The organism is Algoriphagus aurantiacus (assembly GCF_035156405.1).
In the GTDB taxonomy this organism is placed as follows: Bacteria; Bacteroidota; Bacteroidia; order Cytophagales; family Cyclobacteriaceae; genus Algoriphagus; species Algoriphagus aurantiacus.
The window spans coordinates 1-57,509 of record NZ_JAXRUT010000022.1 but is presented as its reverse complement, the minus strand read 5'-3'; the positions used below and the strand labels follow the sequence as shown (position 1 = coordinate 57,509).

Below are 57,509 nucleotides of genomic sequence, written 5' to 3'. Positions count from 1 at the left end.
AAGAAATTCTTCACACCATCCATCAGTGCCTTTTCCAAGTCCTTTTCCTTAAAGTCCTCTGTAAGGTTAAGAAAATCCAACAGGTAGGGATTCTTAAGCGTTTGGTGTGCAAGTTCGGATTGAATTGGAGGTAGGGTTTGTTTGAAATTGGTAATCGAATTCCCCATTCTTTTATGGAGGCCTGTTTCGATATGATGGACCATAACATTTCTGCTCCAACCATTTACGATGGATTTTTGGATATAAAACATTCGGGTTTCCGGCTCCTTAACCTTATCCAAAAGTGTGATGTGATGATACCATGGCAATTGTGCAAGGTTCGCTTGCACAATTGCCGCTTTCTGCTGTTGATCAGGTTGTGCAAGTCAGACTTGCACTACTGCGGACAAGACTGCTGCTGCGTCATTCCCCCCGCCCTAAAAACGAGCGAATGTGGAAAATGAATAAGAATCGACGTTGATCTTTTAGCTCATCCTACAGCTCAATAATTCGCAAATGACTCTTTATAATTTCCTAATGAAGATAGTTCTATAATCAGATTGCCCGTTCTTAGGGAGCGGTGGCAAGCTGCAATAGCGGGGCAGGCGGCTGGACTGCGGGGGGAAGCATTATTGCAGCAAGACTTTTGGATACTTTTGGTCTCAAAAGTATCAATAAAAAAAAATTGCCATCTCAATAATCCAACAGGTTAAATAGAAGGTAATGATACCGAATTTAGTGCGAAGCAAACAATCGTAATAAAAAGTATAGACAGTGGTATCTAAACTTTTATTAATCCAAAAAAAACTCCTTAATCTTAATTTCCAGCGCTTCAGCCAGCTTTTCAATTACCTCTAGCGAGACATTCCGCTTCCCCTGCTCTATGGCAGAGATATAAGGTCTGTTAAGGCCAGATTTTTCAGCTAACTCTTCTTGGGATAGCTCTTTAGCTTTCCTCAACAGCTTCACTCTTTGGCCAAATACCTCCTTTATTTCCATATATTTTGTTTACTATTGTAAACATTTTGAAATTTATTTCTTATCTTAAGATAGCTTCATCTGATACTAAAAATAACAAAATCTTATGTCCCTATCCTACCTAACTGATACACTTCCTGAAAATTGGCTGATAGGCGAATTAGATCAGGACAACGAATACCTGGAACTCCTTGGTCATGATGGAGAATTTCTGGTTTCTATCATGAACCATGAATACGACAATCCCGGTAAACCTTATTTCTTGAACCTCAGCCAACTTAAAGGGATTCTTGGCAGATATGATTTTGAAAGTCTGGGGTGGCCGGAGTGGTATAAAGAGGCAAAGGATGCGGTTAACTCCGCTCTGAAACTAATGGAATGGATCAATCAGAACTATGGGACTTTTGATCCGGTGACCAATTATGTGCTGGTGTCCTTGGGAACTGAGGATAGGATAGATTCCATCAGAACACATTTTTATGGAAGGATTATGGTGCAGGAATTTCAACAGCGCAAGTTGGCATTCGGGGAGGTGAATTTGACATGGGGAGCAAGCTCACATTCCGAAGCTGCGATAAAAGCCATTGTCATGTTTTACGAATCTCAGGGTTTTGACACCGAAGATCTTATGGTCGGATATCTGTGCAATGAGAAATTCCAGTTGATAGAAGATCTGAGACCGGCGGTTTTACATCAGATAAAAAAGTCTCAATTATTAAATTTTTAACCCAATGTCTATGAAAGCAATAGAAGAAAGTCCATTCATGCCCAAGCGAGGTCATTTAGTCAAATTTCATACTCCCTATCATGACGAAGATCCTAAACAGTTGTATTTACTTCTGCGGGTGATTGAACCTAATGATTTCTATAAGACGCGGGCAGATATTCTGGCCTTGGGTACAGGTTTTTCCTTTCCACCTATCAGTATGGTGAATCTGGAAGATCTGGAAGTTGTGGAATGGAATACTGCAGAATTGCTTGGCAATTATGGCACAGTACTCAAAGAAGATGGCTCGAAGGTTCCAGGAAAGATCATTCAAATTTTAAATGAAGAACACAAAAAGGAACCCCTTGAAACTTTAAAGATCCAAGCAATACTAAAGGATGAAAAGGGTGTAGAGCACACCGGTCGACTGTTAATGGATTCTTTGAGGTGACATACCTAATAAATTTTAGGAATAGAATTCAATTATCGCCAAAACCTTATAAATCATGGAAAAAGTAACACTAACTGTTTTGTTCAAGGACAATAGAATAAAGGGGATATTAAGCCCTGACACCAGCTTTCCTAATTCTATCTGATGGGATAGGGAAATGAAAGTGGAAGTGCCAAAAAGTGACTGGGAGATGGAAAAAGTCACAGTGGGTACCATTGGGAAGTATTTTTAATAGAATGGGAAAGCAGGGAAGTCTGTAAGGTTTCAAATCGGAATAGAAGGATCGAATTCCACCTTTTCTTTACCAGGCATCAGCGAAGCTGGGGGCGGGGTGATTGGGTGTTTTGGTGACTAAGACATGACATGACTTGTCGGAGGAGGTCTAAGCACTTAACATTCCTACAAGTATGGAAATTAGCTTTGCTTAATCGCTGATCGAAAGCCCATGAGAAACCTAATCCCCATTACTACCGAGTATATCCGACCCTCCAGATCGATAGATATACTTCATCTTGTACAATCTGATTCTATCCACCCCATCTATATCTATAATTATGAAGGACTGCACTTTCATTATTTCGACAATCTGGTCAGGCTTATCCAGTTCTTTGAGACGGGATTGGAACCGAATAGATCCTTTTATAGTGAACAGGATCTGAATGATTTTTTGGAGGAATTGAAGCAGGGCTCATGAAGAATATCCAACTCAACTACCGCTACCGGGATGCGCATAATTACAAGCAGTTTGGGGCTGCGGTATTTTCTAATCCTACTGGAATGACTGTGGAAGAAGCCACTGCCCTACTCCTATCAAAGTTGATCTCGGAGGAGTTCTTTGTTCCAGATGATTGGGGCTTGCCCAGACTGCATGCTGATCCTTATAATCCCGCGGTGGATCATGAATGGCATGAGTTTGAGGAGTTTGAATTGACAGCTGATTCTGTTACGGATGAGCGGGATGTTGTGGGGTTTTTGAGAGGTGTGGAGAAGGGGTATAGTATTTAAAAATCTATTTACCCGCAATGATGCCAGTAGTCATAATTTCTTTGCTTTACTGGACAGAAGACCGAAGACGGGTGACCGAAGTGCCTAAAAAGCTACATTTCATTATATTTAATTATGCTTATACCTCCTTATTAGGAAAAAAGCGGATATACAGATTTAAAAAATGAATACTTTTATTTACTCTCATACTGAGTATTTAAGACCTTCTAAGACTATTGAAACCGTCTATATGTCCGACGGCTCCACAATTAAGGCATTTTATATTTATAACTATGAAGGGTATTCTTTCCGGGTATTTGAGCGTATGGTGTCTTTGATTTTATTTTTTGAATCAGGTGTAGCCGAGGATTATCATTTTGATACAGAAGAAGAGTTGGATTGTTTTTTAGAGATGGTATTGCTGTGAAATTATTTCTTTCCGTTCTTTTGCCCCCGAAATAATCGGGACAGGCTTTGACGCAATGGGGATCGAGCGTTAAAAAAATGTCGAGTTGGAAAACTGCTTTTTTTGTATTTTATCGATTCTCAAATTCCCCATTAACCCATATCGATAATGTTAAGCTATTTTTCTCTTGTTCTTTTGGCTTAGCCCAAAAGAACCAAAAGGCCAAGACGCCAGCAAAGCTTCAGCGCGCAGACCAGCCGCCTGGCTCGCTGCTGCGTCACCACAACGCGCCCTAACCACGAGCGGATGTGGTAAATTTAGAATTTCGTTATTTGGGTGTCACTATGAATTCAAATCTACAGTCATTATCCGGGCATTGATGAAGCTGAGTTTGGCTGGTGGTATGGCTTAGGTCTGCGATGATATCTGTCCTAAGTCCGCAGTGTGGACAGGTGGTGGGGTGTTCGGAGGAAAGGAATTGGTGGTTAAAGATTTTGCTTTTCATTTAGAGTCAAACTTCTAAACCTTAATATCTTAAATTATAAATCGAGCAGACCAAAGGCTTCATGGTGGGGTATGGACAAGTCCAGAAAATCAAAACTCAATTCGCTATTCGCTCTCAATAAATGGTAGATTTTAGCGCTCTCTTTATCTGAAGATAAATACCTAGAAATGGAATTTTCCACCTCTGCCTGGGCGAAAAGTTTAGTGTCATTGGGAATGATTGTCCTACTCAGCAAATCTAGTTTTCCTTTATTGGCAAACACTGTGTGTGCCAGTTTTCCTGCCTTTTGTGCATGGTCAAGGTTATAGGGTATTATCTTAAGCTGTTTTAAGGGGAGTTGATCTAATGTTCCCCGGACACAATATTCACCAGCTGCTATTGTACTTAAATGCATTATTTGGTCATGCTCTAAAAAATATCGATAATAACCCTTAGCATTCAAATGCAACCGGTCGAGAGGATCCAATAGTCGGATAAAAAAACTTGTGTCCAACAAAACTCCCGTATCACTCATATCCCCCTCTGATTTCTCTGAGCCAGCTTTCCTTGTCAGGAATGCTTGACCAGGTATTTTCTGCCTTGGCAATTAACCCATCGAGATAGGATTCATCGTATTTGGGATCGTACCCAGAGAGTTCTATAAACTTCAGCGAGGATAAATCAATTTCCCCCGTTTGGGAATTTTGTCGTCCCATTGCCCGTACCCCAAATGACTTATACAGCAGATTGGATTCATATTGCTTCAAAAAACTGATCGGGGTTCCGATTCGAATTGTCCCCAATTCCTCAGTTAATAGGTGCATATTTGCCCTATCCTTTCCTCCGGCATTGGTTACTTTGCCATAAAAGTAAAATTCTGCATCAGCCCATATAGCTTCCGATCTTTTGAATTGGGTGCCTTTGTTGATATTCAATTTATGGCTTTTCTCAAGTGAAGTTCCTACTTCCAATAAATAATCATACTTGACGGCCAATTCCTGAAAAACCTCAAAAGCCTTGGCAGTATTCAAATCCAAAAAATCAAGATTGTTAGTTCTTTCGATTTCACCCAGGACGGCGTTAAAACCTATAATATACTGCAGCGAAGTCCTGAACAAATGTCTGACTGAGCCTTCCTGCATCTCATAGGTGATGGCAGGTCTGTCTTTCTTATCCAATGGAAAAAGAAGATTCTCTACGTTACCAATGATTTCCATCAGTTCACGAATATCATAGTTGTCTGGAGAAATGGGTATGTTCCCTTTCTTTCCGTTCACTTTGATCTCCAAAAAACCTGTGTTCTGCATACTCCAAATCTAACGAAAAATAGAATTAAATGGATAGGGTCAGTGATTTGCTTGGAACTATACTGGTCTAATCTGATTTTCAGATAAAGCCAGCAATTGAAAGAACTAGAAAAATAAATCCAATAGTACCAAAGATGTAAGCCCAGTATTCAAGTCTTATAAAATAGAATTCATTAACGGTATCCATCTTAATTTTTTCTCCCCATTCATTGAAATAATAATCATCCCTTACCAAAAAAGTCCAGATACCTGCAACCCAAAACCCAATAACCAAAGAAGTATTAAAGTTTACCCAGTAAAAGAAATCTTTATAATTTCTATTTAAATAACCTAACATTAGAGCTGTCACCAGTAAAGAAACTCCTAGGTAGACTAAAATCAATAAGCCTCTATTTTTCCAGAATATCATGGATATTGAAAATTAATTTTCCCCAAATATATCATTGTATGGTCTGATTGTAAATATCCAGTGTTCGTTTTATTATTGAACCAAATTCACTTATCAATTAAAAATTTCAAAAATATAAAATTCAAAGCTTTTCGGCTACTATAGGGTATTGATCTCCTGATCTAATTGCCTATTCATTTATATCGTTTCTCTTCTGAATTCGAGATTGTTTTCCTTCTCTTATAAGTGAGGCTAATTGTCATTAATACACATGCAAAGCTAAAATAAAAGAAGATCCTCCATTTAAACCCATTTAATATCAAATCTAGCCCAAACATGGAAATCCCTATCCACAGCGCAAATTGTATGTAGAACAATTGGTTCAACAGCCATTTTTGTAGGTTTTTAATTGATCTCACTTTCCATAATGTCAAGATATTCGAATATAATTTAAGACTTTTTTCAAACAGCCCCCAGTTCCATCTTTCACCTCAAAATCCCAGAACCTCAATACTATCCAGCCTTTGGATTGATAATAGGCATTGACTTCCTGATCCCGCTCCATATTCCGCTCGATCTTGGCGATCCAGAATTCCCGGTTGGATTTGATGGTTCCCTTTCTGTGTTCCCAGTCTTATCCATGCCAGAAGGTGCCGTCCACGAAGATGACGAGTTTGTATTTTTTCAGGCTGAGATCGGGTTTGCCGGGGAGTGGTTTCTTTGGTGATTTGTACCTTATTCCTGCATGCCACAGGGCTTTCTTGAGGAGTTTTTCTGGTTTGGTATCTCCCCTGCAAGCTGGCCCAAGCCTAAATTCTTTCACCGAAAGAATTTTTAACGGCTTGTCCTCCCTGATTTTGGACATGTTAAAGGAACGGGCTTTGGTGGTGTAAAAGCCGTTTTCTTCGCAGAACTGAGGGACTGCTGTTTTGGAGCGGGTGTAGGGTATATTCTTCAAGCTCCTAAGGTAATGATTGAATGACTTTTATGTGGAAAACATTATCTATGCCTTGTCTATCAATTTTTTCCTTCTTGCTTTTTTCTTGGCAAAAAAGAAACAAAAAGCCAAGTCGCAGCAAAGCTTCCACGCTCAGACCAGCCGCCTGCCCCGCTGCTGCGACATCCCATCGCGCCTAAACACTAGAAGATGTGCTAATTCAGAATTATCTTGTGTAGGCTGTAGATACAGCTGGATAAATACTGTACCGCTTTTTGATCCTGAAGTGCTTGTCCGCCGTGGCGGAGATCGAACTTTTCAATAGCCCCCATCTGGGAGTAGTCAGATCGCTCATGGTGACTCAGTTAACCTCATCCCAGCTCCCGATGTCACTTTGCTCATTGAGACAGGCTTCTTTAATAGGAAATTTATCATTTAATCTCTCATCTTAACCACAATACAAACACCTACCCTAATCTAACGTGTTTTTTATTAGCGATAAGTCACGAAATCTAATGTTGGTCATTACGTAAACTCTAAGAAAAATACTAATTATTTGTATCTCCCAAAATCGTCAGTCTTTACAAGGAGCAAATTATCGCAAGGCTTTGCATAATCATCCGTATCCCAGAATTCGGAAATGATCCAGAAAAATCCATCATCATCTTGTATAACATCGCGCCCATCTATACGAACATGATCTTCTCTATAGAAATTATCCCATTCTTTTCTTCCTTCGCTATCATATTTACTAAAAGACAAGGTTGAAGATTCTGATTTCGACTCACTAGTCCCAACAACAATAAAACCATCATCAGATGTCAATTTGATTGAAAACAACAGATCAAAATCCGTAATAATAACTTCTTCCTCTTCATAATCAGAATTAAGCCTTAAAATTTGATTTTTTCCATTGGAAAACACAAGTCCTCCATCTTTAGTTAGTACAAAAGCCATAGGAACATATATGCTTTTTTGAAAAGAGAGGGTCTTTTCCGATAGTAACTCACCCTGTTCATTTAAGTTCAACAACCAAAAATCACCACTACCTTTACCTGTACTTATCATGTCTTTTTCTCCTAAAATTATTATTTCATCCTTTGGTGAAAGCAATAGATTTTCAAATTGATTTACTTCATCATATATATAATCTTTTTCCCAAAGCACATTTCCTCGATTATCCCACTTAGTAACAAACGTATTAACAAAGGGCACATAACTATGTGGCGTTGAAGTGCCTCTTATACCGATCAACACTATATTACCTTTAGAGTCTATTTTAACATCGTTCATAAGATCATAGCCACTAGTAGTCTTTTCCCAAATAATTTCCCCAGAATGATCGAAATAAAAAATAGTATCCTTCACTATAATCATAAATCCTTCTGGAGTCTGAATGCTTTTAAAAGAATATATAATTGGAGAATATTCGCGGTGATAGATTTTTTTCCAAATCTCATCCCCCTCAGAATCAACTTCTAACGCAAAAAAAGAAGCTTTATTAACGTAATATCCCGTCGTCCCTACAATAATGAAGTTTTTCTCCTTTGTTTCAAAAATAAAATAAGGTATGCCTATCTGACAAGCACCATTAAACCCATAATTCAGATTAAATACATTTTCATAGGTTAATTCTTCCGTCTCAAATCGGAATTCTGAGAATATTTCGTTTTTCCCAGAATCCTTTGCCACAATAGTACCTGAATATTCTGTCTGTGCTTCTAGTTCATTAATTGTAAAGGCTAATTCGATCAAACCATCTGCGATTAATTTTTGCCCTAAATAGATGTCATAGGTAACTAAGTCACCATCTGGGTCCTTGGCTTTAGTCCAATTTAATTTTGCACTTTGATGGGTCACCTCTTCTACCTTAACTTGAAATTTTTCAGGCGGTAAATTTGGCTCAGGAACATCTGTGATCGGCTCCTCACTACCTTGACATCCAACAGTCAGAAGTAGTCCAAAAAAACAAATCACCAAATAGCATTTCCTCACACATGTAATCATAAAATATCAGCAGCAAGTATATTCAAAATTAAGTATTTCTACAGATTTAATTCCCCTAAATCCCCTCCTTTCATCTTTGGTGAATTTTGCTTAACGTAAAGGAAGAGCAAAAAAATATCCAGTTAATTAGTCAAAAAACTGGACATTTCTATATTCAGTTATACTCATAGAACAGCGAACTTATCCATGGAATTTTCAACAAAGCACTATAAGCTTCCTACGTCAAATCTTACCAAACTCAGCTTGAACTTATCTCTTAAAAAAGCATACAGGTACTTATCTTCAACAAGGTCATCCGAATAAGATATAAACCATGCGTCTTTAAATCGCTTATCTTCTTTCATATCGACTAGGATTTTTGGAGTGATTTCCCCGTCTGGGTGTAGTCAATTCGACATGGTTACTGGGTGGGATTTGTAATTCCATACGAATATCCTAATCAATTTGCAATTGGCTTCCTACCTCACACCGTCCTCCTTCTTAAAGAGGAGGCGTTAGTCAGCGGTAAAATTTTAGTTTGCAGTAACTAAAAGGCTTGTCAAGAAAAGGGAATTGGAAGATTCCCAGCGCGCTGGCTGGCTGCATCGCTAAATCTCTCCGCTGCATGCTGGCTCCTCGCTAGATTAGTACGCCACGGCGTACTAATCTTTAACGCTCAGCCCTACTGAAGAGATTATTAACGCTCGTCCCTCATGTATAGGGTATTTTTTGGGGTAAAAGAGAAAAAGCAAGAGGTAAGGGAGAATTTTTGGCACTAAAAACCAAATTATTAATTGAACTGACCCATTATGACAAAAAATCCATTGTTAAAAAAGTTGACACTAATTTTATTGCCAAATATGTCAGAGCCGCCGAGTTTAGATAGCTAATCGTTTTGTTGGCTGGGTGCAGCTTGCATTTACACCCTACTATCAAAATAACTATTCAATTGGCCACATTTCTCATATCCAATAAAAATCAAAGTCCATCTATAAACTTCTCATTCCCGGGTGCTTTCGGGAAAGGATTTCATGATTGGCTTTACAACAGCAAGAAAATCTTGTTATTCAAGTGTAGTTTTTTATTTCATTTGTCGGTAACAATCTAGAATCTTCCAATGCTGCTGTCCGGTGTCCCGCATTTTTTAGATAGTCCAGATTTTGGGCAAATTTCATAAATTGTAAAACAGACTCGTGTTCAACCAACAAAACCGCATCCCATTTTTCCGAATCGGGTCCAATCAAATAGTTTTGGCTCCTTCCAAAATAGATAATTCGGCTTCCTGCTTTCTCTAATTCAGGTAAAGTACTGTCCATATACAACTGATAGGCTTCTTCTCCGCTGATTTCCTTGGAAGGTTTTAAATCTTCCAGGTTTGTATAGTCAGCTGTTATTCTGAATTTAAGTAAGTTCAGCATTACTATCTTTCCTTTGTTGTGGAAATTTTGATAGAAATTTTTTCCTGCTTCGGGACTTGCGTCAATGTATTTATTCATAATCTTATTCCATTTCCTAGGTTTTAAAAGAGAGAGGGTGATTGGCTCCGGTAAATGATAGCTCCCGGATAGCTTTCCCCCGAGTCACTTATTCTCGGGGTCAAGACCTCGGGATGTTTGATTTCAATAACTAAAAGACATCTGCAAGAAAGGGAATAATCGGAAGTTCCCAGCGCGCTGACGGGCTACTTCGCTAAATTTCTCCGCTGCATGCTGGCTCCTCGCTAGATTAGTACGCCTCGGCGCACTTATCTTTAACGTCAGCCCTACTAAAGAGATTTTAAACGCTCGCCCCTCATGTATAGGGTATTTAATAAGGAAATGACAGGAAATTGAGGTGGATTTGAGGGAGGAGAAGGTGGGAAGCGCTAGAAAGAATCGGGGAAGGCGGAGTTACCATGGTTACATCATTCGTGATGCGTATGCAACGAAAACCTAGTTGTTTACGGGAGGCGATTTACCTAAGATTTTCTAATCCAAATGTTGCAAGAGTGTCCGCTATTGGCAAAGTTTTTACTCCAAGTTTTGTCAAGCTATATTCAACTTTTGGTGGAATTTCCGGATACGCCTTTTTAGAAACGAATTTATGCTCCACCAACATGTTTAATTCTTGAATTAAAACCTTTTCGCTTATTCCGGGTATAGCCCTTTTCAGTTCTCCATACCTTATCACTCTTTCATTGATTTGAAATAGAATCAATAATGTCCATTTACCACCTAAAAGTTTCAAAGATCTTCTAACCGGACAATTTTCATCTGACTTTAAAATATTTTTTTGAATTTCTTTCATTTGATAATCAATATTTATAACCAATAGGTAAGTACCTTACTATAAGGTATGTACTTGTACAAAGGTAAGTTCACTTGTACTTTTGAACAAGTAACATCTATAGAAAATAAAACTTATGAGCAAAGCATTAGTAATAATAGACATTCAAAACGATTATTTTGAAAATGAGCTATGGAATTAGTAGGTTCTTTGCAAGCAAGTGAAAATGCGAAACTTGTTTTGTCAAAATTCAGAAATGAAAAGCTGCCAATCGTTCACGTAGAGCATCTTTCTGTAGCACCAGGTTCTTTGTTTTTTTTACCGGAAACTAAGGGACAGGAAATTCACGAAAATGTAAAACCACTAGCCGGAGAAAAAGTAATTACAAAATACTACCCAAACAGTTTCAGAGAGACAGAACTTTTAGATTACCTCAAATCTCAGAATATTACAGAGCTGGTATTTGCTGGTATGATGACACATATGTGCATAGATGCTACCGTAAGAGCAGCAAAAGACCTTGATTTTGAATGTACTGTAATTGGTGATGCCTGTGCTTCAAGAGATTTAGAAATTAACGGTAAATCGGTAAAAGCAGAAGATGCTCACAATGCATTTTTAAGTGCTTTATCTTTCTTTTACGCTGATGTGGAAAACACCAAAGACTTTCTTCATCACTGATTAAACAATAAATTAATAACAAATGATATGACAGCAATAGAAGTAGTAACTGCTTATTCAATAGCCCTATCTCAAGGTGACATTCCTACCGCATTTTCACATTTTAGTCCTGATGCAAAATGGCACCAACCCGGAAATCATCAGTTTGCCGGAACAAAAAAGGGGCTTGAAGCCATTGGCAAAATGCTTGATGATATGATGGGTGCAACACAAGGTTCATTGGTTATAAATCCGACAGGCGCTTTGATGTCTAATGGAAATTTAGTTTCCATCCCAGTTCATTTCAGTGGTAAAAATGGAGACAAAACAATTGATATGAATGGTGTCGATTTGTTTGAAGTTGTGGATGGAAAAATTGTCCAAGTTTGGCTATTCTCAGAAGACCAAGCTGCCGAAGACGAGTTTTGGAATTAAATCTTAGTCAAAAGTCTTAAAGTCAAGAGAGATTATTCTGTTCAGGGTAGTCTCTCCATGCTTACCGCTAACGTAAAGAGTTTTGAACGAACCCGTGGTTTGCTATGGGTCTTCTGTTTTGTTTTTTTGCTTTTCGGTCTTTTTTGCGCTCGGTTTTCGGATTGGGTGGAATTTGTAATTCAGCCCTTGTATCATTACCAATTTGCAATTGGTTTCTTAATCGGTTCTCATTTACAGGGGGCAGAAAAGTGAGGGGATTTGAGGTTTTTTGGTGGGTTTATGGGACCAAGTGGCTGTAGACCATTTTTTACGCGGTTGTCAGTATAAGCCACTATAGCCTTGACTTCATCTTGGGTGTGGAATGTTGCTTATAATTTTCGATGGATCTCATACTTAAACTGAACCACACGTAGATGCCACAGCGTCAAGGTCTGCTTTGCAAAAAGACTTCCTTCATGGCAGTAGACAGTCAATTCGTCGCAAAAAGAACTAATGTATTGAGACCAAAAATCCCCTTTTGAATCATTAAGCAGAAAATAAAACCCAGGATCACCAAACTTCTTCCCAGATGAGATAAGACGAAGTTCTCCACCCGCTCCTACACTAGGGGACATAACAACCGTCGCGTTTCCATTTGGCAAAGGAAAGACTGCTTTGATACAGGTTTTTCCTGAGGGCAGCTTACAAGTAGAATATACCCCAGAATACAACACTTGCCCAGTGGGTATAAATGTCCTATACCAAACGGTATATTTCACTTCGTTGGACATAGGATCTGAAAGCGTGATTATTTCACTACATATTTGTTGAGAACCTTGGGAGCTGTTTGTTGGAATATTCAATTGTCCGATCCGGTTGCTGAATAAGTAGTTTACTAGCTTTCCGAAAAGCCTAAATAAAGGATTCCACTTTGCAGAAAACTTCAGCGCATAAAGGGCAGTATTCTCGTAGAAATCAATGACCATCTGCGACAGACGAAGGGATTCTTCCTCAGGCAGATCCAGCTTATGCATAGAGGATATAAGACCTTGAGCAGAACTGTTTCTCTCTATACTTAGCCCCTCAGCTTCAGCCAAGTGATTAACAAAACCATCTCCAATGGTGCCTAGTTTGCCAAAAGGTCCCATCAACCAAGGAACTTGTTTCGGGTCAATTCTTTTGCCCCATAAGATCACCCATTGCTGGGTAAACCAATCCTGAAACTTTTGCATTGGATATGCCGACCTCATAGTGATTGATCAGTATGAAGATTTGGAATGATATGGGTCCGGCCGTCCCATTTACCGTATTCTGCGATTGGTTTGAACCGTAACGTTGTGAATTGAAAGTGAAAGTCTTTCCTATCTCTTTCTGCCATTGCTTCTGAATGACGTTTGGGCTGAGGAATAGCACTATGCCCCTGAACCATTTCCAGCATTTCCAGCTGCGATTTCCAAACTGAAAATGTGGAAACCGTCCGCGGAAGCCTTATTGCTGCCAATGCCATAGAAATCCCCGGATGGTCACGTACAAGCTTTTCAACAGGTCTGCCCCAGCTAATAAATCTAGGGACTTGAAAAAGTTTCATGCGAGCCAGCGTCACGGCAACCACCGGCGCATGTGGATCATCTAATTCACTAGTGTCTTGGGGAATTACAAAGCCATTGATTTTTCCCCATTGCCTTAAGAATAGTAATCGGGTATGCCATCCTTTGGCAAGAGTTTTTCCAAAATTATCCTTTTTCAAAAACTCATCAAGGAATGACTCATTTTCCCACTGAGCAAAAACTGCCAACTGTCTGATCAGCAATCGTGAAGTCGAGAAGACTCTAGAACCCAATGTCATAGATGTCATGCATTCCATGTGAATAAGCCCAGGAACATCGTCTGCTTTAGGTGGATTGGAGAGCGTCTTGAAAGCAGACATCACGGATACTTCTGCAAGGTGGAAAGTAAATATGCTCATGTTTAATTCCTAAAGGCCAGTTTCTAAATAGGTGAATTAGTTAATACCTTTTGAAATTACTGACATTCGTAGTCTTTCCAGCTAAAAGCTCTCTTCCTCTACCAGATTCCGCAAACTCTTTTACAATGCGATTGCGTTCTACGAGTAATTCAGCCATATATTTTTTGAGAAATAGTCTGTCAGCCAATAATCCCAAAATGCCCATTGGCGATTGGTATTCAAAAATATCGGTCATAACTATCACACCGTTAAAATCTACAAAATGATGCTCGTGCCTGAAACTTCTAAATGCTCCTGAAACCATCTCATCTGCAAAGTAAATTGGCTTATTGAATTCTGTGATTCTGGAGGTGAGCGTCTGATATACTCCAAAATGCCTAGCTCTCCAGGTTACACTTTCATTCAGACCTATTAATCCACTTGTTTTTCCTGCGATTGCTGTTTCATTGGTATGCTCCGTAGAGATCTTATGCAGGTCAATACTCCGAGATAGGTCAAATACTAGCTGTATATCTGCTTTTATTTCAGTTCTTAATTCTATTCTCGGCATTAGTTGCGGGGCTTCTCTAGGCTGCCCAGTTTCTCGAGTTTTTGGAATTGGGCTTGTATGTGTTTGTAGGCTTCGTGGTTTTGCATAGTGGAAAAATAGGCAAGTCAGGAGACATAAAAAAAGCGCTAATCTTACGATTGCGCTTTTAGAGTTTTAATCTGCTTTTTTCACTATATCTGAAGCAAGTAATCTTTGTATTTTTTTCATCCTCGAAGTTGAGCCATTTTACAAAACGGAAACCAACTTGCTTGTCTTTGCCAAGAGATTTTTTCACCAATTCAAGCATTTCATTTGCGTTCCTTACTAAAAGCAATTCAAAATTTATTGAATCCTTTTAAACAGGCAATGATTTTATACTTGCCAAAATCTTTTTAGCACTTTCAATTTTTTGTTTGAAAAGTTCCTTTCCCTTTAGAGATTCACCTATTTTTCGTAGTTCTCTTTTAGCTTTTACGCTACTTTTAACCACAATTACTTGAGAGTCGGCCTTTTTTTTCATGGTTCTGTTGAGTTTGAAAAGTGACTCAAAACTGATCACTTTTTTTTATAAATCAAAACGCTTTTATAAGAATTACCAGGTATATACTGTTCAAAATCAAGCCCTTTTGATTCGGACAGCCCAAAGAAAATGTATTCCTTGACCAATTCTTTAAAGTTTTTATCCAAGAAGTTACAATAGATTCTAATTCTCTGGTGCTTCTTCTTACAATTTCCATTACAGCTCTTATTGCATGTCATTCGACACTTGTCAGGAAAATCATCCCGACTATCACTTCCTTGAACGATCATAGCATCATCCGGGTTTTTGTCGAAGAAAAGCGGGATTGTAGACAAAACAGTATTGAGCACAATTCTGCCATCTCCCATATTAAATACTTCATCATCAATTACCTGACCAGTTTCAACATTAAAATCCCCAAAGCCTAAGTTGTAAACTTTTCTATTTCCTCTCGTCTCGATAAATGAATGTTCTACAATTTTGTAATTACCACTTGGTGTGGCAAAACCATAAAGGAAATGTTCTGGTTCCGAACCTAGATTACTTATTTCATAAGATTTATTTCTTGTCATTCATCTAGAAATTATAGAATTTTTACATCTATAACTAAATAACCTAAAAAAATGGGAATGTTCCCAAGTACATTCCGAATCACCCTACTCTCTGTTCCCTGTGCGATAATGAATTATTTTACCGATCATTTATTTATACTAGGTTCATCAGAGACTATTTCTAAAGCTAGAAACGCTATTTCAAAAACTTTGTATTTATGTGTCTTGCCAAGTTTTCTGGATTTGGCCATCGGTGTTTTTCTTCTGGAAGAATAATCTTCCTCCCCCTTAGATTAGCTAATTCATAATGATGTCCTCGATCTTCTACTACCTGCTCCGACACCAATACTCTATGCTCTTGATCTATTGAGACCATTACGAAAACTGGAAAATAGTAGGTGGTCGAGATTGCTGGTACAGGTGACTAAGGTGGATGGGCATATTCATCTGCCGATCAGCATGGTCTCAGTTACCGGATTACAAATCCTACGAGATCCCGTTCGACATTACAAATGTCGAACAGCGGTTTTTTTTCCGTTCTTTTGCCCCCGAAATAATCGGGACAGGCCTTGACGCAATGGGGATAGTGTTTTCCGAATCCTATAATACTTTTGTCGCTTTACTGGTAGAAAAGTGGATATACATAAAAAATATTTTCATAATCCGATTTTGTGTCTTGCAAAAATCAGCACCGCAATGATAATGATTGAAAAAATTGTTCCGACTGGCAAATACCAAAGAGTCAAAATACTAATAGCAAGTCCGTAAACGTAAGTCCATTCTTTATTTGTCCACAAGCCAAACAACCAAGTCAACCAAAGGATACCAAACAATATGAAAACCCAACCAAGTTTGAATACGTCAATGTTCAGTTTATAGAAGGGTTCTGCCCAAGGACCTGGTTTTTCAGGTCCGATATACTTTCCTTTCAATGTTACAAAGACACCGTCAAGTAGCATAAATCCACCATTCAAAAGTCCAAGTATTGTAATTAGTATTTTCATTTTATCGTCGGATTTGCTCGTTTCCAGATTCTTGTGGGCGAAACCAAGATTAGTAATCACTCTATAATTCCGATTATCAATATTCTTTCAATTGTTTTAGTCTATTAATCGCATTTTGGTTTTCAGGATTCAATTCCAATGACCTATTAAAGTTAGTTCTTGCATTTTCTAAATCCTTTTTGTTCAAATAAGCTTCAGCTAAACTGTCATATAAATTTGCCGATGTAGGATAAATGTGTACTGCCAATAAAAATACATTTATACCTTGTTCTGTTCTTTTAGGGTCAAATGACAATCTCAATCCTAGGGTATTTAACATACCTTCTTCTAGTTTTAGGTTTGGATGTATTGCCAATGTTTTTTTGTACAGCGGGATTAAATCCCGATAATCTTGATGCAATGCTAAATCAATGAAATCCTTATAATCAAATTCTGGCACAAGTGATTTCTTCATTTTTTTTGAAATTATACTTTTTGAAAAATGATTTTTATCAGGGCTATTTTCAATGAATTTCTTCGCATTCTCTTCGTTTTTCAAAGTAAAATTTAAAAACTGTAAGGTATGTTCAGATAGTTGTCTGTAAGAAGCCATTATTTTATCGTCACTTTTATCTTGCCGTTTATCCCTATTGCTAAACAAAACACCGTAAGAACTGAAATAAGAATGGGTTAGGTCGTGAAATTTGTAGCTATATACATTACTGTATTTTAAAGAATCGTAGAGTTGAAACTTATGATTTAATTCTGCTGGGATTTTATCTTCTTCTAAAACAACTTCTGGTATATCCTTTTGCGCAAAATGGGCGTATGGAATATTCAATTTGTTTAGGTCAAAATAGGCTGATTTTTCCATTACATCATACCTATATCTTTCAGTCCCATCCAAACTTACTAAAGATTTAATATTCTGGTTTTTCATTACGGTAATAGCATTTGATAGCCCACCAAAACTAAACCCCATTAATGCAACTTTATCCGAATCTATATTCTTGTATTTATGAATTTCTTTTAACAGGAATTCCACATCTCTAGATTGTGTTTCCATATCTTTTGTAGTTCCACCTTCTAACCATCTTGTATTTGTACCTCTAGAAGGACTAGATACCACTACAAAACCATTACTCGCTAAATATTCGAATAATGCAAAATTTTCAATTGATGAGGCTTGATAACTTGGGGCATAAATTACAACAGGGAATTTCCCTTCTAAAAAAGTAGAATTAGAAAAAGCAGTTGCTTTTTCAGAAAGATGTGCTTGGTTTTCAGGTGTATTCCATAAGTAAGGAAACCAATCTAATAAAAACTCATTTGGTAAGTTTTCCCATTCTTCCTCTTCTTTTAAAACCTCTAAATATTCTAAAACAGTTAATTGCTTACTCTCACTATTTTTTATAGCAGCTGGATACCAAATACTAATAGGAATTGGTCTGTGGATGAATTGATTATTAAACTCATTTTTAATTTGATAGGTTCTTGTACTGTCGATAGTTGTATAGTGTTTGAATCCTACCTTATAGTCTCCATTAGTCAGGTTAATTTTTTCTAATGAAGTCTGCCCATTTATTGAACCTATTTGAAAAAATATAAAAATTACTAAAGCTATTGTTCGCATTATTTTGGAAGTAAATATTCAGTTCTAAGATTGAGTAATTCAATGATTGTTACAGTTTTCAGCTTTCCACTAACGCTTGGCACCTACCCGAAGGTGGCGATTTCGAAGTGCTTCACTGTCAATATACCACAAACTTTAATAGATGCACGACTTGTCCCGCCTTTGCGGGAAAGCTTATGTTGGGGTTGATTTACCCATTATTTAGATCCTAGTTCGATTCAAATTCATAGAGAATAACCAGTCATTTACCCGTCACCTTTCTTTTCAGAATCTTCCATAAGTTTTCCCGTTTTTCTAATACAGGCACCTTATCTCCCAATAAGTATGCATAAGCTTTATACTTATCTGATTTCTCAAGAGTCATCTTCAAAATCCCTAATAGCGGAATAAAAAGAACCATGCCGGACACTCCCCAAATCCATCCTCCTACTAAGATTGCCAATAAGACAACCAAAGCGTTAAGCTTCACTTCTGCTCCTACTATTATAGGGGTAATTATATTGTTTTCAAGCAATTGAACTCCCCATAAGACCCCCAGTGTGAGGATTGGAAAAAAAATAGAATCTGTGGTCAGAAAAACATACAACACGGTAAAAAAGGAACTGAAAACGACTCCAACATAGGGAATAAGATTAAGCACCGCAATAAATAAGGCAAATAGCACAAAATACTGGACATCAATAATGTAAAAAAAACATCCAACCAGTATTGCCACGATCACAGTCACCTTCAAAAGTCCAGTCAGATAGGCTTGTATCATAAGGGCGGTATCCTCTGCCCACGTAAAAAAGAATGCTTGGTTTTTTGTTGTATTGAGTCTGTTGAGGAATTCCCAGAAGAAATCTTTGTAATAAATCAACAGAAAAATATACAAGGGTATAATACCAATCAATGCCAGGGCTTTACCTGTTTGGACCAACAGCCCATTGAAATTATCGGGGTTGATCAGTGTCCCCAAGCTATCAACTGCCCCTTTATAACTCATCCCAAATCCGAACTGATTGTTTATATAGCCTAAATATTGGTCTAAACGATCCTTTAAGGAAGAGCTTATCTCGGGCACATCTTTTAGTAAACCGGCCATTTGTTTACTGAACAGATATATAATTCCAGAAGCAAGAATAAGTACCAAAGCAATGCTGAGTAAAATAGCTATTCCTCGGGGCAAACGTTTATTTTCAAGCCAACTGACAATTGGATTTAAAGCAAATGCAAAAAAAACTCCCCACAATAATGGAACGAGCAAAAATGCTCCTTCACGAAGAATAATTACGCCTAAAACTACGCAAATCAAACTTTGGGACACTTGCTGTATCTTTGAACTTTCCATCGAAAAAGATTTTTAAAGTAAAATCAAACGGAGTTTGATGCTTTTATCCTACTAACACGGTTTGATTCTGAATTTCTAAGATAACCAACTCAAATTATATAACCGGGACTTTATTGCAGACCTCCCAGCTAACTTCAAATAAATAATCAGGTTGCTTGACCGACGGTTTTTCCATTTTCGGAATATCAGAAGTGGTCTGATACAATGCATAACATCCAAGCCATAGGAATGCAACTTAACTATGGATTTACAGTCCTATTGATTAAAACTAATGGTCTAAAGCAAGTTTTTATGACTCAAGTAGATCCACATAATGTTTAAATAAGGAGAAATAGCGGTCAAAAACTTTTAGGAATTGGACTTTAGCTGTGTCATCGCTGGCTTGAGCCAATCTCAACCCATAAATTTTAGCACGGATATTTGCTCTTAAACATTTAAAATAAACATAAAGCTTGTCATCCTCAGGTGTCAGGAAAACGTTGATGCTTTTTTTATAGGTATTTTCTAATAATTGTGAGAGATCCTTTCGTCCCCAACTCTCCATATCCATACTTAAAAATGCAATATCATATAAGACATCAATTTGCCTATACTCATCGTTAAATTCTATGCAATCAAAAATTACAGGCGGATTTTCTAGAAATACATTCCCGCAATGGAGATCCCCGTGAAGATCCCTTTTATACCCTTGTTCTATCCTCCGCTGAAAATACTCCTGGTTTTTTTCCAAAAAAGAATCACTCACTCGTATGGCCTGACGTATTGCACTTTTTAATTCCCCACACTTATATCCTTTCTCTTCCAGCTCCTCAATCGTTAAAATATCATTGAAAATAGTTTTGACTTTGGTCAGCTCAAATGGATCTAATATACGTTCCGCTTTTAGATGAAACCGGGAGATGTTCTTAGCCAATTCCGTTACAGCTACCTGATCAACCTTATCAGAATCCATCATCAGGTCCATTCTTTTATGCTCATCCATTTTTCTCATAACCACAGTGAAGTCAATTGGCTCCACTCCTCTTCCTCCGATCACCCACTTTCCATCTTCAAAAAATATAGGTTCCGTACTTAGGTAGATATCCGAAAATCGGCTATTTAATGTGACTTCCCGCTTGCAAAAAAATTGTCTTTGATCGCTGGTTGAAAAATCCAAAAAAGAAAACTTTACAGGTTTTTTTATTTTAAACGCATACTTTTCTGAAAGTATTATCCAAGAAATATGAGTCTCAATCAATTCTCCTTTTACCGGACAATCTTTATAATAACCTTTTTCATTAAGAGACCTTATTTCATCAGGTGTCATCACCTATTTTTAAGTAATTTACAGCCTTATGTATCATTGAGTCAATATTAGAGTCAGTAGACATGAGATGGAGAAATGGATGTAGCACGGGATCAAAATCTTTCTTCAACTGTAGATAAGTTGCGTAATCAGCTTCACTATACTTCCGTGGATTCTTCATCCTTAACTTTATTAAAGTATCAGTTGATTCGATCCAAATAACGGCAATTTGAATAGTGAGTTTTGTAGCCAACCTATAAAAAATATTTCTGAAAGTATCCAGATAAAAAGTGGCATCTACTATTACTGACTTTCCATTTTCCAGTAATACCTCTGCTTGATTACACATTTCATCATACACCAACATCTTATCCCCATCTGTATATTTACCTTCCAAATGCATGCTTTTGCGCACAATATCACTTTGCAGATGGACAGCTGAAATCTCCCTTGCAAGCCTAGCTGCAAAATAACTTTTCCCAGAACCTGGTAGACCCATTACTAGTATCATGGAATTCATATCAATCTTGTTTTCACATAGCTAAACTATTAATTATTATTGTTAATTAATATGATGTGAAGTTTTTGTTTACGATGATAATAATCATCAATTCATACTGATCTATATTATATGATGTTTTTTATTTATTTGACTATTTCAACTATATGATAACATCTGAAAATAAAGTTTCTTTAAAAGAATCATTGCTGGAACAATGTCTTTTAAAACAACAGTCATTACTAAATGACTTTACTTAGCGAATTGAAGAATTGAAAGAGCTCTACGATCAAGACTTTTCCACTCGTAGCAGAAATTCCAACGTTACGCTTTCAGAAATAAATTTAATTGAGGAAGAATTGGAATTCGCAAAAGAAGAAATGCGTGTACTTAACTATATAAAATCCAATCTGAAAAAACTCCATAAAACTCCTGAATTAGGAGCAGTGGTTGTGACCGATAAAGCATCTTTTTTTATTTCAGTAAGCATTGAGGAGTTTATGGTCGGAGAAAATCGTTATTTCGGAATTTCCACTCAAAGCCCAATCTTTAAAGCGATGCGTGGTAAATCTAGATTTGAAACATTTACCTATGGGAGTACGGACTACTTAATAAAGGAAATCTTTTGATTTAAGCCAATCATCTCCAAGTACCTGCTTGCCCCTAATCATATTCATAGAATAAGTGTGTCGATTGGATTAGTTTTATAAAGGATAATTATCTTATCTGTCAATGACATATATCATTCCTCCAAGAAGAAGGTCATCCTAATTTTAAGAAACTGGATCCAGGTTAATGTTCAGTGCGGATTATAGGCAATAAATGCCAAATGTTGAGCATGCCTCATAGCCTATTCCCCTTACTTTTCTAATAAAACAAAAACTAAAATTTCTTTAGTATGAAAGCAGATAGAGAACTTCAAAAAGATGTGATGGATGAGTTGAGTTGGGATCCTGAACTAATTGACATTGCTCCTCAAATAGGAGTAACAACAAAAAATGGAATGGTAACACTTTCTGGTGAAGTGGATTCTTACAGCAAAAAAATAGCTGCTGAAAAAGCTGCTCAGCGAGTTCATGGCGTTAATGTGGTTGCTGTGGACCTTGATATTAAAGTGTTCCCCCAGTTTTACAAAACCGACATTGAAATTGCTGAAATCATCAACAAAGCCATTCGATGGAACTCAGTCGTACAAAATGAAGAGATAGAAGTTTTGGTAGAAAACGGCTGGGTCACCTTAAGCGGAGCTGTTTCCTGGCACTTTGAAAGGAGAGCTGTTGAAAACGCAGTGAAAAAAATTACCGGGATAAAAGGAATTATAAATAACATACAACTTAATCCGGTAGAGTTGGAATCCAGAGCTATACATGATAAGATTGCAGCGGCTTTTCATAGAAGCGCAGCAATTGATTCCTCTTCTGTCCATGTGCGAATAATCAAAAACAATGTGATTTTAATTGGTACAGTTCGATCATGGGCAGAGAAGAAAGAAGCTGAAAAAGCTGCCTGGTCCTCCCCAGGCGTCACTTCAGTAGAAAATCGATTGAAGGTAGAATTCGCACCTCAATTGGTATAAAATTAAAGGGCGGGATGGACAAGCTCCCGCCATTTTCTATTTCTTTTTCCTAAAAGGAAATCAGGGGAAATGAATGTGTAACAATAAGGCAAATTGCTTCCTGTTTCCCTTTTTCATTTAGTTTCTATTAAGGGGCTATGGTTAGCGCTTAATCTGTAACAATGACAATTCGGCCATTTCCCATTTGACTTTACGGCCATAAATAGCATCCAATTCACCATACCCTACCAAGTGGTACATTATTCCGGCTTCAACATCACATTTATCTACATTCCGCTCATTGAAAACCAAGAAGTCATCCAGCGCATAGACCTTAAACATATACCTATGTGCTTCAGATTCAGAACAAGGTCCCACATAAGAAAATTTATTAAAACTGTTTAAACCTAGTTCTCCCTTTTTCTCATCTTCGTTAATCCTGTTTTTCACTGGTATATTATATAGCAACCAAAGCATAGAATCTTTATCATCCACAGACCTATCTTTTAACATCACCACGAGGGATTTAGCTTTGATAGGTAAATTCTCAATATCCAGGGGTGGATTGATATTCATTCCATGACAGGTATACCTGGCAGGGATCAGCCCTCCACGGGCAAACTTCTCACTGGAAATAACTAAGGTTGCTCTGCTCATTAGTAAATGGATTACTTACTTAATAAATTTAATCAAGTACCCAATAATTTATAATGATTTTCATCATTAACAATTAAGATTATAACTATACTAATTGATACATTCAGTAAGTGTTGACCAAACGATATCCTGATTCACTCACAATATAAGATAATTTTTTAAGTATTCATGAGTATTATAAACACCTATCTCTAACTAATTCCCAAACTCACAAGCAGGATCAAATTATATAACTAGTAACTAGATCAAACACTTTCACCATATTTGTAATCCGATGACCTGTGATGGCTTGCTAACACCGCTTATTACAGCAAGATTTCTATAGAGTAGTATATCACTATTTAATCTAAATAAGGAAAGGAAATAATCGTTAAAAAATTAAGAGTGCTCAGTTGATAAAATCTTCTTTTATCACCAGCAATGGCAAATCTGGATGGTAAACCATCTGTGCAGTATCACTTTTTGAAAAAAACTTCTCAAGCAACGTCTTATGAGATGATAACATTACTAGCATTGCTTCAGGATGTTCATCCTGGAATTGCTTAAGACCTTCCTGCACAGTGCTTGAAAATCGGCTAGTAAGCCCAAACGATGTTCCAGGATAGGTCTCTTCAAGGACTTTGATATGCTGTACTTTAAAATCATCTAGTTCATCACTATCGGCGGAATTGAAATGCAAGATCTCATAAGGAAGTCCCCATTCCTTGGTTAATTTCAATATTTCTCCGATATACTTAGGCGCAGCTTCAGCATATTCCATAGTGATAACGATTTTCTCCAATTTATTATAACTTGATTCAAAAGGGACGAGTAGTACAGGAATAGCTGTTTCCTTAAAAATTTCACTTGCATTTGAACCCATCAAAACTTTTTTGATTCCCGTAGCTCCTTTTGTCCCCATTACAATAATATCTATTTCATCTAGGATCAGCATGCTTTCAATAGCACTTCCCAAATTATCCTCAACTGTACTATAACTACCTCTGATCCCTTGGCTCTCTAATTCTTTTACATATTTTCTCATTAAACCTTTAGCCCGTCTAACAACCGCTATTGCTGACTCTTCAGCCACAGAAGCAAAATTATAAACTGGAGGTGCTGCGTATAAAAAAATGATCTTTCCCTCAGTTAATTTTGCTACTGCGGATGCAAATTCTTTTGCATTTTCAGCTTCCTTACTAAAATCCATAGGAACGAGTATGTTCATAATTTATCTTTTTTTGGTGCCGGAACCTCTTCAAATCAGCACTTCCAAATTAGGCACTTGCTAAGGGTATATTTATGATTTTGATCATCACATCTTACAATTATTGTCATTTTAGCAAGTTTATGGAACAATTAAATTTATACTTAAGCTATTGTTAATAATCAACACTACCCATAGTTTTTATTTTAATAATATAAATATATTATCAAGGATTGTCAAACGCGGTAGCTACCATAGGAATTAATCATCAAGACTGCTATCATTTTCAAACCTGAAAAAACCTTTGAATCTGCAATTAATTTGTCCCTAGTTTTGAAACGAGAATAATTATGTTAGGTAAATTAAGTAACGATCAAATTACTAATGTTTTCTACAGCCAGACTATTGGACGTATTGGATGCATAGAAGAGGGAAGACCCTATATAGTCCCAATTTCTTACGCCTTTGACAATGGCTATATTATGGTCACTCCATGGAAGGACTAAAAATTAAAATCATGCGAAATAATCCCAGAGTGTGCTTTCAGGTGGATTCTATAGAGAATATGACCAATTGGAGAAGTGTCATTGCTTGGGGAGAATTTGAAGAAATGAAAAATGAAGATGAATACGAGTTTGGGATGAAAATACTCAAAAACCGATTGGCTCCATTTGCCACTCGTCCCTTATCTCACTAACTCCCTTAAAATAATTGTATGATTGTAAAATATATGTAGATTTTGTCATTTAGAATTAAGCTGACTTCAAGCACTTGATTAGTATTTAATAATTGCTTTTTATAAGACTAAACTAGTGAAGGTACAATGCTGGTTGCGTAATTGTCTCAGCTTAAGACTAATCTATTTGGACAGTGCTGGTAATAATACTTGCAATGGACGTTTTGGAGATATATGCAAAGCATCGATATGTCCCATTTTGAAGTGATCCGAACTTATAAAATGCACATGAACCTTACTATCCCTATGAGTATATACTCCCATCCCATTAGGTGAGTAGAAACCAAAGATTTCTCCTGATATGTTTACAACATCATACTTATAGCTATTAACACCTTCCTTGTAACCCGGTATATCTAAAGACCGTGGAGCTACCACGTGAATAGTAAGACTGTCTATGTCGCCCTTAATTCGAAATGGAAAGGGTTTTGAAAGGTCATACCCTTGTTCATCGGCCAATTTCTCAATGGCCGCTTGTAAATTTGCCAGATTGGCAATAGCAGAACTCATCTCAAAAGTTTGCCACATAGCAACGTAAGCATACACAAAAAAAGGAGCTTCCGCATAACTGTCTATTTTTACTTTGAGTTGTGAGTTTTCATCTGCAAAAGCGATAAATGGCTGCCCATCTATAACAGTTATTTCTCCCTGCATTTTCCCATAAGGACCTAATCCATAAAGATGTGGTCTTTGTAACAAACTGTCAATCAAAACATTGGACTCAAAGCCATTTTGACTCATTTCGCTCATCGAACCGCTATGCATAACCTGAGCTTCTACCTTGAAAAAGATAAGCAGCATTACTATCGTAATCATTAATTTCATAATCTGTATTTTTTGATAATTGCCAATTGCCCTGCATGATACGTTGTATGGGATACAATTCTCCCAAAAGCTTCCGCCTTGGTCTTTGTACCAAATTCTTTTGTGCTTATCAAGGTTTCCCAACCTTCATCTGTTTGTTTTTGGATGATGGTTTTGAGTTTTCCAAATGACTCAACAACATAGTTTTTCAGCGCTTCCAAATCTGTCCATTCGCCGGTATCTCTTTTTTCAATAACTGTTTTGGCTGTTACCTTAATCGAACTATCACCAAATACATCCCCAATTGACTGGTAGGTGATGTTGCAACGGCTTTTTTGTCAAAATAACATGTAAAAGTTATAATTTGTAGTCTATCCAGCTTCACTACTATTCGACTGAACAAGCGGTTGGAATCCTCCATAAACCATCCGACTGGCATCAAAAATCAATTTTGTAGATTTGGTCAATGGGGTAACCAATTCTATCATTCTTGGGTCATTGGGAACTTGTTTGTTTGCTAAATCACGAGTCTCTCTCGAAGGAAACAAAACCCATCCAAATACAATTACTTCATCTTCTTTCAAATCCACTACTTCAATGAAAGAACGTGTGCCTTCCAATTTCAAACCTTCTCCGACATACTCAAAGTAAGCAAGCGCACCATATTCTTTCCAAATTTCAGCTACTTTTTCAGCCACACTCTTGTATTCGTTCAGGTGAATTCGTGGAACTGGATGTACAAATCCGTCTATGTAATTTGCCATATCATCATTTATTTTTATTTAATTTTTGATAGTTTTTCAGCTGTGCACAACGAAAGGATGGGTGACAGCCATAGCCCCTAACATAAAACTTATCTCATCTTTTTATATAAGAAGAACAATTTCTCACAGATAGGCTAGATTTCCTCCACGATCCAATAAATAAGACCGATAGGTTGCAATGGCCTTATTTAGAACATTACCCGTATGGAAACTGTTTCTGTACTAATTTGCCACTGATGATTTTTACATCCGATAAGATTTCAGTCTATTCCAACAATTTTACTCCTACGTTCCATTAGAATAGTATCCCGCCAAACACCTTTCATTTGCCCTATTCTTTCCCTAAATCCGACTTTTCTAAATCCTGTCCTTTCGTGAATTACAATACTTGCTTTGTTTTCAGGAAAAATCCCTGCCTGCAGTGTCCAGAATCCTTTTTGTTCACTTTCAGCCACCAATTTTTCCAGTAGTTTGGTTCCGATATTTTGGCCCTTAGCATTATTAGAGATGTAGATGCTTACCTCCGCAACCCCTCCGTAAACACATCGTGAAGAAACAGGAGACAAGGCAGCCCATCCTACAATAAGGCCGTCCATTTCAGCTACTAATCTACAATCTTGTGAATGCCCTGTATCCCACTCACTCCAGCTGGGCACCTCTGATGCAAATGTGGCGTTTCCCGTATCAAGTCCCTGCCTGTAAATCTCAGAAACTTGTTCCCAATCTTCTTCCGTTAGGTTTCGAAATAGTATTTTATCCACTTGAGTTTTACAATTATAAAATTTATAAAGCTTCTGGAATTTGCTTCTAGACAATCTTCCCAGCTAACTCCATTTTTCTAAACTACATGGAGGAAATCCATAGTCATGCAATATAAATGCAGATTCAATCACTTAGTATCAATCCCGCCACAAAAAAAAGTTCTAGTCATATATTGAGTTTTTAAGGACATTTCAGTGTCCTACCAGTCTAGGATAGACCATACTGAAAAACACAGCTTTACGAAAAAAGCCCTGCTACTATTGGCAGGGCGTTTCTTGAGGCTACCTTCGCTAAAAGGTGCATACTTTTCATTGATTTCGGGAGATTAGAGGTTTTTAAGGTTGCGCCACTTTTTCTTCTACCCGATTAAGCATTTCCTCCATCAACACCTCTGCGGCAACTTTACCTTTTTGTTCTACAAAAGCCCTATCGGTGTTGTCTCCGATTTCATAGACCAGCGACTCCGCCCCAAAAGCTGTATAGAAGTAGTTTCTGGAAACGGTGGTCGGAACCATTTTATCACTGGAACTAACATTGGGAACATAGCCACTAATTTCGGTCTGAATACCATCAAGCCAGCTATATACCAATCCAGGCATATTACCTTCAAGCGTCGAATCAATAGTATAATAGATATCATCCCAAGTGGAGTGAAAGTCAATTCCAAAATTGAATTCCCCTGATGTTTCCTTCACCTTGCGATGCATAAAGTCCCTGACATTGCGGGTTTCCGGTTGATTGAAATCACTCCAGTCCCGGTTAAGATCTATCCCCGATGAATTATGCCTCCAGTGCCCATTATCCACACCATCAGGATTCATTAGAGGAACTACAAACACTTTGAATTTATCCCTGAATTCCTGTGCCAGCTCCGTGTCTCCGGTAACAGTTTCAACAAAGGTTCTCATTGCCAAATATCCGGTGACCTCAGGTGGATGTTGCCTACAGATAACCATCACCAAATTAGTGGCTTGTGCCGAACCTATTTCCAGTGCTGCCATTTCCCTGTTTTCCACACTCCTGCCTATGGACTCCCTGGTTACATATGGAAGGTTGGTCAACGAATCCATCCATTCATTTACCAATCCAGAGGAGTAGATCTCCTGCCCTGCAACCCACAATGTATCCGGTCCCACATCCAGCTTCATCACCACGGCGTTTGGCCTGCCATTTTCTTCGATTCCCAAATATTCAGTCGATACGTTACCCGAATCAAGAACACTCCAAGCCCTGCCATCCTTACTGATTTTGGGGTGGTATCGGTGCCTTGCACTCCCGCCATAGGTCAATCGGACATAAACGGACTGCTTACTGGGTGCCCATAACTTGAATGCGTACCAAGGGCTCATATTTACAGGAGTGTTCTCCGGATTGATGAGTCCCACCAGCGTGGAGTCATTGGCGGCGAACATGCCGTTTAGTCTCGCTCCATCAAAGTCATTGGTGACTGACACGACACTATTCCCAAATTCAAATACCCCCTTCCACTGTCGCTCCACCGGCCTTGACTCTGTATTGACCGGGTTTACGGGTCCTTGGCCTCGGAATGTAGAATTCTGCCCGTTGGAAGACCATGCGATCAAGCACATCAATCCCATGACCCAATATCTCTTTAGATTACTTTCCATATTTCTCCTTGTATTTAGTATACATGTGTTGTTGCTTGTTGTCCAGATTCAGACGCCTCCCCTGTACAAATGCCATATCAATCTTATTGGTAGTGATATCCAACACATCTCCTTCTGAGACAATTAAAGTAGCATGTTTACCAACTTCCAGTGTACCCACTAAATCTCCCACTCCGAGAATATCGGCAGGGTTGGAAGTAACTAGTTTCAGAGCTTCTTCCTTATCCATTCCCTGGGAAACGGCGACTCCCGCAAAAAACGGAAGGTTTCTCGCTTCGGTAATGCTGCCTGAATGGCTCAGGGCCACCTTCACTCCGGCTTCCGCCAACAAAAAAGGAAGCTTATACCGAAGATCGTAGTCCTCATCAGTTCCTGATGGAAGACTTAGTGTAGGAGGCACAATTACAGGGATATTCTCTTTTGCCAGAAAATCACGGACCGCCAGAGCTCCCTCAGCCGATATGATTACCAGTTTCTCAATACCCAACTCCCTGAAAAATTCAATACTTTCCAGAATTCCTTTCGGCTCGTCTACTTCAATAAAGAGCGACTGCTCACCATTTAGTACCGCCTGCATAGCTTCAAGCTTTAGGTTTGAAGTCTTTTCTATACGCTCTCCATAGCCGGCTGCATCAATAAACAAAGTTCTGATTTCAGAAACCTCCTTACGATATTCGGAGTTATCCGTCAGTCTTATTGAGCCCGTGCCTCTGTCGAATTGCCTTCTTTTCATGGCAGGCCAGCTCAAATACATTGCACCCCGTTTTAACATGGAATCCTTCCAGTTCCAGCCGTCCAAAGCCATCACTGAGGAGCTGCCGGAAATCACCCCTCCACCCGGAGCTGCTTCAACAATCAAGATCCCATTGTAACGCAGTGTTGGGATTATCTCCGAATCACTGGTAAAAGCATAAGAAGTAGTCAGATTTGGATTGAATTTCCCATGCTCAGTATGATCGTAGGTAGCTTTAAACGCACTGATCTCACTTAAGCCGATAATGGAATTGGGAAGGATAAGTCCGGGATATATATGCTTCCCCGCAACAGAGATTTCTTCCAATTCTTCTCCATATTGATTCGGTTCTACTTCCCCAATGGCGACTATTTGTCCATCTACGAAGAGAATATCACCTGATTCTATCACTGATCCATTTCCCAAATGAAGGATACCGCCTTTCAACAACACAGGATGTTTTTGTGTTTCTCCCGGCACAGGTGTCCATTGAGCAAAACCGGTCTGGGGCAAAAATGATAGTAGACATCCCCATACGAAAATTCGAGTCAGGTATTTTATATCCATGATATAGCTTGTTTCCATGATTTCTTTAGTGGTTTTCTTCAAAATATTCCTCCATACCGGTAAAGTCACATTCCGCCTCAAACGGCAGATTGGAACTGTATTGAACGGTGGCAACTCCCTGATTTTTTAAATTTCCCATTTTAGTGATGAGACGGTTCCGCTCTAAGCGGATTTCCTCTCTTAGGACTTGATCTCTTTCCAAATCGAAATAAATCCCGCCTTCAATCAGGGTTTTTTCAGCCTTTGAGTAAACGGACAAAGGATGGCCTGACCACAGCACCAGGTCAGCAGACTTACCTACCTTGATAGATCCCATTGAATCGTCCAGATGTAATAATTTAGCAGGATTTAGTGTGACCAACTTAAGAGCTTCCTGTTCATCCATCCCACCGTATCTGACCGACTTCGCCGCTTCCTGATTCAAATGCCGCATCAATTCTCCGCTGTCGGAATTGACTGCCGTGACCACGCCCTGACCGTGCATCAGCACCGTGTTGTAAGGGATAGCCGTCCGGGCTTCCCATTTGAAATTCCAACGGTCAGAAAATGTAGCTCCGCCAGCGCCGTGTACCTTTAATTCGTCTGCAATTTTGTATCCCTCCAGCGCATGGGTAAATGTGTTTACCGTAAAGCCAAATCTATCCGCAACATCCATAAGCATCAGCATCTCCGACTGCACATAGGCATGGCAGGTAATGAACATGTCGCCTTTCAGCACATCAAGCATCGCCTGATTGACAAGATCGATTCTCGGCTTTATTCCACTTCCATTTTTAGCATTGCTTTGATAGCGCGTCCATTCTTTTTCGTATTCTCTGGCCTGAGTAAAGGCATCAGTGTACACCTGCTCCATTCCCATCATAGTTTTGGGAAAACGGATGGATGGATCACTCTTGGAGCGTTTGGGATTTTCACCCAATGCAAACTTGATAAACCTTGGCGCTGAGGGGATTATTAAATCAGCTGCCGTTTGACCCCATTTGAGTTTTACCAATGCTGACTGTCCACCAATTGCATTAGCCGATCCATGAAGCAACTGCGCAACCACAACCCCACCTGCCAAAGCTCTGTAAATCTGGACATCTTCTGAATTGATCACATCCTCCATTCTTACCATAGAAGTGTTGATCGCCATTTCATTGATGGATTTCAGTGCGATATGGGAATGTTCATCAATAATGCCGGCTGTGAGATGCTTTCCGGTACCATCAATGATTTTTACTCCCTTCACCGATAATCCCTTACCAATTCGGACAATTTTACCACTTTGGATCAATACATCGGTTTCAGATAAAATGCCCTCCTGCTCACTGGTCCACACAGTTGCTCCTTTGATCAAAAGGTCTTCCGGCTTGACCTGCTCACTTGTCCCGTAGGCAGTAAAAGGATAGATCATTTTGGGAGAGTCATCAATTTTATCCACAGTATACCGAACCGTTCCCCGATCGGGCTTTGAAGTGACCCTATAGGATTCTCCCTGAACCCATACTTCTTCAATGGATCCGGACTGTTCAAAAATATCTCCGGAAGCAACAATTAAATTTGCGAACTTTCCTGCATCCACCCCACCCAATACATCTTCCAATCCGAAAAATTCAGCAGGAATAGATGTCAGCGCCGCAAGCGCCGTTTCTTTGCTAAGACCTGCAGCGACTGCCTTTTTTACGTTGTCCAAAAATTCACCTCTGTTTTCCAGTCCATCGGATGTAAAGGCAAACTTCACCCCTGCCTTAGCCAAGAAGGCAGCATTCATTGGAGCCATCTCCCAATGCTTCAGATCCTGGAGCGAGATTGCAGCATTAAACAGGGTATCGGAGACATCAAATGGCTTGGGGAAATTCAAAGGGATCACCATTTTTCTTTTCATTCCGGCAATCTCCCCAACCCGCTGATATTCGTCGCCAGAACCTTTGATAATAAAATCCAGCCCCAGTTCGGTACCTACTCTATCCACCGTCTGAGCCATCATCCAGTCGCTGCTTTCGAATATCTTAGGTAGAGACTTCTGGCTGTTAATTGCCTCCAGTCCAAGATCTGTAAAAGGTTTCTGATCAAACTGCCCATACCATTCTGCATCGTACATAGTCTGTCTGACCAGTGAAAGTGCTCCCATCGGTGTATTGGGATAGTCTTGCAGAGAACTTCCCTTATCCATGGAAAAATATACCGCGCCTTCACTTTTCACCACGACTTCGTTTTCACTGGATTCCCCCAAATTCACGACCACAGAAGTTCCCCTTACAACTCCATCAGGAAGAAATGCCGAAACGGAAGCAAAACCTTGACGCCGCAAGTCTTCAGCAATCTTGGAATCGATTCGAAAATCTCTTACTGCCTGATAATCTGCCCGTATTGCATCATTTGCATTATACGCCCCACTTCTTGCAGGATCAATCTGCTCACGTTTGATCACTGGGTTAGAACGGGGTGGGAATTTTACCGGAGGCAATCCATACTGAGAATAGGGATCGATAAACGCAGGGTACACATATTTGCCTTTTAGACCAATCTGCCGGTACCCTTTGGGAATGTTGATAACAGAGCCGACTTGTTCGATCAGCTTGCCTTTGACAAGGATAATAGCATTTTCTATCTTTTTTGATCCGGTAATGACAGTTGCGTTCACTAACGCATACGTCTGTCCCCGCTCATCAGCCACGCCGTTTCTGGCAAAGGTGGTCTGGGCTCTTACGGCTGAGATCCCTGTAGACACCAGAAATAGCACCATCAGGATTTTATAATAGCATTTCATAGTTGAGTTACATTAAATGATGGAATAACCAACCGGGCTATGGAGTCTAAACAAATCCATTTCTTGCTGACCATTCAATTGATTTTTATGATGGTACTCATTGGTGAAGCCGTCATAGAGATAGTCTTTGGACAGCTCCACAGCATTTTTTGAAATAAAATCAATAGCCTTCAATATAAAGTGAAGCTCATTGTTGCTCATTGTTGGGTGCAGGGACAGCCTTACCCAACCGGGCTTTTCGGAAAGATCCCCTGAGTCGATTTTATCGGTGATTTTTTTGGACATTTCCCGGGTCACATTCAGACACATATGCCCATAGGTACCCGCACAGGAGCATCCCCCTCTGACCTGAATACCGTATAAATCACTGAGTAGGGAAACGATGAGATTAAAGTGTATTGACTCAGAATAGAACGATATCACTCCAAGTCGGTCGGTATGTTGGGCCACGAGGATATGGATTCCAGGAATTTTGTTCAGTCCTGAGAAAGCAATTTCAATCAGTTCCTTTTCTCTGAGCCTGATCTTTTCTATGCCCATTTGCTCTTTTAGGCGGATACTCAGAGCGGCCCTGATCGTCTGTAAAAAAGCGGGAGTTCCTCCGTCTTCTCTTACTTCCACATCGGTAAAAAAAGCATGTTCTCCCCAAGGATTAGTCCAGGAAACTGTCCCTCCTCCGGGATGATCAGGAATTCTATTGTTGTACAAATCCCCGTTGAATACCAACACTCCTGAACTGCCAGGACCTCCCAAAAATTTATGAGGTGAGAAGAAAATCGCATCCAGGCTTTTCAACGCATCTCCAGGGTGCATATCAATAGTCACATAAGGAGCTGAAGCAGCAAAATCCACAAAACAATATCCTCCATGCTCATGCATTACACTTGCCAGTTCATAGAAGGGGGTAAAAACTCCCGAAACGTTGGAGCAAGCGGTGAAAGATCCGATTTTTAGCTTTCGATTGGAATACCTGGTAAGCTCCTTTTTTAGCGACTCTACATCTACCGACAAGTCCTCCTTGGGTTCCAGCACCACCACATCCGCTATCGTTTCCAACCAGGTAGTGTGATTGGAAGGATGTTCCATATGGGTAAGAAAAACGACTGGGCGTTCACTCTCGGTGATTTTGTTTTTCACATGAGCAAACTTCTCAGGAAGTTTCAACCCCAAAATTCGCTGAAATTTGCACAGCACTCCAGTGGTTCCCGAATCAGTAGTAAGGATAACGTCCTTGTCTGAAGCATTTACATGCTTCTTGATGATTTCATGAGCCTCGTGATAGGCGTTGGTCATGAGCCTACCGCTGTAGCTGGCCTCTGAATGAGTGTTTGCCACAAAAGGGCCAAACCTCTCCTGCATGACCTGCTCAATCGGACTATATAAACGTCCACTTGCTATCCAGTCGGCATAAATCAATTTTTGCCGGCCAAAAGGAGAATCAAATTCAGCCAGATTGCCTACAATATTTTTCCTAAATGGCTCAAAGTAGCTCTCCAAATCTAAGTTGTTCATTTGAAATTTGGTTTTACTGTCATTCATTTCAATATCCCTTAGCGGTCTCACTGCCACGCTTGGAATCAGCGGCTCCTTCCAGCTTTCCATCTCCGTATACCTTGATTGCATTGACTTTCCCCAACAATCCCCGCTGCTGAAAGGAATGTCCTTTATTTTCCAGCTGTAGCTGAATTAGACTATCCAAACCATCCCGTTCGTGAAGAATCACATCGGGAAGCCACTGGTGATGAAATCGAGGAGCATCCACTGCTTCACGCATCGTCATACCATGAACCATGACATTTACCATCGTTTGAAACACCGAGGTAATAATAGTAGATCCTCCCGGAGACCCCAGCACAGCAAACACCTTCCCATCCTTCTCTACAATCGTAGGACTCATGGAACTAAGCATCCGCTTTTCCGGCAAAATGGCATTAGCCTCTCCACCTACCAGTCCAAACTGGTTGGGAGTGCCCGCTTTTTTACTGAAATCATCCATTTCATTGTTTAGAAAGAACCCAGCTCCCCTGACCATCACCTTGGAGCCAAAGTATCCATTTAGGGTTGTAGTTACCGCAATTGCATTTCCATGACGGTCCACAATAGAAAAGTGTGTGGTCTCTACACTTTCTATAATCTCCACCTGACCGGGCTTGATTTCTGAGGACGGTGTTTTATTATCCGCATCAAAACTCTCCATGGCTACTTTCATCCGTCCGTCATCAAGCAGTTCCCCCATGGGCATCTTAAAAAAATCAGGATCACCAAGGTTCTCCGCCCGGTCGGCATAGACTCTTCGCTCGAGCTCGGTAAAAAGATGAATAGCATCAGCAGAATTTGGAGGATAGTTGTCCATATCAAATTCTTTAAGTCCATTAAAAAGCTGCACTATGGCAACCCCTCCACTTGATGGTGGAGGCATAGCAAGAATCTTATAGTCCCCATAGTTTCCTATCACAGGCTCTCTCCACACTGCCCGGTAGCGTTGAAGATCTTCTGCGGTAACCATCCCATTTTGAGCCTCCATCTCTTCGATAATCAATCGGGCTGTTTCTCCTTGATAAAATCCAGGATTTCCCTCTGAAGCTATTCTCGTAAGCGTCTTGGCCAAAGCTGAAAATCTGATCGTATCGCCCTGCTGCCATTCTTCGGTTTTAATAACCTCAGGACTAAATCTATTGTATTGGATAAAATCTTCCCTTGAACGGTTAAGAATATTGGCCTGATCGTCGGATATAGCTAATCCTTTTTCAGCAATCCGAATTGATGGTTCGACCAGTTCTTGCCATGGCATGGATCCCAGCTTTTCATGAAGTTCCACCATTCCGTTCACCGTTCCCGGTACGCCTACAGACAGTACTCCTTTTAAACTCAGATCCTTTACAGCTTCGCCGCTGGAATCCAAATACATATCTCTGGAAGCTCCCAGAGGGGCTTTTTCCCTGAAATCCAATGTACCGGATTCACCATCGGCATTTCTGTAAACAGCAAACCCTCCCCCACCAATATTCCCTGCCCGTGGGTAAACTACCGCAAGGGCAAACTGAACAGCAACTGCGGCATCATATGCATTTCCTCCTTTTTTGAGGATTTCCACCCCGACCTCTGAGGCAAGCCAATGAGCACTGACGACCATCCCTGAATCAGCCATCAAACCCAGCTCCTGCTCAACAGGTATCTGCCTGTCTTTCTTAGGGTCACATCCTTGCGTAATAAACAGAGCTATCCCTGCGAGCCACAGAAATCCTCCAGCTCCAAAATTTCCTTTAGTGAAAGTTTTCATGTGTTTATAATTGTTTTTCAATGGTCATTACCTGTCCCGAAAATCGGGATGGAATCTCGCAAGGTCAATCATCCCTCTGTGTGACGCTTTCGTCATGCCTGCCTGGCGGTAGGTAGGCTCGATTTCATCTTTTTTGTGCCTACCTATTTCGTCATTGGTTCACTTGTGTAGGAGAGAAAAGTCCCGGATCTACCGGTGCATTTTCATTTGTGGTCATTTCATCCTCTGGGACAAGGAACCGTTCGATATTGAGCGTAGCGGTAGGGATGTTCAACGGAAAAGGAACGGCAATATCAGAGTCACCTTTCCGCAGTCGTCTTGCATCGTCAAATGGCATAAACATCGTAAACCCGGAAACATACCGTTCTTCGACAATTTCCCGAAGAAGTGCTCGTATGGGATCAATTCCATCCATATTTTCCATTCCACCCACCTCAAAATCCGAGGCTAAGTAAGGTAGGTAAACATGCGAAAGGCCAGCAAAATTGATGTTTAGAAATGCTCCTGAATTCAAGTATGCTCTCAAACTGTTGAGGTGTTCAAGCCCTACTACAAGACCCTGGGTTCGTGCTCCTGACTCTGCCAATATCAACAGATTCTCTTCATAGGTGAGTAATGGTTGCGATTCCAGTTCATGTGCAATACCCATATTGGATGTCGAGTTAAGTCGGTCTATATAATAATAAGCAGATCTGGCACTTTCATTAGTCTTTTCATTGTTTCTGGACACCGGGTTTTCGGCATCCAGTAGCTGCATCAGATAGCTGTCTCCTGTACCGAGGTTCGGTCCGTTCTGCAATACGATGAAATATTTATTTTTGGTAGAATTTTCCCCTTGTAAATCAAGTGGCGTAAACCGCATACTGTTTCTGGGTAAGGAAATTCCGTTGAGCGCTGCTTGATAAGCTTGTTCATATTGCTTCGTGCTCATATAGTATCTCGCTTTCAAGGTCCAGGCAGATTCCAACCATTTGACTCGGTTACCCGCAAAAATGAAGTCTTGGGCAATCACCTGACCACTGGAATTTTCCAAATCGGAAATTGCCCCGTCAAGCAAGGTTTGTAATTTTTCAAAAACAACCAGCTGATTATCGAATACAGGATCATCAACATCGGATATGGCTTCTGAATATGGAATATCCCCAAAAAGTGAGGCATAGGTGCCGACGACATGGGCTTCCAATACTTTGGTGATGCCTTGATAAAGCGCGTTCCCCTCTGTTCTTCTTCTTATTTCTCTCGCCGGATTAACTACGGATTGATAACCAGACCAATCAAAATCGGTGTTGACCACCTCATATTGATACCGAAAACGTTCTACCTGTTCGTATCCGATCAGCTGCCCTGAATAGTAGGCTGCCATTCTGCTATAGGGGCCCAATTGGATATTGATATTGGACAGCTGTGCCCCGTTCATGAAAAGGCCTGCATCTACCTCTTCCAATGTCAGCTGGTTGGGATTCTCGTTGATCCCTTCCACCAGTTGCTCACATCCTGAAAACATGAAGGAAATCATGGATACCAGGGACAGTACTGAAGATTTTATTATTGATTTCATGTGTTTATATTTTTCTTTTAAATGTCACATGGAATCTCGCATGGGGCATAATCATCCCTTTGTGTGACTTTTTAGTCATGCTCGATTTCATGGAAATTTCTTTTTTGATGTTGGAAAATAAACCTTGCCCTATTGATGAATTAGGGTTATTTCTTAAAATCTTGCCTGGATATTGAACAGGAATGATTTCGTACCGGGATTATTGAAATAGTTCATGCCAAAGGCATTACTGACACCATAATTGTTGGTTTCAGGATCCACTCCTATCAAATCCGTCCAGAGAAACAGGTCTCTTCCGCTAAAGGAAACCCGGAGTGACTGGAGCTTGATCTTATCAAGGAAGGGACTATCCTGTAGAGTGTATCCCAAGGTGACGTTTCTCAATTTCGTCCAGGTCGCATCTTCTATAAAGAGGTCATTGACTTTGTTAAAGCCTAGGCCACCACCTATTCCGGTGTACCATGCTTCGTCAAGTAGCACATTTCCGGCACCAAAATCAGCAATATTCCCTCTAACAGTAGTTCCTGCAGGCACCAGCGTTCCACTGATATTTGTCAGATCCTCTGTCAGCGTGATTTCGTTACTGACGTCCTGATGGGTGCCAAACCCATACATAACCACTCTAGTCCTGTTGATATAATCCCCTCCCTGAGAATGCTCAAATAGAAATCCGAAGTCAAGATTCTTCCAGTTCAACTGGGCACCCAATCCACCTCTCCATTCAGGATTGGGATTCCCGATCACTCTACGCTGAGTATCTACCTTTGGAAACCCATTTGCATCGAGAGCAAAACTTCCGTCCTCATTTCTGACTGTACCCGGCAGCCAGAAAGCACTCATGGGATGGCCTTGCACTGCCTTTGAAGTTCCACCTATATCAACAGTTTCTGCTCCTCTTAACTCTACCACCAGATTTCTGTTGTTGCTAAAATTCCCATTTATTGCAATTGATAAAGATTCTCTTTGGACAACTGTGGCACTTAGATCCAACTCCAAACCTTTGTTTTCTATAATACCCGCATTGGTGTACTCCGTCGTAAATCCGGTACTAGGATTTGTTTTTACAGCAAACAGGATATCATTAATCCTATTTTGATAGTAAGTGGCACCAAAAACCAGTTTGTCATTTAAAAATCTTAAGTCTGCACCGATTTCCCATTCGGTTTTCACTTCGGGTTTGAGATTCAGATTGCCTCTTTCGGAATCAATCTGAAAACTACCTCCAAAAGTATCGAACCCTGTGGTTGCCAACGTATAGAACTTATAAGGATTCGGTTGAATCCCCACCTGGCCAAATGATGCACGGAGTTTACCGAAGCTCAACCCAGGTATCTCCACTGCCTTGGTAAATTGCCAGGCGAGATCCACAGATGGATAAAAGAATGTCCCTCCAACAGTAGAAGCTGCCTCTAATGCACCCGAAGCATTCAGGAAAAGCTGGTCATAAAAACCAAGATTCAAAACTCCATAACCTCTATTGGACCGAAGATGAGTTATTGATCTAGACCAAGATGACGCACTCTGATCAGGATTCAGATCTGTCGTCGGAAGTTTGGATGCAACAGCAAATGGACTTATAGAAGTGGAATTGAATGTACTATATCGATCATTGTAGTTTGCCCCAAGGGTCAACGTTCCGGAAATATCTTCAGTTATCTCTCTGTTAAATGATACGATAGCGTCGAAATTCACCTCTTTCCAAGATCTTAGTTGCTGATCCCATGCTCCTGTATTCCTACTTCCGGCAGAGCCTATTGGGAAAAATGACTCCCTGTTGTCCGTATAGTAGTCAATACCACCACGAAGAATTACATTTACCCATTCGGCAGGATCTAACTGAATTTCAGGGGCAATAATAAAACGGTTAACTTCGGATAGGGAGCTCTGCTCGTTTATTGTCCAGCCTGGATTATTGTAAATTGGATTCTGAGTCTCCCCTAAATGCCTTCGGTAATTTCTGTGACGGCCTGGAAACACCTCACCTTCAGTGTTGACATAGGTTCCTATGTAGTCACTGTTGTCAAAATCAGGAGCAGATCTCAATAACCCCAATAGCAAGCCATTGGTATCATCACCAGCTTGATGGATTCGGTTGGATTTGGTAAAGTTATAAGAGACTTTATTATTCCATGTGATCCAATCAGTAAGTTGTACTTGGGTGTTTAACCTGATATTCTGTTTGTTATAGGTAAAGTTCCGCGTGATTCCATCTTGACTTAGATTTCCATAGCTGAAAAAATAGGATGCTTTTTGCCCGCCTCCGTTGACGGAGACATCATGCTGCCCGAAGCTCCCGGTTTGAAAAACCTGGTCGTAATTTTCATCCAAGTATGTTTCCCTGGAATTTTTACCTATAACAGGATAGTAGGTGACTCCTGAAATATCAGATATAAAATATGCCCCCAGAGTATTTAATTCATCAGGAAGACCACTACGGTCGGAAATTTTGTCTCCCCAGGATTCTGCCGCAGAAATATTCCACACGCCATTTCTACCCTGACCATATGAATCCTGTAGAGGATGCCAGACATTGATTTTATCAAAAGATTGGGAAAAAGAATAGTTCACCGATGGCTTTTGATTTGCTTTGCCATTTTTAGTGGTGATCACAATTACGCCATTTGCTGCCCGGGATCCCCATAATGCAGCAGCTGAAGCCCCTTTTAATACTTGTACTGATTCGATATCGTTTTGATTGATATCGTTGAGTCGGGACTGCTGGGATATTGTACCGCTCCCTGAGTTTTCATTACTAATCGGAACCCCGTCTAGGATAATCAGCGGTTGGCTTGCCCCTTCAATAGTATTGACACCTCGAATTTGAATAACCGAACCAGCACCTGGATCACCATTCATTTTGCCTATTCTCACACCTGAGGCTTTCCCTGCCAGGCCATTGATAAGGCCGGTTTCACCAGAACGCTGAATGGACTCTGAGGATACCGACGAGCTTGACGCCCCTGACTGATCTTTTATTTGCTTGGTTCCGAGAGCAGTGATAACCACTTCAGAAAGCGAACTAAACGATGGTTCTAAAAATATCTCCAAATAAATCTTGGAAGAAATATCCACTTCTACAGCGGTATATCCCACGTAGGAAACCACAAGAATACTTGAATCATCAGGAACCTCCAGCGAAAAATTTCCGTCCAAATCGGTAATTGTCCCATAGGTAGTTCCTTTTACGAGTATGTTAACTCCCGGAAGTCCTGAACCTCCCTTTTCACTTACGATTCCTGTAATTACTTTTACCTGTTTCTGGACTTTGGGACGCTCTGCTTCTTTTACTTTGACAGCAATCATGCCGTTGATGACTTTAAAATTCAGGCTGGACTTTTTTTCAAGATCCTTTAAAATCTCAGCGAGTGTCGTATCGTTATATTTAAGGAAATACCTCTTATTCAAAGAGGAAACTTCCTTTCCGAATACGAATCTAAAAGGAGCTTTTTTTTCTATTTCATCAAACACCCACGATAGTGGTTGATCTTTAATTTCAATACTCAGTTTTGTATCATATATAGTCTGGCCAAAAATAGAATCAGCGGCGACCATATTAAAAAATAGAAAATGTACAAATACCAGGTAGACTACTGTTTTTGAGGCATACATAAGTAGTGACCGTAAATAAATTTTCATAGCTTTACATGTTAGTTAGTTATAATTGACACTTTTGGAGCGGCATCGGTCTCTGGCGGGTCTTGGTGCAGCTCCTTCTTTGATTTTCAGTATTTTACATAGTTTCTACTGGTTAGGTGGAACATTTGCTGGAGGTAATCTCTACTTTTGTTGCTGAGATAATTCGGTATTCTAAGCCATTAATAAAGCTTAAAGCTTCTAATACATGTGCTAATGGCTGATCTTTAAAGTTTCCATTCACTTTGCAACCTTGACGAAGTTTGGTTTTGACATCAAATTCTACCCCGTACCAACGTTCAAGTGTATTCAGAGACTCCAATAAGTCGACATTTCTAAACACTATCCTTTCATCCATCCAGGCTGTAGCTTCCTGATAATGGTCAACACTTTGAGTCAAAATGCTTCCATCATCTGGATTGTAAATGGCTTGCATTCCTTTGGTCAATACCACTTCCTGCAATCCTTCCACTACGCTTACCTTTCCAGTCACTACCGTAATCATTATTCCCTTGCTGTGGGTATTTATATTGAATGATGTCCCCAGCACAGTAGTTTTAATTTCTGCTGTCTGAATCACAAAAGGTTTTTTCTCATTTCGGAAAACTTCAAAAAAAGCCTCCCCTTCAAGTTTCACCTTCCTTTCGGCACCTTTAAATTCTTCGGGGTAAATTAATGAAGACCCTGAATTGAGCCGGACTCTGGTCCCATCACCCAATGTCAGTGAAATCTTTTGGCCCCTTTCCGCTTCAAGTTTTAGAAGTTTTTCGCTTCCTCCCACATAATCAGAGGATATAAACCAAAACAGCATCAGCGGTACAACAACTGCCAAAACCATCCATCCTATCCTGTTTTTGTTTTTGGCAGAATTCGGTGCAGGCTGATTCTCATTTTCCAACTCTTCTTGAATTCTCCGGTACAACCGGTGTTTCACCCGCTCCTTTTCAATATGAATAGCTACATTTTGGTCCTCCAGATAACTTCCCTTACCCTTAAAGGAGTCGAAGAAGTCATCCAGTAACCTTTTTTCAGAATCATTACACTCATCTCTGAGATACTTATCAAGCAAATTTTTAAACTCAACTTCGGTCATTTTGGAGTTATTTAACTATAGGTTGCCTAAAGCAGGCTTAACCCTTGGTCTTCCTCGCTTTTTTTTTGAAAAAATAATTTTACTAGCTTATTATATCAGCTACAACAAAGTCCTTGAAGGCGGGAATGAAATAGTGTATTGAGATTTCCACATAGCTGCCCAGAAAAGTGTAAACGAAAAAAATGGACGCAACTTAACCTGCTCTATTCCTGAAAATACGTAAGGTGCTACAGTAAGTGATGAATTATTCCCGTTCTGAATGGCATTTTCTGAGTTTTTTTAAAGCTGAAGTTATATGACCCTCTACTGTTTTCTCAGAAATACCTAGTTGTAAGGCTATTTGTTCATTTGATCGATTTTCATATCGGCTCAGAATAAATACTTTTTTTGCTTTCTCAGGAAGATTCGCGATACAGTCATCCAAAGTGTTTTTCGCTTCCTCATAGGAAAGCTTTTCTTCTATATTATTGGCAAATTTAATTGAGTCCATCTTTTTGAGATGCTCATCGGCCACCTTAAGCCTTCTTAAACGTAAAAATACAGCCAGCTTTACTGCTTGATACAAATAGGCCTCAATATTATCTATAGAATATTTATCCTGTTTTCTCCATAGCGAAACGAAAACTTCCTGAACAATATCTTCAGCTTCTTTTTGATCCCTTAGGATAGAATAGGAAACACTTAACAATCGCTCCCAGAACTTCTCATAAATCCCGCTGAAATGCTTAACATTTCCGGTCTGCTTAAATTCAACCCAAAGTTCCGAGATTCCATGCATGTAACTGCCTATTATTAATTTGTCAATAATTTAGCCGAAATATTAACACAAATGCAATATTTATGAATAAATATTTAACAAAAAGAAATTAACCACTTAAAAAACAAATAAACACCAAATAAAAAACTATTAAATAGCTATTATAAAAAATAAAAACCTGATCACATACTTGTTTAAAAATCAAGTCAAACCATTTAAAATTTAGTAAAAAAGCAAGTAACACGTTATAAACTATTCATTTTTTTGAAATAAACATGTCTTTTATAGAAAATCTGGTATCACAAGAAAGCCTCCTAAGACACCGGATCAACTTCCTTTTTCATGGATTGGTTAGGCTAGCTTGGGTGTGCTGTAATATTTATTTCTTAGCCAAAACGAAACCCTAACCAAAAGTATCAATGCGGGTACTTCTACCAAGGGACCGATCACTCCGGCAAAAGCCTGCCCTGAGTCAAGTCCAAATACTGCAATGGCCACAGCAATGGCAAGCTCAAAGTTATTTCCGGCAGCGGTAAATGAGATTGCCGCGTTTTTATCATAACTGGTTCCCATGGCTTTGCTGAAGAAAAATCCGATGATAAACATCAGAGTGAAATACACTAACAACGGGATGGCAATCCGCACTACATCCATTGGTATTTCTACGATCAGTTCGCCCTTAAGCGAAAACATAACCACTATAGTAAATAACAGCGCAATCAGCGTAATCGGTGAAATCGCAGGAATAAACACATTGGTGTACCACTCTTCACCTTTGGCACGGACCAAAATCAACCTGCTAAGTATACCTGCCAGAAATGGAATCCCCAGGTAAATGGCTACGCTTTCAGCAATAGTTCCTATGGAAATATCAACAATGGCACCTTCAAAACCGAAATATGGCGGAAGTACCGTTATAAACAACCATGCATAAAAGCTGTACATAAACACCTGAAAAATACTGTTCAGGGCTACCAAACCAGCTCCATATTCACTGCTGCCCTCGGCCAGGTCATTCCACACCAACACCATCGCAATACAGCGGGCCAAACCTATCAGGATCAGTCCAACCATGTATTCGGGATAATCCTGAAGAAAAATCAAAGCCAGCACAAACATCAGTACTGGACCTATGATCCAGTTGAGAATCAAAGAAATACTTAGAATTCGTACATTTTTGAAAACCTTCGGTAAAAGCTTGTAGTCAACCTTCGCCAGCGGTGGATACATCATCAGGATCAGTCCAATGGCTATCGGAATGTTGGTACTGCTTCGGCTAAAAGAATTGATAAAATCCGAACTGGATGGAAATAGATACCCTATCCCCACCCCAATTGCCATCGCCAGGAAAATCCACCAAGTCAGATTCTTATCCAGAAATCCAAGTTTCTTTTTAGATGTGCTCATGCTTTTATTTTGATTTGACCAAACACATAGAACATTTCCGAAGCTATCTGCATTGACCTTTCGTCATAGCGGCTTGCTTCCTCAGAGGTGCCATCATACTTTTTGGGGTCTTCATATCTTACCGGTATCCTATTCTCTGTGCCGGGGATAAATGGACAGTTCTCATCCGCATGTGCGCAGGTCATTACAGCTGCAAATCTTTGAGCCTTATTGATCGGATCATCGAAGAGTTTGGAAAAGGCAGAAATCGGTTCTGCCTCATTAGAGTGAAAGATAAAGTATATCGGATTTTTACTTCCTTTTTTGGTAACTCTAAAGCCGCTCCGCTTGATGGACTCTACAGCACGGTCGTTAAATTCTGTCACTTCAACTCCCCCTGAGTAGCAGTCAGCTGGAATCCCGAAATAATCCGCAGCCGTCTGTGCCCAAATCTGGGAAAACTGACTCCTCCGGGAATTATGGGTACAGATAAAGTTTAGGTTAATATCTTCCTCAGCTTCCAATTTCACTTGAATATAGTCTATCAGAACCTGAAGGACTTCTTTTCTTTCATTTGATATAGGAAGGGATCGGGCTTTCCTGACAGTTTCGGAAAGCCCGGGCAATAAAATCACGTTTGTCCTTTTCATATTTTCAGCTAAGTCTAACTTAACAACATCCTGATCCTGGTGCACAGGAATTGGCATTTGTGGGCATATCCGCTAAACTTAATTTTTGTTTTTCCTGTGGAATACCACAATTCTCCTTGGCCAGACAGTCTGTTTGCTTGGTTGTGAGTAAAAAATTCTTCCCGTCAAATTCCAGCCCAAATTTACCGATGGTATCCGCCTGATATTCTACTTCCACCTCCAGGTCTTCCAGTCCCAGTACTTTTTCGGACAGATCGATGATTTTAACCAGTTTTTCAGGATGTAGGCGATGGTTGTAATCATCCGCATTCCAAAGTTGGAAATTAGCGACATTTTCAGTTCTCACTGTACCCCCGCAGTCAATAAAGTGCTTGGAAATTTTACCTACTTCAGTAACGTGAAAGTGGGTTGGAACCAATGATCCGTCAGGCAATTGAAAGGCTATGTTATCCAATTGGCTTAGTGCTTTTTTAACTTCTGATAGTTTCATAATTGAATTTGTTTATTGCGATAAAACGATTAATAGATACAAATTTTTTACTTCTTAATTAACAACAGGTGCTATCCGGAGATTTGAACTGATCAAATACTTCATTGAAAAGTTGCTGTATATGTACCCACCTGGCAGGATTGATACAATAACTCACCGAAACACCTTCTATGGTTCCCTGAATTATTCCCACTTGTTTGAGTTCCCGAAGGTGTTGGCTGATGGTAGCTTGTGCAAGCCCAAGTTCCTGAACCAGGTCCCCGTTGATACAGGTGTTAGATTTCAGCAGGTACTGGATAATTGCAATCCGTGCAGGATGGGCAAATACCTTGGCAATTTGTGCCAGTTCATTTTGCTCCAGGGTAAATAAATCGGTTTTGGTAACTCCCATAGTTTATTAATTCATTGCAATATTACAATGAATCTTTGTAATCAAAAAAAGTTGGAGTGATTTTTTTTGAGAAATCAAGAATTTGGAAAGATATCGCTGTAAGGATCAAATGAAGCAAGCCGGCTATGTCTACTTTTAAAAAAAGTTAGTTATAATTATATATATTTAATTGCATCAAACAATCGAGTAAGCGTTTTTTACTATTTTTTATAATAAGCTATATATAGAATATTATAAATAAATACTTATCAAGTTATGTTCAAAAGAATACTTTATAATTTAACACAAAGAATATTAACAATATTTTTTTTACTACTAACTTTTATTTATTATCGTAAAACCCTAGAGTTCAGACATATTGACCAAAAATTACACGAAATATGGTTAATAGGCCAATTACAGCTCATAATAATTTCACTTTTTAATATCCAATTTTATCCCTATATTAGACCAGATAGCAAAAATTGTCTTTATACTATTTATTAAAAGTCAATTAAATCTTCTTAAGAGTTGGGCAAAAAACATTATTGAAGCTCGTGCGAGCATCAGATTTAGCGAAAAGCAAAACAAAATCTCGGAAGGAGTTTTCTTGATCTAGAGATTTGATAACTACCAGCATTTTAAAATTAGTTTTATTAAAACTGCTGACAGCCATTGTCTTAACTAATTTGCTTATCGTCCTTTTAATCTTAATTCTAATAAACTGAATCAGCATGATAAAAGAGAAAACTCAATCTCAGGAAATTCTGGAGAGGAGAAAAAACATAGTAGCCAACGGTGTTGGAATTTTTAATACAGCCACAGTAAAAGACGCAAAAGGTGCAATCATTACCGATGTGGATGGCGAAGAGCACATAGATTTTGCCGGAGGAATTGGGGTAACCAACGCAGGTCATTGTCCTGAGCCTGTTGTTGCTGCTATTCGGGAGCAAGCTGGAAAATACTTGCACACCAGTTTTAATGTTGTAACCTACGAACCCTACATAAAGCTGTGCGAAGTCATGGCGGAAATTCTTCCTCACGGCGAGAAAACGAAAGCTATGCTTGTAAGCACAGGAGCAGAGGCTGTAGAAAATGCTATAAAAATTGCACGACAGGCCACCAAAAGACCTGCAATACTATGTTTTTCAGAAGCATTTCACGGCCGAACAATGATGGCTATGAGCCTAACCAGCAAAGTAAGTTATAAATCCGGTAGCGGTCCATTTTCTCCAGAAGTTTACAGATTACCCTTCCCTAATTTTTATAAGTTCGGTAGAACTCAGAATATGGATGACTTTGTGGAAACAGAGCTCAACCGGCTTCGGGAAAGCGCTCATAGTATGGTAGATGTCAAAAGTGTGGCTGCTATCATTATCGAGCCAATTCAAGGAGAAGGAGGATTTAATGTAGTACCTCAAAAATATCTCGAAGGGTTACGTGAATTCTGCGATGAACATGGTATCATGTTGATTTTGGATGAAATACAGAGTGGATTCTGTCGGACGGGGCATTGGGCCAGCTGGCAACATTACAATGTGCAGCCGGATATCAGTACCTATGCGAAATCCATGGGTTCTGGATTGCCAATTGCAGCAGTTCTTGGCCGTGCGGAAATAATGGATGCAGCTAGCCCTGGAACCATAGGCGGGACCTATATTGGAAGCCCAGTTTGCTGTGCGGCAGCGCTGGCGACTATTCAGTACATGAAAGACATCAACTTAAATAAACGTGCACTGGAAGTAGGCAAAATCGTCAGGGATCGACTTGAAAAACTAAAAGCTGAATTTTCTGAAATAGGTGATGTCCGCGGTGTTGGTGCCATGATCGCCATGGAATTGGTAAAAGATAACGATCCGGGAAAACCATATGCTGAATTGTGCGACAAAATTGTCAAAGGTTGTGCTGAAGATAAGCTTATTATGCTGAGTGCAGGAACCTTCAAAAATGTTATCAGAATACTTTCCCCTCTTGTAATTACGGATGAGCAATTACATAAAGGTCTCGATATCCTAGAAAAGCATTTCAGAAAAAATGTGTAAATTAAAAAGGGCGGTTCAATTCGTAGATTTTTTTAACCCCATAACCGCAGGGAAAAGCAGTGCGGTAATTAAAACCAACAGAAAATTATTATACCTCAATGACTCCATTCGCAATAGCAGGAATCCAAATGAAAGTTTCAGCAGTAGCCTCAAATGTGGCCATGATGAAGCTGAAGCTCGACATAACAATGAGCCTTTATCCATGGGTTGAAATGGTGGTATTTAGTGAGCTATGTGCCTTCGGTCCGCTCACACATACTGCACAGATTATCCCGGGAAGTTTTGAACATGAAATGCAGGAAATGGCCAAAAAACATAAAATTTGGTTATTGCCGGGATCAATATTCGAAAAAGAAGGGGATCGGATTTATAATACAGCAACAGTTATAAATCCTGATGGGGAAATTGTGACACGATATAGAAAGATGTTTCCTTTTTATCCCTACGAAGTAGGTGTCACTCCGGGATCTGATTTTTGTGTATTTGATGTACCGGGTGTCGCCAAATTTGGACTTTCCATCTGCTACGACATGTGGTTTCCAGAAACCATTAGAACCCTAGCTGTCAACGGAGCTGAGGTGATTTTGCACCCTACTATGACTGGCACAATTGATCGAGATATTGAACTTTCCATTGTTCGAGCAATGGCCGCAGTCAATCAATGTTATTTTTTTGATGTCAACGGACTTGAATCAGGCGGTAATGGAAGATCATTAGTCTGCGGTCCGGATGGAAGAATTATTTATCAGGCCGAAGGAAATGAGGAAATATTTCCTATTGAGCTCAACATAGACCGCGTAAAGCGAAGTAGAGAATTAGGTGTATTAAGACTTGGTCAACCTCTGAAAAGTCTTCGTGATCATATCGGAGAATTTAGCATTTATCAGCCTGGCACCAAATTGCCGTACTTGGATTCGTTAGGCCCTCTGATTAAGCCCACTAGACTTGATGACCTGGCAAGATTGAAAAGGAAAGAAAATGAGTATAACCATCCTTCGGCCCCAACAGGGTATAAGGGTTTTGATGAATTTTAAACTAAAAAAAATATAACTATGGGTGGAGTACCTGCAAATAAACAAAAAACAGATAAGACGTTCACCAACTTCATAAATTGGTTTGAAATACCTGCTGTCAATTTCAAGCAGGCCGTAGATTTTTATAATCACATCTACAATATAGAGATGGAGCAAAATTTCAATGGCAGCCATGCAATGGCTTTTTTTCCATCAAAAAATGGAATCGGAGGAGCAGTTGTTGCCGGTCCGGGCTCCACACCCAGCGATACCGGAGCTTTGATTTATTTAAACGGAGGCAAAGACCTGAACCTAGTTCTTTCAAGAATAGAAGAGGCAGGGGGAAGGATAGTAATGCCCAAAACCTTGATCGATGAGGAGCATGGATATTTTGCAATTTTCATCGATTCCGAAGGGAATAAGCTCGCCTTGCATTCAAACAAATAAATTATGCCTGAAAAAAAAATAACAAGTACTCGCCACTATAACATTGCTCAACTACGGATTGAATCTTGGAATAAACTGAAGAATGGATCCAATAAGCTACAGGCTGCTAACAGGGGTTCCGAAGATGAAAAAGAACACAAGCAGGAGCTTCAAAAGTTATTGAATGAGCTGAAGCATATTGAGTCCTATTTTGCTTTTCCGGGGATCTCAAGGCTAAAGATTCTTAATGAAATGCTAGACCGCCAGGAGCATACTGCTCTGGCCAACAAAATCGCAGAGATAACAAAACAACTAGTAAGCGACAGATGCAGAAGCAATCCTGATCATATTGAGGAGGAGGACCATGGCACTGACTTATCGGAAAATTCTGGCTCTGAGGATAGTAATCGCAAGAATTATTTTGAGGTACTCATCGTCGAGGACATATCGGCACAGGAGGAAGCTAAGCTCAGAAGTGATCTAAAAGACCTTCAAGGTTCAGGTGAACAGTTTTGTTACAATATTGTGGTGGAGCGCTCATTTGAAGATGCGATGATTGCCCTCCATTTCAATTATAATATTCAGGCAGTTGTAATTCGTTATGCCCCTAATTATCACTCAAAAAAGATCACTCCCCAGATCACGCCTTTTATTCAGACTGTCCTCAATCTAAATCTTTCATCAACGCCCCAGTTTGAGTTAGGACCTCTTCTAGGAACAATTGTCAAGAAATTTAGACCAGAGCTTGACACTTACTATGTGACTGATACAGCTCTCAGCAGTTTGAAAGACAGCACCTTAAAAAGCTTCAGACGAATATTTTACCGGGTAGAAGATCTACAGGAACTCCATCTTACCATTTTGAGTGGAATTGGAGAACGATATAAGACCCCATTCTTTTCAGCTCTTAAAGAATACAGTAAAAAACCTACCGGTATTTTTCATGCTATGCCCATCTCGAGAGGTAACTCTGTTTTCAAATCCAGATGGATCAATGACTTTGGAAGTTTCTACGGGAGGAACATGTTTCTGGCAGAAACCTCCTCTACTACAGGCGGGTTAGATTCGCTTCTCCAGCCTACTGGTTCTTTGAAAAAGGCGCAGAAAATGGCCAGTGATGCCTATGGTTCACAACAGACTTTTTTTGTAACCAATGGTACCTCAACTGCTAATAAAATTGTGGTACAGGCAATCGTTAAGCCAGGTGAGGTAGTGATGATTGATCGTGATTGTCATAAGTCACACCATTATGGATTGGTCCTTGCCGGTGCTTATCCTGTATATCTGGATTCGTATCCCATAGAGGAATATTCTATGTATGGAGCAGTACCACTGGAGCAGATAAAAGAAAAATTACTTCGGCTCAAGAAAGCAGGAAGACTGAATCTTGTGAAAATGCTCTTGTTGACCAATTGTACTTTTGACGGTTTAGTTTATAACGTAGAAAAAGTAATGCAGGAAATTTTGGCGATAAAACCAGATATAATTTTCCTCTGGGATGAAGCTTGGTTTGCCTTTGCTGGATTTACCTACACTTATAAGCAGCGCACGGGTATGTTTGTGGCTAAAAAGCTGTACGAAAAATATAAAACAAGCAGCTACAGAGAAGAATATACAGATCACATAAAAAACTTAAAAAGTGACGAGCTCCCCACCTTACCTGACCCTGATAAGGTTCGCATTCGAGTTTATTCCACACAAAGTACTCATAAGACATTAAGTAGCTTCCGACAGGGCTCAATGATTCACATTTGGGATGAGGATTTCCTCAGAAAGACTGAGAACACTTTCCTCGAGGCATATATGACTCATACATCGACCTCACCAAATTATCAGATGCTAGCTTCTCTAGATGCTGGTAGAAGACAGGTGCAGTTTGAAGGCTATGAACTTGTAGAAAAAAGCGTAGAGATGGCGATGGTATTGCGCGCAAAAATCAACGATCATCCCCGACTGAGTAAATATTTTGATGTATTGACAGTAAGTGATTTTATTCCTCAAAAATATAGAGAATCAGGTCTGTCGGAGTATTACAATAAGAAAGAAGGATGGAACCGAATGGAAACCGCCTGGGAAAAGGACGAATTCGTCTTGGATCCTACAAAAATCACGCTTCATGTAGGTCGCACGGGTGTGGATGGGGATACTTTCAAAAATAAGTACTTGATGGATAAATTCAATATTCAGATCAACAAGACCTCGAGAAATACTGTACTGTTTATGACGAATATTGGTACTACCAAAGGCAGCGTTGCTTACCTCACAAATGCACTTTTAAAAATAGCTGATGAATTGGATCAGGAATTCCGTTCCCTCAATGATCAAGAAGCATATATTCGTCAAAATAAAATCCAGTCACTAGTTAAGGATTTCCCCCCACTTCCTGATTTCAGCTATTTTCACCATTCTTTTCAGGCAGTCCCAGGAGTACCAGGAGGAAATATTCGCGAAGCTTATTTTCTAGCTTACGATGAGGAGAATTATGAATATATGCAGTTAGAGGATTGTCTGCCTTCTATGGAAAATAACAGAACTCTGGTGGCTTCGTCCTTTATCATTCCTTATCCTCCAGGCTTTCCTGTACTTGTTCCAGGTCAGGTGGTGAGTAAGGAGATTATCCGTTTTCTCACCGCTTTAGATGTGTCAGAAATACATGGTTTCAGAGCAGATCTTGGACTTCGTGTCTTCAAAGAAAGTGTGCTGAACAGACACAAAACTGTCACGTCCATGGGATCAACAAATACAACAAAGAAATTATCTACCAAAACCCTAAAAAATTAAGATTATGGCTACCAAAAAAAATGATCAATCAGATCTAGATATAAAAAGAGATATGAAAGTTCCTGTTCCTGGTGCAACCATAAAAACCGATCAAAAAACCACAAAAAAGCCCGTGGCTAGTAGCGCGGTGAAAAAACCTGTAGCTAGTAGTCCTGTAAAAAAAGCAGCTCGGAAATCAAAAGTGGAGCTGAGTGGCGTTTCAGATATCAGAAGATCTTTTCACAAAAATGAAGAGCCACTTTACTTTATCAGTGCAACCAATTTCAATCTATTGGGAGCTGATGAATGGATAAAGGGTTTCAAATTCATCTGCTATATCGAATGTTTTGATGGGCTTCATCCCAATGTTTTTTCTCCGAAAACGGAGATTCCTCATGATGATTTTGAAGGAATTGAAGATATCAATAATTACCTTCTTCAGCACCCGGAGGTACAAGATTACCTAAAAACCCGTTCCGTTGACGGAAGAGCTGGGAAGGCCATGTTCCTGATGTTTGATGAGAAAACAGAAAAGCTTGCGGAAAAGTTGGGTCTCGAGATCATGTTTCCCAAAGCAGAAATGCGAACTTTCTTGGATAACAAAGTCAATACCAATCGTATAGCTGAAAAAGCCGGAGTGGCGTGCGTTCCTTATGTATTAAACAAGGTTACGGATTGGGATCAGCTTAGACAAGTTTCCAAACATCTAGGGAACGACCTTGTGATCCAAACTCCATTTGGGGATTCAGGACATACTACTTTCTTTATTTCCAATGAAGAAGAGTTTCAAAAGCATGAAGAAGAAATCATCAAAGAAGATGAAGTGAAAATCATGAAGCGAATCCGTTGCAAAGGATCAGCTATTGAAGCTTGCGTCACCAGACACGGGACTATTGTTGCCCCACTGATGACAGAGTTAGTGGGATTTGAAGAGCTTACTCCTTACAAAGGTGGATGGTGTGGAAATGAAATTTACCCTAATGCATTTACTCCTGAGCTTCGGAATAAGGCGATAGAATACACTCAGAAATTTGGTAATCAGCTAAGAAAAGAAGGCTATAAAGGATATTTTGAACTTGATTTTCTTATTGATCTGGATAACGGCGAGATCTATCTGGGAGAATTGAATCCAAGGGTAACCGGTGCAAGTTCCATTACCAATCATGCGGTATTTGCCTTGGCAGATGCACCTCTGTTTGTTTTTCACATTCTGGAATGGATGGATATAGAATATGATCTGGACGTAGAAGCATTAAACAATAGATGGGCTCATCAGGATAATATTGATGGATGGAGTCAGCTTATAGTAAAACACACTGAAGATACCGTGGAATACGTGACCGATGCCCCGAAATCCGGTATCTGGAAAATGTATGACACAGGTCACATCCAATTTGACCGAATGGATACTCACAGGAGAGCTGTAGAAAATGAAAAAGAGGCATTTTTCCTGAGAATTACCCGAAAAGGCGACTATTTATATGAAGGCGCTGATATGGGAATCCTAGTGACGAGAGGTCGTATGATGACGGATGACTTTCAGCTAAACCATCGCGCCAAGCATTGGATCAAGGCGATCAGATCTCAATACAAGTCCGAAATTGTGGAAGATAAAAGAAAGCCAAAACTCAGCGGCTCACTCACGAAATAAAAAAAGCTTTTCAAAGTTATACCAGCATAATAAGGCCTACATTTTGGCTTTCTTAAGCTGGCATAAACTTTCAATTATAAATCATTAATGAAATTACACTTCAATACAATCGCCGAGCCTTCAACACCCGGGCTCAAATGGCAAAAATTATTCAATACACATTGGGCGGCTTATCGCACCTGGTTTATTTCTAAAGAGGCAAGCAATGCTGCAGACCTCAAAACATCCCAAGCAGCGCTTAAAAAATACATGCCAGAAATGTGGCCTACCTATAAGCGTCTTTGCAAGCTGGCAAAAGCAGATGATGTTGCTGCTCGTTTTCTCACTGGCTTTCAACCTCCTGCTTACATAGGCGCATGTTCTCAGGCTATTTTACCTGGAGATGGACTGAAGCTTGTTCGTAATTACGACTTTCATCCTGACCTGACGGAAGGAGTACAGCTTTTTACCGCTTGGAATGGTAAGAAAGTAATCGCCACAAGTGATTGCTTAATCGGTGTTCTGGATGGAATGAATGAAGATGGACTTGCCATTTCATTAACTTTTGGAGGAAGAAAAGAAGTAGGAATGGGTTTTGGAATTCCTTTTATAATGCGCTACATCTTGGAGTTTTGCAGTAATGTAGAAGAGGCTGTAAGCGCTTTGAAACGTATTCCTTCCCACATGTCTTACAACGTGACGGCGATAGACAGAAGCGGTGCACACAAAACCGTTCAGGTAGCGCCAGACAAAGCACCTTTGGTCACATATGCCACATATGCCACCAATCATCAAGGTAAAGTGGACTGGCCGGAAAATGCAGCTTTCAACAAAACTCTAGAAAGATCTGAGTTTATAGGAAATATGCTGAAAGAAAGAGAAGAAGATGCCCATGCCATGGCAGATGCTTTTCTTCAACCCCCACTCTATAATAAGATGTTTAAAGAAGGCTTTGGAACACTATACACAGCCGTTTATCATCCTGCAAAGGGAACGGTTCAGCTACGTTGGCCTAATATGGAGATCACCCAGGATTTTGTGAATTTCAAAGAAGAATACAAACTGATTCGCCTGGTTCAAAATGCCAAAGTGCCAGTACAGAAAGCTCCTAGAGCAGAAGTATTTGCTGAAGTCGAAAATAGCGTAGACCATACCTATAATAGTCAGACAAATGACTGGCAGCGAACTTTAACCGATATTCTGGTAAGTGCGATGTCTTATGCAAAGCCTTCTGCGGATAAAAAAGAATTGGAAAAGTTAGATGCGAAATTGAACAAAGGTGGTGAAGTTTCTTGGGAGGCACTAGCAGATTTTTGGGCCAAAAAAGGAACTGCTTATTCTAAAAACTGGAATAGCTGATTTTAAGATTTAAAAACAATAGTGATGGAATTTCAGAGCATCAACCCCTACAACAACAAAGAAGTAGGGAGATATACAGCGCTTACTTCAGAAGAAACAGATAAAATTTTAGATAAGTCGGCAGAGGCGTTTAAAACTTGGAGCCGCGAACCGCTTTCTCACCGTACTGGATTACTTCTAAATGCCGGACGGGTCTTAAGGGAAAATGTAGAAGACTATGCTCAAATGATTACCTCGGAAATGGGGAAACCTATTTCCGAATCCAGAGCCGAGATCAATAAATGTGCTTGGTTATGTGATTTCTACGCCGAAAATGCCGCTGCCTTTCTCGCTTCCGAAGAAATAAAAACTGATGCTTCAAGTAGCTTTGTTCGATTTGATCCACTGGGGACAATTTTTGCAATTATGCCTTGGAATTTCCCGTTTTGGCAGGTGTTCAGATTTGCTGCGCCAACGCTTACAGTCGGCAATACTGGTTTATTAAAGCATGCTCCTAATGTTTTCGGCTGTGCGCTGAAAATCGAGGAAGTCTTTACTAAAGCAGGCTTTCCTGATGGAGTTTTCCAAAATCTCATTGTACACCACGATCAGACTGAAAAAATCATCGCACATGATGCTATAAAAGCAGTAACGCTTACGGGAAGCGAAATGGCAGGTATGGCAGTAGGCCAACTTGCAGGAAAGTATATCAAAAAAAGCCTGTTGGAGCTCGGAGGCAATAACTCCTTTATTGTGTGGGAAGATGCAGATATCGATCAGGCTGTGAAAACAGCAGTTACGGCTAGGATGCTGAACTGCGGTCAAAGCTGTATTGCGGCTAAGCGATTTATTCTGCTTGAAGGAATCTATGAGGAATTCGTCTCAAAATTCACCGATGCTGTAAGTAAACTTAAAGCAGGAGACACAGTTGATGATTCGACCCAAATCGGTCCTCTGGCACGAAAAGATCTTGCAGATCAGTTGAATTTACAAGTGAAAAAATCTATTGATCAGGGAGCCACATTACTGCTGGGAGGTAAACAGGATAATTGCTTCCATGAACCAACGATCCTAGGAAATGTAACCCCTGGTATGGCTGCTTTTGATGAAGAGACTTTTGGACCGTTGGCAGCCATGATTAAAGCAAAAGATGTGGATGAGGCCTTTCGCCTTGCAGATCAATCTAGATTTGGGCTGGGAACAACTGTGTTCACCAAAAACACGGCAAAAGCAATTGAAATGGCAGACAAAGTAAGCGATGGTGCATATTTTGTAAACGAGCTGGTGAAATCTGATCCTAGACTTCCTTTTGGTGGTACCAAACGATCAGGATATGGTCGTGAACTGGCAAGAGAAGGAATGCGAGAATTCGTGAATATTAAGACTGTCTACGTGAAAGAATAGCGGTATGGAGATTGAACATTGTGGAAGAAGGAATTACAAATCCCAAATAATAGAAAAGCGGAGTCACAAACTCCGCTTAGCTGGGGTTGCGGCCTTTATGAGTTCGACCTCCTTTGGGGTCGTGGGGATGGTCGGGACATATATTACCATGGGTTTCACCCATGGCTCCGCCGCGGCGGACAAGTTAATCGGGATGGGTAGGCGGTGATTTACCGCCGTCCCCCCCACACCACCGGGCATACGCTTTAACGTACCACGGCGGTTTCCTCTATTGATTAACCTTTCTGTACAGCG

The 57,509-nt window shown here is 39.8% G+C and carries 59 protein-coding genes (1 of these 59 running past the window's edge); 19 read left to right on the top strand and 40 right to left on the bottom strand.

All coding sequences use genetic code 11. The features are described from left to right. Positions 1-329: the 5' portion of a PDDEXK nuclease domain-containing protein gene (locus SYJ56_RS19250; protein WP_323836997.1), read on the bottom strand. Its footprint begins 949 nt before the window's first position; the window shows 329 of its 1,278 coding nt (coding positions 1-329); it begins with the start codon at positions 327-329; its stop codon lies beyond the left edge, outside the window. Between the two features lie 442 nt (positions 330-771). After that, positions 772-978: a helix-turn-helix domain-containing protein gene (locus SYJ56_RS19245; RefSeq protein WP_323836994.1), complete on the bottom strand. Its 207-nt coding sequence runs from the start codon at positions 976-978 to the stop codon at positions 772-774. An 85-nt stretch (positions 979-1,063) separates the two neighbouring features. On the opposite strand from SYJ56_RS19245, the gene SYJ56_RS19240 reads away from it, so the two are divergent. The 5 genes from SYJ56_RS19240 (at position 1,064) to SYJ56_RS19220 (ending at position 3,525) form a co-directional block, all read left to right on the top strand. Beyond that, positions 1,064-1,684: a hypothetical protein gene (locus SYJ56_RS19240; RefSeq protein WP_323836992.1), complete on the top strand. Its 621-nt coding sequence runs from the start codon at positions 1,064-1,066 to the stop codon at positions 1,682-1,684. A gap of 10 nt (positions 1,685-1,694) precedes the next feature. Continuing rightward, on the top strand, positions 1,695-2,114 hold the full coding sequence (locus SYJ56_RS19235; protein ID WP_323836990.1) for a hypothetical protein: 420 nt from the start codon (positions 1,695-1,697) through the stop codon (positions 2,112-2,114). 445 nt (positions 2,115-2,559) lie between these two features. Next, positions 2,560-2,808, top strand: a complete 249-nt coding sequence (locus SYJ56_RS19230; protein ID WP_323836988.1) for a hypothetical protein — start codon at positions 2,560-2,562, stop codon at positions 2,806-2,808. Further along, complete coding sequence (locus tag SYJ56_RS19225) at positions 2,805-3,119, top strand: hypothetical protein (RefSeq protein ID WP_323836986.1); 315 nt, start codon at positions 2,805-2,807, stop codon at positions 3,117-3,119. Before SYJ56_RS19230 ends, SYJ56_RS19225 begins: the two co-directional genes overlap by 4 nt. Before the next feature lie 163 nt (positions 3,120-3,282). After that, on the top strand, positions 3,283-3,525 hold the full coding sequence (locus SYJ56_RS19220) for a hypothetical protein (protein WP_323836984.1): 243 nt from the start codon (positions 3,283-3,285) through the stop codon (positions 3,523-3,525). Positions 3,526-4,043: 518 nt separating this feature from the next. Here the strand turns inward: SYJ56_RS19220 and SYJ56_RS19215 are convergent. The 9 genes from SYJ56_RS19215 to SYJ56_RS19175 form a co-directional block, all read right to left on the bottom strand. Beyond that, on the bottom strand, positions 4,044-4,523 hold the full coding sequence (locus SYJ56_RS19215; RefSeq protein ID WP_323836982.1) for a hypothetical protein: 480 nt from the start codon (positions 4,521-4,523) through the stop codon (positions 4,044-4,046). Next, positions 4,516-5,295 carry a hypothetical protein gene (locus SYJ56_RS19210; RefSeq protein WP_323836981.1) on the bottom strand — a complete coding sequence of 260 codons (780 nt, stop codon included), beginning with the start codon at positions 5,293-5,295 and terminating at the stop codon, positions 4,516-4,518. The genes SYJ56_RS19215 and SYJ56_RS19210 overlap by 8 nt, the downstream gene beginning before the upstream one ends. 79 nt (positions 5,296-5,374) lie before the next feature. Further along, complete coding sequence (locus SYJ56_RS19205) at positions 5,375-5,704, bottom strand: hypothetical protein (RefSeq protein ID WP_323836979.1); 330 nt, start codon at positions 5,702-5,704, stop codon at positions 5,375-5,377. A gap of 409 nt (positions 5,705-6,113) precedes the next feature. Continuing rightward, a complete protein-coding gene (locus SYJ56_RS19200; RefSeq protein WP_323836977.1) occupies positions 6,114-6,248 on the bottom strand; it encodes a DUF559 domain-containing protein in 135 nt (44 codons plus the stop codon). 69 nt (positions 6,249-6,317) lie between these two features. Further along, entirely contained in the window at positions 6,318-6,641 is a 324-nt protein-coding gene (locus SYJ56_RS19195; RefSeq protein ID WP_323836976.1) for a hypothetical protein, read from the bottom strand. A gap of 205 nt (positions 6,642-6,846) precedes the next feature. After that, positions 6,847-6,975, bottom strand: a complete 129-nt coding sequence (locus SYJ56_RS19190; protein ID WP_323836974.1) for a hypothetical protein — start codon at positions 6,973-6,975, stop codon at positions 6,847-6,849. A gap of 197 nt (positions 6,976-7,172) precedes the next feature. Next, complete coding sequence (locus SYJ56_RS19185) at positions 7,173-8,627, bottom strand: fibronectin type III domain-containing protein (protein ID WP_323836972.1); 1,455 nt, start codon at positions 8,625-8,627, stop codon at positions 7,173-7,175. Positions 8,628-9,673: 1,046 nt separating this feature from the next. Beyond that, entirely contained in the window at positions 9,674-10,102 is a 429-nt protein-coding gene (locus SYJ56_RS19180; RefSeq protein ID WP_323836970.1) for a DUF1330 domain-containing protein, read from the bottom strand. 457 nt (positions 10,103-10,559) lie between these two features. Then, positions 10,560-10,892 carry a winged helix-turn-helix transcriptional regulator gene (locus SYJ56_RS19175; RefSeq protein WP_323836968.1) on the bottom strand — a complete coding sequence of 111 codons (333 nt, stop codon included), beginning with the start codon at positions 10,890-10,892 and terminating at the stop codon, positions 10,560-10,562. Positions 10,893-11,063: 171 nt separating this feature from the next. Here SYJ56_RS19175 and SYJ56_RS19170 point away from each other — a divergent pair, with 171 nt between their 5' ends. Together SYJ56_RS19170 and SYJ56_RS19165 are read left to right on the top strand one after the other, a co-directional pair. Beyond that, a complete protein-coding gene (locus SYJ56_RS19170) occupies positions 11,064-11,552 on the top strand; it encodes a cysteine hydrolase family protein (protein WP_323836966.1) in 489 nt (162 codons plus the stop codon). Between the two features lie 27 nt (positions 11,553-11,579). After that, positions 11,580-11,966: a nuclear transport factor 2 family protein gene (locus tag SYJ56_RS19165; protein WP_323836964.1), complete on the top strand. Its 387-nt coding sequence runs from the start codon at positions 11,580-11,582 to the stop codon at positions 11,964-11,966. Between the two features lie 368 nt (positions 11,967-12,334). Here SYJ56_RS19165 and SYJ56_RS19160 read toward each other — a convergent pair whose 3' ends face one another. The 5 genes from SYJ56_RS19160 to SYJ56_RS19140 form a co-directional block, all read right to left on the bottom strand. After that, positions 12,335-13,177, bottom strand: a complete 843-nt coding sequence (locus SYJ56_RS19160; RefSeq protein ID WP_323836962.1) for a hypothetical protein — start codon at positions 13,175-13,177, stop codon at positions 12,335-12,337. A gap of 14 nt (positions 13,178-13,191) precedes the next feature. Then, entirely contained in the window at positions 13,192-13,911 is a 720-nt protein-coding gene (locus SYJ56_RS19155) for a hypothetical protein (protein ID WP_323836960.1), read from the bottom strand. A 40-nt stretch (positions 13,912-13,951) separates the two neighbouring features. Further along, positions 13,952-14,461 carry an SRPBCC family protein gene (locus SYJ56_RS19150; protein ID WP_323836958.1) on the bottom strand — a complete coding sequence of 170 codons (510 nt, stop codon included), beginning with the start codon at positions 14,459-14,461 and terminating at the stop codon, positions 13,952-13,954. A gap of 334 nt (positions 14,462-14,795) precedes the next feature. Further along, positions 14,796-14,960, bottom strand: coding sequence for a hypothetical protein (locus SYJ56_RS19145; protein ID WP_323836956.1), 165 nt, complete (start codon positions 14,958-14,960; stop codon positions 14,796-14,798). A 35-nt stretch (positions 14,961-14,995) separates the two neighbouring features. Further along, positions 14,996-15,532 carry a DUF6934 family protein gene (locus SYJ56_RS19140; RefSeq protein WP_323836954.1) on the bottom strand — a complete coding sequence of 179 codons (537 nt, stop codon included), beginning with the start codon at positions 15,530-15,532 and terminating at the stop codon, positions 14,996-14,998. Positions 15,533-15,589: 57 nt separating this feature from the next. Between SYJ56_RS19140 and SYJ56_RS19135 the strand changes: the two genes are divergently transcribed. After that, positions 15,590-15,787 carry a hypothetical protein gene (locus SYJ56_RS19135; protein ID WP_323836952.1) on the top strand — a complete coding sequence of 66 codons (198 nt, stop codon included), beginning with the start codon at positions 15,590-15,592 and terminating at the stop codon, positions 15,785-15,787. Positions 15,788-16,167: 380 nt separating this feature from the next. Here the strand turns inward: SYJ56_RS19135 and SYJ56_RS19130 are convergent, their stop codons facing one another. The 5 genes from SYJ56_RS19130 to SYJ56_RS19110 form a co-directional block, all read right to left on the bottom strand. Then, positions 16,168-16,515 carry a DUF7144 family membrane protein gene (locus SYJ56_RS19130; RefSeq protein ID WP_323836950.1) on the bottom strand — a complete coding sequence of 116 codons (348 nt, stop codon included), beginning with the start codon at positions 16,513-16,515 and terminating at the stop codon, positions 16,168-16,170. A 76-nt stretch (positions 16,516-16,591) separates the two neighbouring features. Then, a complete protein-coding gene (locus tag SYJ56_RS19125) occupies positions 16,592-18,127 on the bottom strand; it encodes a prolyl oligopeptidase family serine peptidase (protein ID WP_323836948.1) in 1,536 nt (511 codons plus the stop codon). A 241-nt stretch (positions 18,128-18,368) separates the two neighbouring features. Next, positions 18,369-19,457 carry an AI-2E family transporter gene (locus SYJ56_RS19120; protein ID WP_323836946.1) on the bottom strand — a complete coding sequence of 363 codons (1,089 nt, stop codon included), beginning with the start codon at positions 19,455-19,457 and terminating at the stop codon, positions 18,369-18,371. 289 nt (positions 19,458-19,746) lie between these two features. After that, positions 19,747-20,763 carry a hypothetical protein gene (locus SYJ56_RS19115; protein ID WP_323836944.1) on the bottom strand — a complete coding sequence of 339 codons (1,017 nt, stop codon included), beginning with the start codon at positions 20,761-20,763 and terminating at the stop codon, positions 19,747-19,749. Further along, positions 20,753-21,262, bottom strand: a complete 510-nt coding sequence (locus SYJ56_RS19110; RefSeq protein WP_323836942.1) for a P-loop nucleotide/nucleoside kinase family protein — start codon at positions 21,260-21,262, stop codon at positions 20,753-20,755. The genes SYJ56_RS19115 and SYJ56_RS19110 overlap by 11 nt, the downstream gene beginning before the upstream one ends. Before the next feature lie 251 nt (positions 21,263-21,513). Here SYJ56_RS19110 and SYJ56_RS19105 point away from each other — a divergent pair, with 251 nt between their 5' ends. Beyond that, positions 21,514-21,870 carry a hypothetical protein gene (locus SYJ56_RS19105; RefSeq protein ID WP_323836940.1) on the top strand — a complete coding sequence of 119 codons (357 nt, stop codon included), beginning with the start codon at positions 21,514-21,516 and terminating at the stop codon, positions 21,868-21,870. A 269-nt stretch (positions 21,871-22,139) separates the two neighbouring features. After that, positions 22,140-22,817 (top strand): BON domain-containing protein, encoded by a 678-nt coding sequence (locus SYJ56_RS19100; RefSeq protein WP_323836938.1) that lies wholly within the window; start codon positions 22,140-22,142, stop codon positions 22,815-22,817. Between the two features lie 141 nt (positions 22,818-22,958). Here SYJ56_RS19100 and SYJ56_RS19095 read toward each other — a convergent pair whose 3' ends face one another. Beyond that, positions 22,959-23,453: a YbhB/YbcL family Raf kinase inhibitor-like protein gene (locus SYJ56_RS19095; RefSeq protein WP_323836936.1), complete on the bottom strand. Its 495-nt coding sequence runs from the start codon at positions 23,451-23,453 to the stop codon at positions 22,959-22,961. A gap of 388 nt (positions 23,454-23,841) precedes the next feature. Next, positions 23,842-24,660, bottom strand: coding sequence for a universal stress protein (locus SYJ56_RS19090; protein ID WP_323836934.1), 819 nt, complete (start codon positions 24,658-24,660; stop codon positions 23,842-23,844). A 329-nt stretch (positions 24,661-24,989) separates the two neighbouring features. On the opposite strand from SYJ56_RS19090, the gene SYJ56_RS19085 reads away from it, so the two are divergent. Further along, a complete protein-coding gene (locus SYJ56_RS19085; RefSeq protein ID WP_323836931.1) occupies positions 24,990-25,145 on the top strand; it encodes a pyridoxamine 5'-phosphate oxidase family protein in 156 nt (51 codons plus the stop codon). An 11-nt stretch (positions 25,146-25,156) separates the two neighbouring features. Then, positions 25,157-25,336 (top strand): pyridoxamine 5'-phosphate oxidase family protein, encoded by a 180-nt coding sequence (locus tag SYJ56_RS19080; protein ID WP_323836929.1) that lies wholly within the window; start codon positions 25,157-25,159, stop codon positions 25,334-25,336. Positions 25,337-25,498: 162 nt separating this feature from the next. On the opposite strand, the gene SYJ56_RS19075 is transcribed toward SYJ56_RS19080, so the two are convergent. The 17 genes from SYJ56_RS19075 to SYJ56_RS18995 form a co-directional block, all read right to left on the bottom strand. Then, positions 25,499-26,200 (bottom strand): acetolactate decarboxylase, encoded by a 702-nt coding sequence (locus SYJ56_RS19075; protein WP_323836927.1) that lies wholly within the window; start codon positions 26,198-26,200, stop codon positions 25,499-25,501. Continuing rightward, positions 26,197-26,433, bottom strand: a complete 237-nt coding sequence (locus SYJ56_RS19070) for a DinB family protein (RefSeq protein ID WP_323837046.1) — start codon at positions 26,431-26,433, stop codon at positions 26,197-26,199. Before SYJ56_RS19070 ends, SYJ56_RS19075 begins: the two co-directional genes overlap by 4 nt. A gap of 117 nt (positions 26,434-26,550) precedes the next feature. Next, complete coding sequence (locus SYJ56_RS19065) at positions 26,551-26,943, bottom strand: DUF1428 domain-containing protein (RefSeq protein ID WP_323836925.1); 393 nt, start codon at positions 26,941-26,943, stop codon at positions 26,551-26,553. Between the two features lie 260 nt (positions 26,944-27,203). Further along, positions 27,204-27,704 (bottom strand): GNAT family N-acetyltransferase, encoded by a 501-nt coding sequence (locus SYJ56_RS19060; protein ID WP_323836923.1) that lies wholly within the window; start codon positions 27,702-27,704, stop codon positions 27,204-27,206. 336 nt (positions 27,705-28,040) lie between these two features. After that, positions 28,041-29,333: a M14 family metallopeptidase gene (locus tag SYJ56_RS19055; RefSeq protein WP_323836922.1), complete on the bottom strand. Its 1,293-nt coding sequence runs from the start codon at positions 29,331-29,333 to the stop codon at positions 28,041-28,043. After that, positions 29,323-30,651, bottom strand: coding sequence for an amidohydrolase family protein (locus SYJ56_RS19050; protein ID WP_323836921.1), 1,329 nt, complete (start codon positions 30,649-30,651; stop codon positions 29,323-29,325). Before SYJ56_RS19050 ends, SYJ56_RS19055 begins: the two co-directional genes overlap by 11 nt. 7 nt (positions 30,652-30,658) lie before the next feature. Further along, on the bottom strand, positions 30,659-33,385 hold the full coding sequence (locus SYJ56_RS19045) for an amidohydrolase family protein (RefSeq protein WP_323836920.1): 2,727 nt from the start codon (positions 33,383-33,385) through the stop codon (positions 30,659-30,661). A gap of 12 nt (positions 33,386-33,397) precedes the next feature. After that, positions 33,398-34,897 (bottom strand): aminotransferase class V-fold PLP-dependent enzyme, encoded by a 1,500-nt coding sequence (locus SYJ56_RS19040; protein WP_323836918.1) that lies wholly within the window; start codon positions 34,895-34,897, stop codon positions 33,398-33,400. A 28-nt stretch (positions 34,898-34,925) separates the two neighbouring features. Continuing rightward, on the bottom strand, positions 34,926-36,665 hold the full coding sequence (gene ggt, locus SYJ56_RS19035) for a gamma-glutamyltransferase (protein WP_323836916.1): 1,740 nt from the start codon (positions 36,663-36,665) through the stop codon (positions 34,926-34,928). Positions 36,666-36,816: 151 nt separating this feature from the next. Continuing rightward, positions 36,817-38,223 (bottom strand): SusD/RagB family nutrient-binding outer membrane lipoprotein, encoded by a 1,407-nt coding sequence (locus tag SYJ56_RS19030; protein WP_323836914.1) that lies wholly within the window; start codon positions 38,221-38,223, stop codon positions 36,817-36,819. Positions 38,224-38,376: 153 nt separating this feature from the next. Then, positions 38,377-41,859, bottom strand: a complete 3,483-nt coding sequence (locus SYJ56_RS19025; RefSeq protein ID WP_323836912.1) for a SusC/RagA family TonB-linked outer membrane protein — start codon at positions 41,857-41,859, stop codon at positions 38,377-38,379. Positions 41,860-41,971: 112 nt separating this feature from the next. Then, a complete protein-coding gene (locus SYJ56_RS19020; RefSeq protein WP_323836910.1) occupies positions 41,972-42,949 on the bottom strand; it encodes a FecR family protein in 978 nt (325 codons plus the stop codon). 244 nt (positions 42,950-43,193) lie between these two features. Continuing rightward, on the bottom strand, positions 43,194-43,727 hold the full coding sequence (locus SYJ56_RS19015) for an RNA polymerase sigma-70 factor (protein ID WP_323836908.1): 534 nt from the start codon (positions 43,725-43,727) through the stop codon (positions 43,194-43,196). A gap of 330 nt (positions 43,728-44,057) precedes the next feature. Further along, positions 44,058-45,113, bottom strand: a complete 1,056-nt coding sequence (arsB, locus tag SYJ56_RS19010) for an ACR3 family arsenite efflux transporter (RefSeq protein WP_323836906.1) — start codon at positions 45,111-45,113, stop codon at positions 44,058-44,060. Further along, positions 45,110-45,742 carry a low molecular weight phosphatase family protein gene (locus SYJ56_RS19005; RefSeq protein ID WP_323836904.1) on the bottom strand — a complete coding sequence of 211 codons (633 nt, stop codon included), beginning with the start codon at positions 45,740-45,742 and terminating at the stop codon, positions 45,110-45,112. The genes arsB and SYJ56_RS19005 overlap by 4 nt, the downstream gene beginning before the upstream one ends. 19 nt (positions 45,743-45,761) lie before the next feature. Then, entirely contained in the window at positions 45,762-46,232 is a 471-nt protein-coding gene (locus SYJ56_RS19000; RefSeq protein WP_323836902.1) for a DUF6428 family protein, read from the bottom strand. A 58-nt stretch (positions 46,233-46,290) separates the two neighbouring features. Then, positions 46,291-46,623, bottom strand: coding sequence for an ArsR/SmtB family transcription factor (locus tag SYJ56_RS18995; protein WP_323836900.1), 333 nt, complete (start codon positions 46,621-46,623; stop codon positions 46,291-46,293). Between the two features lie 713 nt (positions 46,624-47,336). On the opposite strand from SYJ56_RS18995, the gene SYJ56_RS18990 reads away from it, so the two are divergent. The 7 genes from SYJ56_RS18990 to SYJ56_RS18960 all read left to right on the top strand — a co-directional run bounded on the left by SYJ56_RS18990 (position 47,337) and on the right by SYJ56_RS18960 (position 57,215). Next, a complete protein-coding gene (locus SYJ56_RS18990; protein WP_323836898.1) occupies positions 47,337-48,644 on the top strand; it encodes an aspartate aminotransferase family protein in 1,308 nt (435 codons plus the stop codon). 128 nt (positions 48,645-48,772) lie between these two features. Next, positions 48,773-49,678 carry a carbon-nitrogen hydrolase family protein gene (locus tag SYJ56_RS18985; RefSeq protein ID WP_323836896.1) on the top strand — a complete coding sequence of 302 codons (906 nt, stop codon included), beginning with the start codon at positions 48,773-48,775 and terminating at the stop codon, positions 49,676-49,678. Positions 49,679-49,696: 18 nt separating this feature from the next. Then, on the top strand, positions 49,697-50,104 hold the full coding sequence (locus tag SYJ56_RS18980; RefSeq protein ID WP_323836894.1) for a VOC family protein: 408 nt from the start codon (positions 49,697-49,699) through the stop codon (positions 50,102-50,104). Between the two features lie 3 nt (positions 50,105-50,107). Continuing rightward, positions 50,108-52,864, top strand: coding sequence for an aminotransferase class I/II-fold pyridoxal phosphate-dependent enzyme (locus SYJ56_RS18975; protein ID WP_323836892.1), 2,757 nt, complete (start codon positions 50,108-50,110; stop codon positions 52,862-52,864). A gap of 4 nt (positions 52,865-52,868) precedes the next feature. Continuing rightward, complete coding sequence (locus tag SYJ56_RS18970) at positions 52,869-54,494, top strand: biotin carboxylase (protein ID WP_323836890.1); 1,626 nt, start codon at positions 52,869-52,871, stop codon at positions 54,492-54,494. Positions 54,495-54,581: 87 nt separating this feature from the next. Then, the gene (locus tag SYJ56_RS18965) at positions 54,582-55,832 is read left to right on the top strand and encodes a C45 family peptidase (RefSeq protein ID WP_323836888.1); all 1,251 of its coding nucleotides are present in this window, start codon (positions 54,582-54,584) and stop codon (positions 55,830-55,832) included. A 24-nt stretch (positions 55,833-55,856) separates the two neighbouring features. Next, the gene (locus SYJ56_RS18960; RefSeq protein WP_323836886.1) at positions 55,857-57,215 is read left to right on the top strand and encodes an NAD-dependent succinate-semialdehyde dehydrogenase; all 1,359 of its coding nucleotides are present in this window, start codon (positions 55,857-55,859) and stop codon (positions 57,213-57,215) included. Positions 57,216-57,509 lie beyond the last annotated feature (294 nt).

Bases quoted from the DNA above. Each gene is read 5' to 3' on its own strand.
- SYJ56_RS19245 (WP_323836994.1), bottom strand. From the start codon at position 978: ATGGAAATAAAGGAGGTATTTGGCCAAAGAGTGAAGCTGTTGAGGAAA.
- SYJ56_RS19240 (WP_323836992.1), top strand. From the start codon at position 1,064: ATGTCCCTATCCTACCTAACTGATACACTTCCTGAAAATTGGCTGATA.
- SYJ56_RS19235 (WP_323836990.1), top strand. From the start codon at position 1,695: ATGAAAGCAATAGAAGAAAGTCCATTCATGCCCAAGCGAGGTCATTTA.
- SYJ56_RS19230 (WP_323836988.1), top strand. From the start codon at position 2,560: ATGAGAAACCTAATCCCCATTACTACCGAGTATATCCGACCCTCCAGA.
- SYJ56_RS19225 (WP_323836986.1), top strand. From the start codon at position 2,805: ATGAAGAATATCCAACTCAACTACCGCTACCGGGATGCGCATAATTAC.
- SYJ56_RS19220 (WP_323836984.1), top strand. From the start codon at position 3,283: ATGAATACTTTTATTTACTCTCATACTGAGTATTTAAGACCTTCTAAG.
- SYJ56_RS19215 (WP_323836982.1), bottom strand. From the start codon at position 4,523: ATGAGTGATACGGGAGTTTTGTTGGACACAAGTTTTTTTATCCGACTA.
- SYJ56_RS19210 (WP_323836981.1), bottom strand. From the start codon at position 5,295: ATGCAGAACACAGGTTTTTTGGAGATCAAAGTGAACGGAAAGAAAGGG.
- SYJ56_RS19205 (WP_323836979.1), bottom strand. From the start codon at position 5,704: ATGATATTCTGGAAAAATAGAGGCTTATTGATTTTAGTCTACCTAGGA.
- SYJ56_RS19200 (WP_323836977.1), bottom strand. From the start codon at position 6,248: ATGGAGCGGGATCAGGAAGTCAATGCCTATTATCAATCCAAAGGCTGG.
- SYJ56_RS19190 (WP_323836974.1), bottom strand. From the start codon at position 6,975: ATGAGCGATCTGACTACTCCCAGATGGGGGCTATTGAAAAGTTCGATC.
- SYJ56_RS19185 (WP_323836972.1), bottom strand. From the start codon at position 8,627: ATGATTACATGTGTGAGGAAATGCTATTTGGTGATTTGTTTTTTTGGA.
- SYJ56_RS19180 (WP_323836970.1), bottom strand. From the start codon at position 10,102: ATGAATAAATACATTGACGCAAGTCCCGAAGCAGGAAAAAATTTCTAT.
- SYJ56_RS19175 (WP_323836968.1), bottom strand. From the start codon at position 10,892: ATGAAAGAAATTCAAAAAAATATTTTAAAGTCAGATGAAAATTGTCCG.
- SYJ56_RS19170 (WP_323836966.1), top strand. From the start codon at position 11,064: ATGGAATTAGTAGGTTCTTTGCAAGCAAGTGAAAATGCGAAACTTGTT.
- SYJ56_RS19165 (WP_323836964.1), top strand. From the start codon at position 11,580: ATGACAGCAATAGAAGTAGTAACTGCTTATTCAATAGCCCTATCTCAA.
- SYJ56_RS19160 (WP_323836962.1), bottom strand. From the start codon at position 13,177: ATGCAAAAGTTTCAGGATTGGTTTACCCAGCAATGGGTGATCTTATGG.
- SYJ56_RS19155 (WP_323836960.1), bottom strand. From the start codon at position 13,911: ATGAGCATATTTACTTTCCACCTTGCAGAAGTATCCGTGATGTCTGCT.
- SYJ56_RS19150 (WP_323836958.1), bottom strand. From the start codon at position 14,461: ATGCCGAGAATAGAATTAAGAACTGAAATAAAAGCAGATATACAGCTA.
- SYJ56_RS19145 (WP_323836956.1), bottom strand. From the start codon at position 14,960: ATGAAAAAAAAGGCCGACTCTCAAGTAATTGTGGTTAAAAGTAGCGTA.
- SYJ56_RS19140 (WP_323836954.1), bottom strand. From the start codon at position 15,532: ATGACAAGAAATAAATCTTATGAAATAAGTAATCTAGGTTCGGAACCA.
- SYJ56_RS19135 (WP_323836952.1), top strand. From the start codon at position 15,590: ATGTTCCCAAGTACATTCCGAATCACCCTACTCTCTGTTCCCTGTGCG.
- SYJ56_RS19130 (WP_323836950.1), bottom strand. From the start codon at position 16,515: ATGAAAATACTAATTACAATACTTGGACTTTTGAATGGTGGATTTATG.
- SYJ56_RS19125 (WP_323836948.1), bottom strand. From the start codon at position 18,127: ATGCGAACAATAGCTTTAGTAATTTTTATATTTTTTCAAATAGGTTCA.
- SYJ56_RS19120 (WP_323836946.1), bottom strand. From the start codon at position 19,457: ATGGAAAGTTCAAAGATACAGCAAGTGTCCCAAAGTTTGATTTGCGTA.
- SYJ56_RS19115 (WP_323836944.1), bottom strand. From the start codon at position 20,763: ATGACACCTGATGAAATAAGGTCTCTTAATGAAAAAGGTTATTATAAA.
- SYJ56_RS19110 (WP_323836942.1), bottom strand. From the start codon at position 21,262: ATGAATTCCATGATACTAGTAATGGGTCTACCAGGTTCTGGGAAAAGT.
- SYJ56_RS19100 (WP_323836938.1), top strand. From the start codon at position 22,140: ATGAAAGCAGATAGAGAACTTCAAAAAGATGTGATGGATGAGTTGAGT.
- SYJ56_RS19095 (WP_323836936.1), bottom strand. From the start codon at position 23,453: ATGAGCAGAGCAACCTTAGTTATTTCCAGTGAGAAGTTTGCCCGTGGA.
- SYJ56_RS19090 (WP_323836934.1), bottom strand. From the start codon at position 24,660: ATGAACATACTCGTTCCTATGGATTTTAGTAAGGAAGCTGAAAATGCA.
- SYJ56_RS19085 (WP_323836931.1), top strand. From the start codon at position 24,990: ATGTTAGGTAAATTAAGTAACGATCAAATTACTAATGTTTTCTACAGC.
- SYJ56_RS19080 (WP_323836929.1), top strand. From the start codon at position 25,157: ATGCGAAATAATCCCAGAGTGTGCTTTCAGGTGGATTCTATAGAGAAT.
- SYJ56_RS19075 (WP_323836927.1), bottom strand. From the start codon at position 26,200: ATGAAATTAATGATTACGATAGTAATGCTGCTTATCTTTTTCAAGGTA.
- SYJ56_RS19065 (WP_323836925.1), bottom strand. From the start codon at position 26,943: ATGGCAAATTACATAGACGGATTTGTACATCCAGTTCCACGAATTCAC.
- SYJ56_RS19055 (WP_323836922.1), bottom strand. From the start codon at position 29,333: ATGGAAAGTAATCTAAAGAGATATTGGGTCATGGGATTGATGTGCTTG.
- SYJ56_RS19050 (WP_323836921.1), bottom strand. From the start codon at position 30,651: ATGGAAACAAGCTATATCATGGATATAAAATACCTGACTCGAATTTTC.
- SYJ56_RS19045 (WP_323836920.1), bottom strand. From the start codon at position 33,385: ATGAAATGCTATTATAAAATCCTGATGGTGCTATTTCTGGTGTCTACA.
- SYJ56_RS19040 (WP_323836918.1), bottom strand. From the start codon at position 34,897: ATGAACAACTTAGATTTGGAGAGCTACTTTGAGCCATTTAGGAAAAAT.
- ggt (WP_323836916.1), bottom strand. From the start codon at position 36,665: ATGAAAACTTTCACTAAAGGAAATTTTGGAGCTGGAGGATTTCTGTGG.
- SYJ56_RS19030 (WP_323836914.1), bottom strand. From the start codon at position 38,223: ATGAAATCAATAATAAAATCTTCAGTACTGTCCCTGGTATCCATGATT.
- SYJ56_RS19025 (WP_323836912.1), bottom strand. From the start codon at position 41,859: ATGAAAATTTATTTACGGTCACTACTTATGTATGCCTCAAAAACAGTA.
- SYJ56_RS19020 (WP_323836910.1), bottom strand. From the start codon at position 42,949: ATGACCGAAGTTGAGTTTAAAAATTTGCTTGATAAGTATCTCAGAGAT.
- SYJ56_RS19015 (WP_323836908.1), bottom strand. From the start codon at position 43,727: ATGCATGGAATCTCGGAACTTTGGGTTGAATTTAAGCAGACCGGAAAT.
- arsB (WP_323836906.1), bottom strand. From the start codon at position 45,113: ATGAGCACATCTAAAAAGAAACTTGGATTTCTGGATAAGAATCTGACT.
- SYJ56_RS19005 (WP_323836904.1), bottom strand. From the start codon at position 45,742: ATGAAAAGGACAAACGTGATTTTATTGCCCGGGCTTTCCGAAACTGTC.
- SYJ56_RS19000 (WP_323836902.1), bottom strand. From the start codon at position 46,232: ATGAAACTATCAGAAGTTAAAAAAGCACTAAGCCAATTGGATAACATA.
- SYJ56_RS18995 (WP_323836900.1), bottom strand. From the start codon at position 46,623: ATGGGAGTTACCAAAACCGATTTATTTACCCTGGAGCAAAATGAACTG.
- SYJ56_RS18990 (WP_323836898.1), top strand. From the start codon at position 47,337: ATGATAAAAGAGAAAACTCAATCTCAGGAAATTCTGGAGAGGAGAAAA.
- SYJ56_RS18985 (WP_323836896.1), top strand. From the start codon at position 48,773: ATGAAAGTTTCAGCAGTAGCCTCAAATGTGGCCATGATGAAGCTGAAG.
- SYJ56_RS18980 (WP_323836894.1), top strand. From the start codon at position 49,697: ATGGGTGGAGTACCTGCAAATAAACAAAAAACAGATAAGACGTTCACC.
- SYJ56_RS18975 (WP_323836892.1), top strand. From the start codon at position 50,108: ATGCCTGAAAAAAAAATAACAAGTACTCGCCACTATAACATTGCTCAA.
- SYJ56_RS18970 (WP_323836890.1), top strand. From the start codon at position 52,869: ATGGCTACCAAAAAAAATGATCAATCAGATCTAGATATAAAAAGAGAT.
- SYJ56_RS18965 (WP_323836888.1), top strand. From the start codon at position 54,582: ATGAAATTACACTTCAATACAATCGCCGAGCCTTCAACACCCGGGCTC.
- SYJ56_RS18960 (WP_323836886.1), top strand. From the start codon at position 55,857: ATGGAATTTCAGAGCATCAACCCCTACAACAACAAAGAAGTAGGGAGA.